Consider the following 42,237-nt stretch of genomic DNA (forward strand, 5'->3'; position numbering starts at 1 on the left):
TTAAAATCCATTAATACTAGCTTAACAGTTTAAAAATATAATTGGGTTGTCATTGAGATTCATCTATATTTAGGAGGTTATCCAGTTGAAAAAATTCCCGAAGAAATTACTGCCTATCGCGGTTTTAACATCAATTGCGTTCAGCAGCTTAGCCAGCGGCAGTGTGCCTGAAGCCAGCGCCCAGGAAAAGAAAAAGGGGAACCACGACGAAATTAAAAATGTTATTGTTCTGATTGGTGATGGTATGGGTGTGTCTTATACGTCTGCTTATCGATACTTAAAGGATAATAAAAAGACAAAAGTTGTGGAGCCTACGGCTTTTGATCAGTACCTTGTCGGCCAGCAAACAACTTACCCCGATGATCCTGAACAAAATGTAACAGATTCTGCAGCGGCGGCAACGGCTATGTCTGCGGGAATTAAAACATACAATAATGCCATAGCCGTTGATAACGACGGGTCAGAAGCCAAAACGGTGCTTGAAGCTGCGAAAGAAAAAGGAAAAGCAACAGGACTTGTGGCCACTTCAGAAATTACACACGCCACTCCGGCCTCTTTTGGTTCACACGACCACAGCCGAAAAAATATGAACTCAATTGCGGATGATTATTTTGATGAGATGGTCAACGGCAAGCACAAAATTGATGTCCTTCTAGGCGGAGGAAAGAGCAATTTTGACCGTAAGGACCGTAATTTGATTAAGGAATTCAAAAAGGCGGGGTACAGCTACGTGGATGATCGCAAGGACATGCTGAAAAACAAAGACAGCCAAGTTCTCGGCCTATTCGCTGACGGCGGCCTGCCTAAAAAGATTGACCGTACGAAGGATATTCCATCACTTAAAGATATGACAAACACAGCCATTAAAAAATTAAACAAGGATAAAGACGGATTCTTCCTCATGGTGGAAGGCAGCCAGATTGACTGGGCGGGCCATGACAATGATATCGTTGGCGCCATGAGCGAGATGGAAGACTTCGAACAAGCTTATAAGGCGGCTATTGATTTCGCTAAAAAAGACAAGCACACATTGGTTGTCGCAACGGCTGACCACTCAACCGGCGGATATTCCATCGGTGCGGACGGCATCTACAACTGGTTCAGTGAACCCATTAAAGCCGCAAAGCGCACACCAGACTTTATGGCAGAAAAGATCGCTGACGGCGCGGATGTTGAAAAAACGTTGAAAACATATATCGATCAAAAGAAATTGGCTTTAACAAAAGCCGAAATTCAATCTGTTGAAGAAGCGGCAAAATCGAAGGAAGTACTGGATATCGATAACGCAATCGAGAACATCTTTAATAAACGCTCTCACACTGGATGGACAACAGGCGGACATACCGGTGAAGATGTTCCCGTCTATGCATACGGTCCGTCTAGTGAGACATTTGCCGGCCAAATCGACAATACAGAAATCGCCAAAAATGTTTTCAAGGCTTTACAATACAACATTAAGATTAACGATAAGTAAAAGAATACAAGGTGTCCCGTTGCTTGTATGAAGTAACGGGATCTCTTTTTAATGGAGGAATCATCATGAGAAGAATTCTTTCAATTTTCGTTTTTGCTATCATGCTTGCGGGCTGCTCATCAAACGCCAGTACTGAAAAACAGCATGCAGGCGGGGAGAAAACAGTAAAAGCTGAGCCGCAAAGCACTTCATCCCAGAAGGACAGCACAGATAATTATCAACCTAATTCCCAGGTAACTGATGACCGGTCATTGCTTAAGGTCGGCCAAACGTTTTCAGATGATAAAGGAAAAGCTGTCTTAAAAGATATCAAACAAGTGAACAAAACCTATAAGATTGGCGACGTGGAGTTAACAGTAAAAGAAATGAAGCTGATCCACTTGCGCCCGGACTACAGCATGATTGATTACTTTCATGAGTTAACACACGATGAAGAGTTTGATTTCGTTAAGGTTTTCGTTGATATCAAGAACACCTCTTCAAAAAAAGTAAATGTTGCGCCGATTGCATTGATGAAAACAAATACGGGCGAAACCTTTGAATGGAACAAAGATATTTATCTTGAAGAGTTAAACGGCGAATTGGAAGGCGGCGCCGAAAAGTCCGGAAATCTCGGCTTTATTGTGAACGCATCAAGCCGCCATGCTCATGATAAGGCCGCGGATGCTGAGAAGAAAACAAAAGAGATCAAGTGGATCGAAATCACGACAAGTGACGTCTTTGACCATAACCATAAGAAAATCAGTGATGCTCAAAAAATCAAAATCAAGTTTTAAATCAAGAACTCCCGTACAAGGTACGGGAGTTCTTTTTCTTATTTGTTTTTTTGGCGAATCAACTCATCAATCCGCTCCATCACTTCTTCCATGTCCATACATTCTTTGAAGCTTTGATTGATTTTTTTTATGCCTGCCGTATACTGATCGTTGCGCAAAACCTCATCTACGGCCTGTTTTAATATATGGGCATTGACTTCATCTTTAGAGATGACATAGCCTGCATGGAGTTCAGAGAGACGCTGCGCCACCATCGGCTGATCCTTGTCATGAGGCATGACAACCAGTGGCACGCTGAAATGAATGCCTTCGTTTACGCTGTTCATTCCGCCGTGTGTAATGAAAACATCCGATTGCTCCAGCACTTCCAGCTGAGGGACATACGGAGCAATGATAAAGTTTTCCGGCGCCTGCTTTAATTTGGTCAGGTCCGCTTTTTCTCCGGCAGCGATGACGACTTTTCCATTAAAGCCTGAAAATGCATCAATACAAAGGTTGAAGAAATCCTCTGTATGATCCAGTACAGTCCCCATTGAAATATAAATGACCTTCTCATCTTTTAGCTGTTCAATCGGGAAATCTGTTTTTTCCGCTCTCTTTGGAAAGCTCGGCCCGATAAATAGACATTCATCCCCGAAACGATCACTTTCTGGCTGAAAATAACGGCTTGTATACACTACGTTCAATTCCCCTTTATTGTTCATGAATTGAACCAGGTTTTTCGGGGCAACACCGTACGTTTCTTTCATTTTTGCCAAAAGGTCTTCGCACTCTTGATCCAATTCAAGCGGCGCTCCAGACTCCGGATGCAGCGGCAGGATTTTCAGGTGCTCCTCGCCAAACAAGAAAGACGCCGATGAAGAGACTCCTGGAATATCTAAGTAATCCCTTACCAATTCCCCCGCGCCGAATTTATCATAATAAACAAAATCAAATTGAATGCTCTTAGATAAGTCTTTGACAATCTGTAAAATGTCCAATGACGTTTTGATATGGATTTTCACGAAATCAAGAATGCCATTGGGCGAACCGACATGAATAGGTGTCGTTCGCAGCAGATCCCGGTGAAGATGGACCGTTGCTCCGGCTGCTTCTAATCGTTTTTTATATTTTTCAGTGGATATATAATGGACATCATATCCCTTATCGGAAAACGCTTTTGTAATGCCTAAGGTAGGATTCACATGGCCTTCCGCAGGAAAATTCAAAATCAATACTGTCTTCATGTAGACAACTCCCTCTCAAATCGTATTCTGACTCTTTGTTTGATCAGACTACTACTAATCGTAAAATGGGAACACAACCCATGCAAGGTACAAATGAATGAACTATTCTGCTGCTCTGGACTTAATCAAAAAAAAGACACCCAAGCTCTGGTGTCTTTTTTTACACTTTTCTGATCGTAAAAAATTTCCGCAGAAGCCATGGGCCCGGTGTAAAGCCCAGCGTTAACTGCCAAGCGCCAATAGCCTGCAATCTGTATTCGCGGACGATCTGCATCTTCCGGCTCATGCTTCTGACATCCTCAAACCATACCTCATGCGTCCGCCCCTGCTGATCACTGTACCGGAAAAACGGTGATTGATATTCGGCTGAATATTGTATCGGGGATTGGTACCTCATCGCTCTTTCGATTGCGTTTTGATTTGAAATCGCTGAAGCAACTGTGCCCGGCTGGTACGGGATGATCCAGTCGTACCCGTAGAGCGGGACTCCGATAATGATTTTTCTGCTCGGCACCTGCGCAATCGTAAACTCAATGGTTCTCCTTATTTCAGTAATCGGCGCTACAGGACCCGGCTCACTTCCGGCATGATGCCAATCATAAGCCATGATAAACATATAATTGACAACCGCTCCTATCCCCCCGTAATCGTAGCCCCTCAGCCATGGAATATTATCACTTGTTTTTGCAGGAACAGCTATCGTCAGCACATACCCTCCCGCCTGAAGTCGATCTCTCAGCTGGCGTAAAAAACCAGTAAAAAGATCGCGATCCGCGGCGCTCACCTGCTCAAAATCGATTGTGACACCGCCATATCCCCTTGTGGAAACTAAGTCATAAATGTTGTTGACCAGATTGGTTCTCGCTGTCGGATTGTTTAGCACTTGGTGAACAATCTCCGTACTGAAGCCTCCTGATGTAAGGTTCGTTATTGTTGCCAGCGGCGTCACCCGTCTTTGCCATGTTGTCTCAATAGCGGCCGCATCATTCAATTGGTTTGCAATGTCGCCGTTCGGTGCAATATGGTATTCGAAAATCGAAATCGAAGACGAGTATGGCGCATAATCATTGATTAATTCCCGATCGAGGTCAGGATTTCGGAGCACGTAAAAACTCAATGTCCCCGCAATGTAATTTGAGATCGAAGGAATCGTTATTTTTGCTCCCGCTTGTAAAGCACTTGGGCTGATGCCCGGGTTTGCGGCTCGCAGTCGCTCTAATGGCACAAACGCTTTAGCTGCAATGGCGGTAAGCGTATCTCCCGGCTGGACTGTATATACATAAAGAGGGATAAGCAGAGCCTGCCCCGGCACGATATTCGTTTCATCTAAACCATTCACACCCCGTATTTGATCAACAGAAGCACCGTATCTTCTGCCTATCGAAAACAAAGAATCACCAGGCCCGACGATATGGATAAACATGTTTAACCCCCATTATTCGTTAGTCAAACCATCATAAAATCTTATTAACGGGGCCTCTTAGATATGTGGTGAATACATAAAAAAATACCAAGGGTTCTGCTCTCCCTTGGTACCGGATCATAGAAATCAATTCTCTTTTCCTTCTTCAAGCACATGCTTCAAATGCTCACAGTCATGATTGAAATGAGCCAGCACATGCTGTTTGGCTGCTTCTTTGTTTTTCTTTTTCACTTCTTCAAATATCCTGCGGTGCTCACGCAGTATCGTTTCTGCACGGTGGTCGCCGGTATAATTAAGGATTCTGCAAAAATGAATCAGGTCATTTACATGCTCAAGCAAATTTTTCAAATGTCTGTTATGGCTGAAATCAACCAGCAGCTCATGAAATTTTTGGTTTAAACGAATGATTTCCGTATCTTCCGTGCCGTTGTGAATGGCTTTCTCTGTTTCTTCAAGCTGTTTTTCGAGTATGGTCAGCTCTTCTTCGTCCGCTTCGTCTATGACTAATTCGACTGCCAGCTGCTCCAGCGGAATTCTGATTTTATAAATCTCATCTACATCTTTTGCCGTTAACGACGTGATCGAAAACCCATTTCGGTCATCCGCTTTTAACAAACCATCTTTCTCAAGCAATCGCATGGCTTCCCTTATCGGAGAGCGGCTGACGCCAAAGCTTTTCGCCAGCTGTGTTTCGTTTATCCGTTCCCCAGGCTTAAAAGTCCCGTTGAAGATCATTTTTTTTAGCTGGTTATAAAATTGCAGGTAGTAGGGAGTCGGTTTATCTAATTTAAAATCGTCCATATATAATACCTCTTTTGAATATATTCAAGGGCTTTTCTTCATCAAAATCATATAACAGATGGTAATGGGAAGCAACAAACTGCCTTGTCAGATCCCAGAATTTGAGGTACGATATGTTTGCTGAACGACGGTCGACGGACTACTGGCAACCGAAAAACGGCGTGTTTTTCTTCGTCAATAGGACACCATACCTCCGCCAGAATAGCATACGATTACATTTTTACATCTTTTCAATGGAGGAATAAATATGCTCATTATTCTTGTTATGTTTCTTCTAGGAATTATTTTAGGCTTTATTGGCGCCGGTGGAGCCGGCTTTGTCATTGCCCTTTTAACGCTTCTTTTCCATATCCCGATTCATACGGCTTTAGGCACTTCACTTGCCGGCATGGCTTTTACAAGCTTATCAGGGGCATACAGCCACTATCGCGAGGGCAACATTCAAATGAAAATCGGCTTAATAGTCGGAGGCTTTGCTGCGGTTGGCTCATTTTTCGGCGCCAAGCTGACATCTTTTATTCCGGCTGATTTGCTTCATTATTTGACGGCTGGAATGTTATTTTTATCAGCAATTCTCATTTTAATCAGATTATTTATTTTAAAAGAGAAGGCTCAAGTGAATCAAAGCAATCTTTCAACGTATACGAGAGCGGTCATCTTAGGAATTGCAGCCGGCGTTCTTTCCGGCACATTCGGCATCGGGTCTGCACCTTTTATTCAAATTGGTTTAATGATTATGCTGAATCTGTCCATTCGCCATTCTGTCGGAACGACGATGCTTGTGATCATCCCTCTGGCTGTAGGTGGAGGCATCGGATATATTACAGAAGGTTTTGTTGATTACGTTTTACTTGTCAAAGTTCTGGTCGGGACAATGTGCGGGGCCTATGTAGGCGCGAAATTCACCAACCTCATGCCAAAGGTGGTTTTGAAATCAGCCATCTTTTTGACTCCGGCGATTGCTGGCCTGCTGTTGTTATTCTAAATAAAACAAAAAACCTGACGTCATGTCAGGTTTTTTTATGAATTCTGCCCTACTCGTTCTTTCGTTAATCCAAAAAACGCCAGTGAGCCGATGACAGCTGTCACAAACATGATGGCTCCCATCGGAACGGCTGTTGTCTCATTAATGCCTACAAGCGGTGACACGATTGAACCGAGGAGCAGCGGAAGCATTCCAAGCAGCGCACTTGCACTTCCGGCGCGGTGCCCCTGCTTTTCCATGGCCAGGGTAAACGTGCTGGTCAGAACCATGCCGATCGTAATCATGTAAATGAAAATGGATATGACTAATGTAGCAAGAGGACCGTGAATCATGGTCATGGTTAATAGCACAGCCGTCGCAATCATAGCCGTAATGACCGCTATACGAAGCAGGCTTTTTTCATGAATGATTCCGCCAAAGCGTCCGATGATAAAGCTGCCCGATATAATCGCCAGCCCGTTAATGCCAAAAAGAATACTAAATACCTGCGGCGACACCCCGTAGATATCCTGGTATACAAAAGGCGTACCAGACACATATGCAAAGCTTCCCCCGTGAATAAATCCGACAGTTAACGCGTACCCCATAAAGGATCGATCCTTCAGCAGGCTGCCCATCGTTTTGACGGATGTTCCGATTGAGCTTGGAATCCGTTTTTCCGGCGGAAGCGTTTCTTTTAACCTCAATGCAATCAGAAGAACTAGTAAAAATCCGATGATCATGAGGACGTGAAAAATTGTATGCCACGTTGCGAACGGCAAAAGCAAAATGGCACCGCCTGTCATAGGCGCAACCATTGGCGCCACCGCGGTAATGACCATTAACAGCGAGAAAAATTTAGAAAGCTCTCTTCCGGTAAACACATCGCGGACGATTGCGCGAGACAGCACAAGCCCTGCAGAAGCAGTGAAGCCTTGTAAAAAACGCGCAGCCACTAAAGTTGTTATATTGGGCGACAGTGCACAAAACAGAGAAGATAACGCAAATAAAAAAATACAGATTAATAGCGGTTTTCGTCTTCCCTGCGCATCGCTGACCGGCCCGACAATCAGCTGGCCGATCGTAAGCCCGACCAGACAGGCTGTTAAACTTAACTGAACAAGTGAAGCACTTGCTGATAAATCTTCCGCGATTTCAGGAAAACTTGGCAAATACATATCTATATTAAGCGGGCCCAATATAGCAAGCATGCCGAGCAGAAACGCTAGTGCCAAGCGTTCTTTTCCAGTTGGATTGTGCAGCATGTTATCAAACCTTCCCTTCAATCTAGTCCCTTATATAATGGATGTCAGCTCCAACTATGGATTGAAGCTGTGAAACATTTGTATATTGTATCATAACTTTCAGCCTGTGAAAGCCGCTTGAGCACGGGCTCGGCAAAGTGATATTCCGAACACCTATAAATGGGAATGATGCAGGGAATCATCGTGACCAGCATCATCTGAAGAAGCGGCCAGCTTTTTTTGCTAAGTTCTAGCCTAGCGAATTTTATACGCTGGGAGGTTTTTCGAAAATGCAAATGGCTTGCAAGATGAAATCAATCGTTGTATATTAATTGACGTGTCAATCATTGATATATCAATTAATAGTTTTGACAGGAAAGAAGGGATGGGTTTTGGCGTCATTTTGTTCAGAGGAAGCCGAGATTTTATATCAGCTGCAAGGCGTGAACAAGGTGATTGGCGTGAAGTTCGAGGCATGCACGGGCATCAGCCAATCTCGTTTGGAATTGCTGACATTGCTTTATCATGCAGATGAGATCAGTCAAAGCGACCTTCAAAAGAAAGTAAATATCGATAGCGCAGCCGTTACCAGACACCTGAAACAGCTGGAAGCTAAAGGCATGGTATCAAGGCGGCGCAAGCCTGAGGACAACCGCATCACCCTTGTTCGGTTAACAGACCAAGGAAGAGAGCGAATTGAGTCTTCTAAGAAGGAAAAGGAGCGTTTCATGAAGGAAATGCTCGCAAATGTAAGCGCAGAAGAACGCCGCCTGCTCATTGATGTGCTGGCGCGCATGCGAAACAATATAAATAATATCGAAGCTTAAGAGGAGTGTATCAACATGATCAAAACAAACGATTTTATGGAAATTATGAAAGGCCGCCGTTCTATCCGCAACTATGATCCGGCAGTAAAAATCAGCAAAGAAGAAATGACAGAGATCTTAGAGGAAGCAACAACTGCCCCATCTTCTGTTAACGCGCAGCCATGGCGTTTTCTTGTCATTGACAGCCCGGAAGGAAAAGAAAAGCTCGCACCGCTTGCAAGCTTTAACCAAACACAGGTCACAACATCATCTGCTGTCATCGCTGTATTTGCAGACATGAACAATGCAGACTACTTAGAAGAAATCTATTCAAAAGCCGTGGAACTTGGTTACATGCCGCAGGAGGTCAAAGACAGACAAATCGCCGCGCTGACCGCACATTTTGAAAAGCTTCCGGCACAGGTCAACCGTGAAACGATCCTGATTGATGGAGGTCTTGTTTCCATGCAGCTGATGCTGACTGCACGCGCGCATGGCTACGATACAAACCCGATCGGCGGATACGATAAAGAAAACATCGCGGAAACCTTCGGATTAGATAAAGAACGTTATGTACCGGTTATGCTACTTTCTATCGGAAAAGCAGCAGACGAAGGCTATGCTTCCTACCGTCTGCCGATTGATACAATTGCAGAATGGAAATAAAACAAAGAGCCCGGGAATGTTTTCCGGGCTCTTTGTTTTTAAGTACCCAGCCGCCGTTTGATCGTCTGACCTTTTTTGGGTAACACGTCTGAAGTTAGTCGTTTAGATCATGAAAAAAGAGTGATGACCATTCATCACTCTTCTCTCGATTATTCTTTTCCTTTCTTCCTGCCGAACGGCCACCAGTTTCCTTCTCCAAAGGTTGCAATGATTGCCGGGATGAAGAGCGGAAGTATGACAAGGCCGTAAAGCAAGAGCCCGATGATGATAACACTTGCCACCTGCATCAGTGTATTGACACCTGAAGGCATCATCGCCGCGAACGTACCGGCCAATATAATGGCAGCTGTAATAATGACAGATCCCATTTTGCTCATTGACCTGACGACACCTTGCTCAATGCCAAGGTGCACCTCTTCCTTAAATCGATCCAGCAAGAAGATTGAATAATCTACCCCTAACGCGATCAAGATGACAAAGCTGAAGAATGGCACTGCCCAGCTGACACCCGCGTTTCCTAAGCCGTTTACAAAAATTAATTCTGTTATGGATATCGACGTATAGTACGTCAGCAGCAATGACGCGATCATATAAATCGGCATGATCATTGAGCGGAACAAAATGGTTAACACGATAAACAGGCCTATAATCATAATCACCATTGTTCTGGAGAAGTCCGTTGTGGACAGCTCCTTTAAGTCCGCGTTCATACTCGTGACCCCGCCGTATACGATCTGTGCATCCTCCAAAGGAGTGCCGTCAACTTCGTTTGCGACAGCTTTTTTGATTTGGTTTATTGTCGCAATAGCTTGTTCTGAGTACGGATTTGAATCCAGAACGACACTTAATTGAACACCTTTGCCGTCTGCAAAGGAATACTGGTCAATTGACTTCTTAAAGTCTTTGTCCTTCATTACTTGATCAGGAATGAATATGCCAGTATCTCTTACAGTTGGACTTTTGCTCATGTCCTCTAATATATCACTGGAAGCTGTAATACCGTCAGAGACTTTCGTCAGGCCCTCATTTGCGCTTTTCACGCCTTCGGACAGCTTTTTCAGGCTTTCTGTCAGCGTTCCGGCTTGTGCCTGCTGGCCTGAGAGCTGTTGGTTCGCTTGTTCAAGGCCGGTTTGAATCTGGCCAAGCTGTCCGCTGATTGCCGTAAGCTGCTGCACGGTCTGTGCGGTATTGCCGGTTTGGGAAATCTGTTTGCTCACAAGCTGCAGCTGCTGATTGATTTTGCCCAAGCCATCTGCCGCATCGCCCAGTGAACCGCCAGACCCTCCATTTGAGGCCGAGCCGGTTTGCCCTGCCATTTGATTCAGTCCGTTTTCTATATCCGTTAATCCGCTTTGGATATCGGCAATCCCTTTTACTGTCTTATCCAGCCCGTCTGAAACCGATCCTAGCTGGTTATCAATATATAAATCTTTGATTTTTTTACCAGTCGGCTGCGTAATGGTCATAACAGAGTCAACATGATCAACTTTCTCGATCGCTTTGCTGATATTTCCTAGATAGGGGATTGTATCAGCTGTTGTAAGATCTTTGTATCCTTTTACGACAACATTGATCGGGAACGCTTTTCCTTCCCCGAATCCATCCTTAATGGCCTCGAGAGCTTTTATAGATTTATAATCGCTGCTGATTTCCGCAGTTGAGTCGAATGAAATCTGGTCATCATAGGTCAAGATGAACGGAAGCGTGATAATGACCGTGATGACAATAAACAGAAACGGACGCGCAACGGAATGCCTGCCGAGAAACGCCCATAGTTTGTTATCACTGTGTGACAGCACTTTCTTAGAAGGCCAGAATAATTTTTCACCCAGCGTCACCATAAATAATGGCAGCAGTGTGTAGAGGATGATCATTAAAATTCCCACACCGACTGCTACCCCTACTGCGGATTGGAAAATCGCAAACTTCGCAAATCCTAAGGCGGAAAATCCGATCAATACCGCAAATCCGCTGATAAATAAGGTTTTTCCCCCTGTGCGGTAAGCGATAAGCGCCGCTTCTTTTTTATCATGCCCGTTTGCCAATTCTTCACGGAACCGTGTAAGAAGCAGTATGCAGTAATCTGTTCCAATGCCGAACAGGATCGCAACTAAGAAGGTTTGCGTAAACGTCGAGATAGGAAAATCAACATTGTATACAAGGATGCCCAGTATAGATTGACTGATCAGATAAGAAAAACCGACAACCACAATCGGGATAAAAGGCGTCACAACAGATCGGAACACGATCAACAGTAAACCGATGATCAGGCAGACTGTTATCACTTCCGTTTTCTTAAGCCCTTCCTCTGAGCTGTGAGCGAAATCCTGGTTGATAAGGGAAGCTCCCGTAATATAAGCCGTCAAATCATCAGGAACGATTTGATAAATCTCGTCCGCGATTTTTTCCGCCTTTTTATCAGAACCTGTAATCGTGACAGGCATGAGAACGGTTTTCTTGTCTTTCGACATCAACTGGTCTTTGACTTCTTTTTCCGCTGACAGAGGAGATGTTACCTCTTCTACACCGTCGATCTTTTTGATTTTATCGATCATTATCCGAAGCTGATTCTCTGTTTCTTTCTTTAGAGCATGGTCTAATGAAAAGACGACACTGATCGAATTATTGTCTTCTCCCGCTTGTTTTAAAATGGCGTTTGCCCTTTCTGAAACAGCATCAGCGGGAAGCTGGGCCTGCCCCTTTTGATTGGCCAGCTCCGTTAAGTTCGGAGAAAATAAACTCAATACGACGGTAAGCGCTAATATAATGGCTGCAATTGCCCACTTGAATTTGATGATGGCTCTCATTCGGCAGAATCTCCTCCTTTAAATTTGCTTTTTAAAATGGTGAATATCTCTATGATGGAATTTACGTGTTCCTCATCTATATCATCGATCAGCTCTTTGAGCGCGTTAAAGATGGCGGAATCTAATTCTTCGAGAATTTTTTCACCGCTGGTTGTGATGTTAATAAGCTTAGAGCGCTTATCACTTTTTGCCGGACAGTCATCCCATTCAACCCATCCTTTATCGAGCAGCTTTTTCAGTCGGTTAGAAATCGCGCTCTTATGTACATTTTGGTACATGGCCAGGCTGCCGGGAGAGGTTGGGCCCTTGACTTTTAAAATCTTCAGCAGGTCTGCCTGTTCCCTTGAGATATGCTTGAAGACATCCTGATTGATTTCACGATGCACAAACTCTGTCCCTTCAAGCAGGACTTCCACAAACAGGTTTATCGCCTGACATAGCTTTTGTTCATTCAACATCTTCCCCTCCTCATTATAGTTTACCCCGCTAAACTTTATGATCAATGTTAATTAGTTTATTCCTCTAAACTATGTCTGTCAACATATTTTATTTATGATCACACCAAGAACACTCGTTCGTGTATAATAGGAGTTATAACCGCGAAAGGGGAAAATTGACATGTCAGATTTTGCACTGAAATTGTATCAATATAACATCTGGGCCAATCAGCAAATCTTCAACCGATTAAAAGAGCTTCCAAAAGAGGTATACCATCAAGACATTCAAAGTGTGTTTCCGTCGATATCCCATGTATTGTCTCATGTTTACCTTTCTGATCTCGGCTGGATTGAAGTGTTTTCCGGCAAAACGATGAGCGATGCTTTGGCGTTAGCTGAACAGCTAAAAGAACAGACAGAGGCAAAAGAAATGGAGGAAATGGAAGACCTGTTTCTGAAGTTATCCGAGCGCTACACACTATTTTTACAGCAAAGAGAACAGCTCAATCAGCCCCTCCAGATTCAAAATCCCTCAGGCGGAATCATGAAAACAACTGTTTCCGAACTGATTCCCCACGTTGTCAATCACGGAACATACCACCGCGGCAATATCACGGCAATGCTGCGGCAGGCAGGATACGCATCCGCACCGACAGATTATGGGCTTTACCTGTACATGCAAAAAACTGAACAGGCATAGGAAAGCGGCTCCTACATGGAGCTGCTTTCTTTTGCTGAATAGTCCAAATCACATTAAAATTTCCTTTCATATACCCTTTATAGTAAAAAAGATAGAAATTTTAGTGTTATAATAATCATTAAAAATAGATTGCTGACTCAATAATCAATTTTTAATGGAGGAACACATAAAGTGACAGACGACATGACGAAAGACAATATAAATCAGCAAACATTGCAGAGAGGCTTGAAAAACAGGCATATCCAGCTTATCGCCATCGGCGGGGCTATTGGGACAGGCTTATTTCTCGGCTCAGGCAAATCGATTCATTTTGCCGGACCGTCGATTTTATTTGCTTATATGATCACAGGAATCATTTGCTTTTTAATTATGAGATCGCTGGGTGAACTGCTGTTATCAAATTTGAACTACCACTCTTTTGTGGATTTTGTACAAGACTACCTAGGCGATATGGCAGCCTTTATTACCGGCTGGACATATTGGTTCTGCTGGATTTCCATTGCGATGGCTGATCTGACAGCCGTCGGGCTCTACACTCAATATTGGCTCCCTGGTGTGCCCCAATGGGTGCCCGGCTTAATCGCTCTTATTATTTTACTGATTATGAACCTGGCGACAGTCAAGCTTTTTGGAGAATTAGAATTTTGGTTTGCTTTGATTAAAGTCATTGCCATTTTGGCGTTAATCGTCATTGGCCTTGTGATGATTTTCAAAGGCTTTTCCACAAGCTCAGGAGTGTCCAGCTTCACAAATCTTTGGAGCCATGGAGGCCTGTTCCCGAATGGCATGCACGGGTTTATCCTCTCGTTCCAGATGGTTGTGTTTGCCTTTGTCGGCATTGAGCTTGTCGGGCTTACGGCCGGTGAAACAGAAAACCCTGAAAAAGTAATCCCTAAGGCGATTAACAATATCCCTGTCCGTGTGCTGCTTTTTTATATTGGTGCTCTTCTCGTGATTATGAGCATCTATCCTTGGGATGTCATCAACCCTAGCGAAAGCCCATTCGTACAAGTATTTGTTGCGGTTGGCATCGTCGGGGCTGCAAGTATTATCAACTTTGTTGTGTTGACATCCGCTGCTTCAGCATGCAACAGCGCTGTATTCAGTACAAGCCGTATGGTCTATTCCCTGGCGAAAGATCACAATGCGCCTGAGTCAATGGCGAAACTGACTCAGCGTAAAGTGCCTAGAAATGCTTTATTCTTTTCAGCTATCGTGATTTTAATCGGTGTTACGTTAAACTACATCATGCCAGAAGGCGTATTCACCCTGATCACAAGTATTTCAACCGTATGCTTTATCTACATTTGGGGGATTACGGTCATCTGCCATATGAAATACCGCAAAACAAGACCTGAATTAGCGAAAACAAACAAGTTTAAGCTTCCGCTTTATCCGTTTACAAATTACCTGATTCTTGCGTTCCTGGCGTTTGTTCTGGTTGTGCTGGCACTGGCACAGGATACTCGTGTTTCCTTATTTGTCACACCGGTTTGGTTTATTTTGCTGATTGTGATTTATAAAGTGAGAAAAGCGAAGCATCAATAACACTCGAAACTCCTGCCTCAAAAATGAGAGCAGGAGTTTTTTTGATGAAAATGACCTTTGCTTTTGAATTTAAAGGTATGCTATAGTGTTTGTAATCAAAACAAGAAGGGATGATGGGTGGACAATGATTAACTAATCTTATTTTTACCGTTTGAAATCAATATTTCAAATCAAAAAATAGGATTAGTATGCCCATTTTCTATATAAACGACACTGCTATTTATAAAAAATAGCTTATTTGATCATGCACAGGCACGGCTAATCCTTCCAACACATTTGGGAGGATTTTTTTATGCTCCCTTTAAAGCGAGGGATATGGATGAAAGAGATCGTAACATTAACAAACGTTAGCTATGAAGTGAAGGATCTGACTGTTTTTAAAAATATAAATGCTAGTGTTCAGCAAGGAGATATCATTGGGATTATCGGCAAAAACGGCGCTGGGAAATCTACGCTGCTGCACCTCATTCACAATGACTTAGCCCCTTCCCAGGGTCAAATCCTTCGAAAGGATATAAAACTGGCTTTGGTTGAACAGGAAACAGCGGCATATTCCTTTGCGGATCAGACACCTGCCGAAAAGAAGTTACTGGAGAAATGGCATGTGCCTCTTCGTGATTTTCATCAGTTAAGCGGCGGTGAAAAACTGAAAGCGCGGCTGGCGAAAGGACTATCAGAGGATGCAGATCTGCTGCTGTTAGATGAACCGACAAACCACCTTGATGAAAAAAGCTTGCAATTTCTCATCCAACAGCTGAAACATTATAACGGCACTGTGATTCTCGTTTCTCACGATCGATATTTTTTAGACGAAGCCGCAACAAAAATATGGTCGCTTGAGGATCAGACGCTGATTGAATTCAAAGGGAATTACTCCGGGTATATGAAGTTCTGGGAGAAGAAAAGACTCACCCAGCAGCGTGAATATGAAAAGCAGCAAAAAATGGTTGAACGGATTGAAGCACAAATGAATGAGCTCGCTTCTTGGTCGGAAAAAGCCCATGCTCAATCGACGAAAAAGGAGGGGTTTAAAGAATATCACCGGGTAAAAGCGAAGCGTACGGATGCCCAGATAAAATCCAAGCAGAAGCGGCTTGAAAAAGAGCTTGAAAAAGCAAAGGCGGAACCCGTTACCCCAGAATATACAGTCCGCTTTTCAATCGATACAACCCACAAAACAGGAAAACGTTTTTTAGAAGTTCAGAATGTAACAAAAGCGTTTGGAGAAAGGACTCTCTTTAAAAACGCAAACTTTACAATTCAGCACGGCGAAAAGGTTGCGATCATAGGCCCCAATGGCAGCGGAAAAACGACATTACTGAACATCATTCTTGGACAGGAAACAGCAGAAGGAAGCGTATGGGTGTCGCCGTCCGCAAACATCGGCTATTTAACGCAGGAGGTGTTTGATTTGCCTTTAGAACAAACACCGGAAGAGTTATTTAAGAATGAAACATTCAAAGCAAGGGGGCACGTTCAAAATCTGATGAGGCACTTAGGTTTTACAGCCGCCCAATGGACTGAACCGATCAAGCATATGAGTATGGGTGAGCGTGTAAAGATCAAGCTGATGGCCTATATTCTGGAGGAAAAAGACGTGCTGATTTTAGATGAGCCGACAAACCATCTCGACCTGCCGTCACGCGAACAGCTGGAAGAAACACTATCACAATACAGCGGCACATTGCTGGCGGTTTCACATGACCGATACTTTCTCGAAAAAACAACAAACAGTAAACTCGTCATCTCAAACAACGGCATCGAAAAGCAGTTAAACGACGCTCCTTCAGAAAGAAATGAGCGGGAGGAGCTTCGGTTAAAGCTTGAGACAGAAAGACAAGAAGTGCTGGGAAAGCTCAGTTTTATGATGCCAAATGATAAAGGGTATAAAGAGCTTGATCAAGCTTTCAATGAGCTTACGAAACGAATAAAAGAGCTGGATCATCAAGACAAAAAAGACTGAGGGAGAAAGTTCAAGCGGCATTGAAAAGGACAACAGCTGTTGTCCTTTTTTCTTTATATGTTCAAGCCTTCCCATGACCTTAATGTTTCTAATGATGACTTATAGTACCCTGCCACTGCTTCCAGATAGGCATCTTGTGTTTGGGTAACGTAAGCGACTTTTCAGCATAGCTGTTTCCGCATACGTATATTGGTCATGGCATAGCCCATCTTCTGATAAAGATAGACGGCTGTCTCGTTGTGTGCAAATACATGTAGAGCCAGCCTTTCCGCACCAAGCTCTCTTGCTCTTTCATCAAGCGTTTGAAGCGCCAATTGAGCAAGTCCTTTTCCGCGAAAGGCTTCATACAACCCAAAGGAATAGATAAACGCTTCCTTTTGCGGATGAAACGGATCAGCATACAGCCAGAGCCAGCCCATTCTTTCCCCTTGGTCATTTGTGATGTTCCAAAAATAATGATTGCTGCTGTCTCGCCCATTCGGAATCATGTTCTCATATGCCTGCTCCGATTTCTCAAATACCTCTTTTTCCGTCCAAGTTCCTGACGTTATGTTTTGTTTCGCATAATTTTGCACGGACATCACTCGAAAGGCTTCGAACTCTTCCTCAGTCATGTCTTCCAAAGTTAATGCCATCCTGTATTCCTCCTTTATAAAAAAAGCCCAGCTGATGCCGGACGAATAACGCAGAAATGGATCTCTATTTTACTGCTTCAGTTAATTCCTGGACTTTCTATTATTCGATAAGAACAGGAGATTTCCTGCAAATGGGCTTGTTCTTAAACATTAGTGAAAAGCTTACGTGTAACTCCCCATGATGATCATGATAGAAACAATCAAACAAATCATCGCTGGTATCGCCATGATGGCCGATTGTCTTGCTCGAAACATATGCGCATGAATGGCTCCCGCCATGAGAACGACAAACAGAACACCTGCTCCAATTGCTGCATACCGATTCCAAATTCCCGCTGTCATAGCAAGTGCCCCGGCTATTTCAAGAATGCCAGTAACAGTCAGAAACCATAATGGATATTGATAATGCCGCCAATGCTCAACTTGAAAGGGAACGCGGCTTACCTTTATGATGCCTCCCGCAAGCATAAAAACTGCCAAACTGACTTTCGTAATAATAGATATCATCTTACGTCATTCCCTTTCGGAAGCATCCCGTATATTAAAAGATTCACAACCTCTGCTGCGAGGCTTGCCGGATCTTTGATTCCGGTTAACAAAAATGAATCGGTTAAATGTTCAATCATGCCGACCAAACACTCAGCGACAGTTTCCATATCCAGTTCAGAGTGAAAATAGCCAAGCCGCTGTTCTGCTTCTAAGTTCTCTTTCAAAACCATCGCCAAGTCTTTTTTCATTTGTTTTGCTTCCGGGTTGAGAAAAAAGCCGATCTTGGTTAAATCCTTGTCCTCAGCCAGACATTGAAAAACAGATTCCACAGCAGACAGCACCCGTTTTGTCACATCCTCCGTGTTTAATCCGTTTTCCAGAAGAAGTGACTCTGTCAGCTTTCTTACTCGGAAGTGAAAATCGGTGATTAACTCCTCAAAGATGGCTTCTTTGCTTTGAAAGTACAGGTAAAATGAAGGCTGTGTGAACCCAGCTTTTTTTACAATCTCACTTATCTTCGTGTCATGGAATCCCCGAATCGAAAATTCATTAGCGGCAGCTTTAAGTAATCGTTTTCGGCTTTCTACTCCTTTACGTCCTTTACTTTTCAACTAGGACCACCCCAAAAATAATACTCACGAGTAATGTTACTTATGAGTATTATTTCATGGCATTAGCTTCATTGTCAATGATTTCAAACTCATCCTGTTGCCAGCTTCCTTTATTAAAGGGTCTTATGCATTTCGAATAACTGAATCAATTTATTATATCAATGGCTTTTCATTCACTGATAAGTATTTTCTGAATAGATTGACATTCAGGCTGTGACAAACTTTATTCTTTTTTTCTAACGAGCATCACTCCAGGGCCAGATAGAGTTTTGCCCGTAAATGCAAGGAACAATTGGGTGCAGCGACGCATAATGTACTGTACAGAAAGATGGAAGGGTGTGATGGGATGCCGTCTACAGTAATCAACCTATATTATTTGAAGATCAACAGTATTTCGGGCAATGGTTCAATTACAATAGGCGAAGCTGCTTATAACAGCCCTACCAACAATCAAAAATCTCAAGGGACCAACTCTTCTTTCGGTGATACATCACCTACAGAATCCGTAATGGAAAACTTCCTAAACGATCCTGATGTAAATGACCAGACATCTATCGGCAACTCTGATACATCCAACGTTAATGCTCCTCCGATTGCACCACCGCCAATTTTAGATTAAAGGGGTTTCGTCTATGCCATATCAAATTAATATCGCAAATATTAAGATCAACGGCGTCACGCAAAACGGAAATATAGATGTCGGTCCGACTGTGCACAACAGCCATACTGCGAACAGCAAATATTTTGGAGCAAACTTTTCCTTAGGGGATCTTTCGCCTACGTCTTCACTTTTGAACACTGGAAATATTGATTCAGACGTTAGTGACCAAGACCAAATCGGAAACCCTTCTGCGCCGATTTCAAATCAAATTTAAGGAGAATCTCATATGGATTTCGAAAAAATTCGAAAGTGGCTTGAGATTACGAATGAATATAAACAAAGTGACTTTTGGACAAATGTGCTCAAATATAAAGCCCCGGAACATTTTTTTGATTCCGAAGCTTCTACGTTTGTTTACGACTTTTATCAAGATGAGGAATATAATTTTATCATTGTGGAAATGCCCGGTGTGTATGAGGAAGAATTAACGATCCGTTTACTGTCTAAAACCCAGCTGCTGATCAAAGGAACGATCACGCCTGTTTTTCCAGCCGAAATGGAAGTGCTGCGTGAACGGTATTACGGAGAAATTGAGCGAATCATTCAGCTTCCCGAAGCCGCTGAAACTCATTTGTTACAGATTCAGCTGTTAAACGGGCTTCTGCATATTTCGTACCCAAGACAAGTTGAAACCATTGCGTTCAATAAGGGGCTTTAAGATTGATTGTTCCTTCATTCCTTATCCATAGGGACTGATATATGGTCTTTATATTGATCCACATAAATATCCCCATTACCCAGCAGCACTGCGTACACGGTCTCTTTCACCTTTATGTCTCTTTTTCGCAATTCTTCCAAAAGCCAGGATTCCGTCAAACGATTCTGCTTTAAATTATTCTCAATGATTTCTCCGTCCATAATAAGTTCTATCGGAAGCCTTTGTTCTTGGTTTACCGCAATCATTAAATCCTGTTTGGTCACATGCCGGAATTGCGGTTTTCTTAACACAGTCAGCTGACCATTCGTTTCAAGAATGGCAAAAAGAACTTCTTCGATATTAAATATTTCTTTTTCCCGTAATTGCTGATTTAAATAATCAAGTGTGTAACGCATTTTCCTCATATTTGATTCAAGTATCTTCCCGTTTTGAATCAGCACTGTTGGATCTCCGGCAAAAAATTTCCTCAGCTTCCTGCTCTTTATCGACAGAAACGAAATTAGAAAAATGGTTAGCACAAAAATACTAAACGAAATGGCCATATTGTGCGGTTTTATTGAAGTATTGTAAGCTAATCCACCAGCAATCGCCCCTAGTGTGATCGCCGCAATAAAATCAAAAATCGTCATTTGAGAGATTGTCTGTTTGCCTAAAATTCGTTCTGCGATTAACAGCAAGCCAAAGCTGGCAACCGTTCTAATGACAACTTCAAGTTCAATCATGTTATGGCGCTCCCCGCTTCCCAGATTGTTTCGGCCAAAAAACTCCTGTTGCTATCATTGTTTGGCTTAATATATCCATCTATACCAAAAATATTGTTCGGTTCAGGACAGAATGAACCGACTGCCTTTCGGATATATTAAATTGCGATTGGCCGGAAGAAAAGCCAATCCCATGACAAATCTAATTCATCATTGGTCAGGTGGTAGCATGAATTTCACTTGGGAATCTCTTGTTCTCATTGTAGCCGGGGTCATTTTGCTGAGAATTTCAGGAAGGAAATCAATCGCACAAATGACGTCAACTCAAACGGTTGTCATGATTTCGATCGGAACTATTATCGTTCAGCCAATCATCGAGTACAGCCTCTTCAAAACATTAATTGCAGCGGCAATTTTCACAAGCACACTCATCGTTATGGAATGGATCCAAATGAAATCGAACACCATTGAAAAGATGTTAACCGGAAAAGCAAAAATCGTCATTGAAAACGGACAGCTTCATATCGAAAACTTAAAGAAGATGAGACTTACAGCTGACCAGCTTGAAATGCAGCTAAGGCTTCACGGCGTTACGGCTATACAAGATGTCAAAATTGCGACATTAGAGGCCAACGGACAATTAGGAATTGAATTGACTGATGACGCCAAGCCTTTAACAGTCAGGGATCTGAAAAAACTCATTCACCCCGATTTCATAAATAAGGACGGACAAGCCCAGTCTGGCAATCAGAATATTTTTGATGAAGTTGGCAAAAAAAATAAAAAAAACGTCCCTAAAAAGCTGCATTAACAAAAGGCGCTTGTGGCATTTTGCAGGTTTTTGTCTCTTACTGAAAGTTTTTGCCGTTTTGTTTAAGCAACTGCTGCTCACACACCATATTGTATAAACAGTCATAACAGAGAGGAGAGATGAATGATGAAATTCCCAGTTTATATTCATTCGATATCCGGGAACAGCGTTTTTAATAACGGATTTGCAGTTTCCATCAGCCCGTTCTCTGTGTCTAAAACAACAGAGGGTTCCGGTGGGAGTAATACAGGTTTGGTTTTTGAATCCAATACTTTAAGCCAAACAAGCTCCGCCAATCAATCCCAAAATGTAACATATGCGATCCAAGAGCTGCTTTCCAAGCTTTTAGCGTAAAAATTAAGAAATAAACACTTCATGAGGTGCCGTATGGCTTTTCCAATTATTCACACGAACTTTTGGGATGCTGTGATAGCTGTTCCAATCATCATATTGATAACCCAAATCCTCAAAATATTATTGAAAATCCCCAAAACTTTTGTACCGTCAGTTGCCTTAATAACAGGCCTTGTCATTTCTGTTTTCATAAGCCATCGACACAGCCTCTTTTCTGGCGTATTTATGGGCTGGTTTTATGGCTACGCTGCTATAGGCTCCTACTCATCATTAAAAACGACCATCTTATCCTTCAGGCAAACGAAAAACGATACATCAAATTCATAGATGACATATAACGATCTGCCGCCTCTTTATCAGGCGGCTTTATTTCTGCTGATAGGTTGATCATCTTCAAAAGAGATGCTCATTCACTCGCTATTATTTTTACCATTATGTTGATGCAATGATATAAAAACGCAATATCATAGAAGTAAATAGACTGTCAGCGTCCTCTATGACGGCTACTTCTGAGTGAAAGGAGTTTTTGAAGCATGCGATCTCAAATCAACATCTCAAATCTCACGATAAATGGAATGACACAAAACGCCAATACAGATATCGGACAAAACTTGCAAAACAGCCATACTGCGAACAGCAAAAATTACGGAGTGAATTTCACATTAGGAGATTACTCTCCTTCTCATTCAATTATTATTTCAGCAAGTTGTGATAATGATACAAGTGATCAAGGGCAGGTTGATAACCCTTCTTCGCCTAGTGAAGAATAAAAAAAGAACTCATTTGAGTTCTTTTTTTGCCTTATTCCTTTATTCGCCTTCATATAATCGATAAACCCTTTTCAGCTTTTGTTCAAGCTGTTCAAAATGAACAAAACGGGCTTCTCTTAGAAACTCAGTCCCATCAATGAACAAAAGAAGCACAGGAACGGTGAAAACTGAAAATCTGCCGGCGACCTCTGCTACATCGTCAGCATTGATATGCCCCAATTTGATGTTTGGAAACTGATCCAATACTATTCTGATCTGGGGCAGAACTGCGTGACATACTGAACAGCCAGGCCTTGATATATAAATAAAACTGAATTTGTGCTGTTTGATAAAGTTTTCTATAGAAACTAATGAATGTAATTCTGTCATCTTTTTCATCCATTTACTCCTTCAAATAGGTCTGTTTTTCATGACCAAGCTCATCAATACGTATCATTCACTATACAGATTTATATTTATGATATCCGCTTTTTTGCTTTGCAGAGTACCTGCAAGCTTGCCGAAAATGTCAAAATAAAAGAACAGTTACCGACAAGCAGCAACTGTTCTTACATACTTTCGTATTAAAAATGCAAAGCGTAAGCTCCTGAACCGATGAGTGCAACCCCTATGGAAACTGCAATGAGCACCAGGTTATATTCAAAACCTCCGGCGCCATTCGCAAAACCTTTCGCTCCATGGACTTTTACGATAGCACCTAACATGATGATCGTTATGATAGCAGCTCCAAGCGGGAGGAATACGCCTAAAATAAATAGAATTCCGCTTACTAACTCCCCAAGACCTGATAGAGCGGCCGCAACGTTTCCTGGTTTCACCCCAATTGATTCGAACCATTGTCCGGTTCCTTTAATCCCGTATCCGCCAAACCAGCCGAATAATTTTTGTGTGCCATAAAACAAAAACACCACACCAATCATTATACGAATAAGCAACAGTCCTGCATCTTCCATTTGTATCTCTCCTCATCTTTGATTTTATCTGATTCTTTGCTGACGGTATCCAGCAATCATCAATTGAATATATGTTTCTTTATTTTTTATGTGTCAAATCAATCTAACTCTCTTACTTCAAACGGCAGCAGCTCTTGTTCAATTTGTGTGCGATGCGGTTCATATTGCACAGGCAGCATCAGTTTTTCGCCCATTGTTTCCTGTGTTTCATCATGTGCAAAGCCTGGGGGATCAGTTGCGATTTCAAACAGGATTTCCCCGTGTTCCCTGAAGTAAATGGCATTAAAGTAGTTTCTATCCCGAACAGGAGTTACACCATATCCGTGCGAAGCAATATATCTTTGCCAATCTAACTGATCTTCATCATCGTTAGCCCGCCAAGCGATGTGATGCACCGTTCCGGCCCCCATTTGCCCGCGGCCAATAGGCGTTAACTTAAGGTCAATCACATTTCCGATATCACCGGCGGAACGATAACGAACGAAGTCTCCTTCTTTGCCGACTCGCTCCAGCCCCATGATGTTTTCTAAAAGGTCAGCGGTTTTGTCAGGCTGCGCTGATAATAGGGTTGCACCCCCAAAACCTTTAATGGCAACATCGGGCGTTACATCTCCGAAAGTCCACGTATTAGCCTCTCCTTCTTCTCTTTCCACGATTTCTAAGTGCAGTCCATGAGGATCATCAAATTCTACATATTGTTCCCCAAAGCGCTCGATTTTGGTGTAGGGAACGTTGAACTTTTCTAGTCTCTTTTCCCAAAATGCCATAGCCCCTTTCGGCACGACATACGAAGTCACGCCAACTTGACCGTCTCCAATGACGCCTTGGCGGGCTCCGGCCCACGGAAAGAAGGTAATGATTGTTCCCGGCTTCCCGCCTTCATTCCCAAAATAAAGATGATACGTACCTGGGTCATCAAAATTGACAGTTTGCTTGACCAAACGAAGCCCAAGCACTCCTGCGTAGAAATCTGTGTTCTCTTGAGGGTGACCGACAATCGCTGTAATATGATGAATTCCCATCGTTTTTTTCGCCATTTTTATCCGCTCCTTTTACATATACTCAACAAACTCATTCACAGGCTTCCGGTAGCCGCGCGGTCTTCTGCTCTCTGTTTTTTCTTTTCCAATCGTAATCATCATGACAACCTCAAATTGGTCGTCTATGTTCAAAATCCGTTTTACGGCTTCCGCATCAAAGCCGATCATCGGGCAGGTATCCCAGCCTTTTTCCTTAGCACTCAGCATAAACATCATCGCAGAAAGTGAAGCATTCCTTATCGCCTCATCTCTCTTAAATTGTTCTCCCCTGTTTTCATAAAACGAAACGGTGTCTTGCACCATGTGGTCATACTCTTGCTTATTTAATATCCCCAATACCTTTAAACCTTCATAGATATCGGCCGCTTGTTGATATGCCTGCTTATCCCCTAATACCAAGAGAACCGCAGAAGAGCTAACCACTTTATATTGTCCGTTTGCGGCCTGCTTCAGCTTTTCCTTTACGTCCTGGTCAAGAACCGTCACATATTTTGTATGCTGCAAATTAAAAGCCGATGGCGCCAATGCAACCAATTCAAACATCTCATTGAGATCTTCTTTTGTGATTGGATGACCTGAAAGAAAATTGCTTGCAGATCGTCTTTCATTGACTAACTGTGTAAATTCAGCCATTACGATACACTCCCTTTTATCTCGAATTCGAGATATTGTATTATAAAAAATCCATATTGAATATTGTGTAAAAGAAATGACAACGAGTGAACACTTACAGTTACGCTTGATCACTGATCTTTTCAATCTATTATCTCGAATTAAGATATCTTGAATATGAGATAATAATAAAATACAGATCTTCTCATGTCAATAGGTTTTTGAAAATCAGGTGGAAATTTTTCACTGACGGCAGCATTTTAATAGCGAATCATCACTGTTGTTACATAAGAACTCATTTGTTTGCTTTATGACCTTTTAGCACAGCTCCAACTTTTTTTCTGTCACCTTATTTATTAGTAAACAGGAAACAACGTTGCTATAGACCCACTCGAAATTGAATTGGTATGATAAGCAAAGTGATTACACAGGAAAGGATACGGAGAGCGTATATAGAGCACTCCTATTTTTTTGTGCAGTTTTATAGGAGGAAAAAATGGCAAGTGAAAGAGAACAAATAAGCAGAAAAGTTGCTTTGATTGCATTGATCGCCAATCTGATCTTAATGGCAGGAAAGGTCTTTTTTGGGCTGGCAGGCGATAGTGAAGCCGTGTTTGCAGACGGAATACATTCCGCGGCAGATGTCGTTGCTTCGATTGCAGTCTTGGCAGTGATCGGCATTTCCAATAAACCGCCCGATCAAGACCATCCTTTTGGTCACGGAAAAGCTGAAGTCATTAGTGAGGCGATTGTAGGAATTATCTTAGTGATCGTATCCGTTTATATCCTCATAGAAGCGATTCTGTCCTTTGTTAAAGGGCCAAGCGTTCCCCAATACAGCGCATTGTTTGCGGCTCTGATTTCATACGTGGCTAAGGAAATCTTATATCGTTATTCTATAAAGCAAGGGGAAAAATGGAACAGCAAAGCGATTATAGCGATTGCGTACGATCATAAAGGCGATATCGTTGCCTCTCTTGCCGCTTTTATCGGCGTCCTGTTGGCTATCATCGGAAACACCCGCGGCTGGCCCTATCTGTTGTACGCAGATGCCATTGCCAGTGCAATCGTTGCTTACCTCATTTTTAAGATTTCAATGGAATTAATCAGGCCGTCTGTTGATGTGCTCATGGAAAAGAGTGTTGATCCCGAGCTGATAGAGGAATATAAAGCTGTTATTTTTCAATGTGATCAAGTAAAACGAATTGATAGAATCCGCGCGCGAGAACATGGCCACTATAAATTGCTTGATGTCCGTTTATCTTTGGATCATGATTTGACAATTAAGCAGGGACACGACATTGCCCGCGAAATTCGGAATGAAATCAAAAGACAGTTTTCAGATGTAGAAGAAGTGCTCATCCATGTAAATCCTTATTTCGAAGAATGAAAAGCTCCTTTTTAGAAGGAGTTTTTTCTTTTTGCTGCAAACTTTACCTTTAGAACTCGCCCGTACTATATAATGTGGATGTATATAATCATAGGGACAGAAAGGTTGTTAGAATGAAGGAATTTTTTTCGATTGGAGAAGTGTCAAGGTTATTCAATGTGAAAATCTCTGCTCTTCGGTATTATGATGAAATCGGCCTTTTGAAACCGGAATATAAAGATGGGCAAACGAACTATAGATATTATTCTACCCAACAGTTTGAGCGGCTGGATACCATCAAGTATTTGAGGGCCCTAGGCCTGCCAATCAATAAGCTTCTTGATTTTTACAACTCTCAAAATACAAACACTCTTCTTCATTTACTAAAAAGCCAGCAGGTTGAAATTGATCGCAAGAAGAAAGAATTGGAACGCATTGAACGAAAGATCTCCCGACGCATCACACATATAGAAGATGCCGTTAACATGCCGTTACATCAAATTTCAAAAATCAAACTTCCCGCAATGCGTGTGGCTTACTTGCAGCATGAATATGTTCTCGGCCATGATATCGAACATTCGTTAGCTGAATTGAGAACCCACCTGAATGTAAACGAAGATATATTCATAGGCAAGATTGGTTTATCCATTTCTGCAGCAAATGTGAAAGCAAAACAGTTTGACAAATATTCCAGTATATTTATGATTCTTGAAGATGAAAATGAAAAAACTTCTTCAGAAATCATCTTTCCTTCAAGAGAATATCTGCAAATTAGGTTTAAAGGGTCACATCCAGAAGCCGAACCATACTACAAAAAATTACTGGCATATATGAAAGAACATCATTATGAGGTAGCAGGGGACTCAATTGAAATCACACTCATTGATTATGGCATTACGAATAACCTAGATAATTACGTGACTGAAATCCTGCTGCCCATCAAATAATCTCATGAATATGTTTTTATCTCCCTTGACTCTCTACTAACTAGAGGGTTTATTTTTTATGCAGAAATGATTTTTGGAGGAGAAAGCTTATGTTTGGAACGATTTTTAACACAGTGATGATCATTGCAGGAAGCATAATCGGGGGGATATTCAAAAAAGGCATTAAAGATGAATACCAGGATATTTTGATGCAGGCAATGGGATTCGCTGCGGTCGCATTGGGGATCAACGCCATTACACAGCATTTGCCTGATAGTAAATACCCCATTCTATTCATCGTGAGTTTAGCCATTGGAGGTTTGCTAGGCCAGATCATCAATTTAGAATTACGATTCAACAAGCTGGTGAACAAATTTTCTAAAAGCAATTTAGCAGAGGGCTTATCAACTGCGGTCTTATTATTTTGTATAGGTTCGCTGTCAATATTGGGCCCTGTTGAAGCCGCTTTGCATGGAGATTATACATACCTCCTGACAAACGGGATGTTAGATGGGATCACCTCCATTGTGCTCGCTTCAACTTTTGGTTTTGGAATAGCGGCTGCTGCCATTGTATTATTTGCCTGGCAAGGCTCCATTTATTTATTTGCTAAAGTAATGGAGAGCGCAATCAATACAGACCTTATTAATGAAATCACAATTGTGGGAGGCATACTCATCCTCAGTTCAGGTCTAAGCATTCTTGGAATCAAGAAGTTCAAAACACTGAATCTGCTGCCTTCCCTCCTGATCCCTCCTGTTGTGATTTTTATGATTCATGCATTTGGATTGCGGTTTTAATGAAGCGGCTCCCACAAAGGAGGTTAATATTCTGTTATATTGATTTTCAATAATCTGTTCCAATCGTTTTATTTCCTTTTCATCTTGGATTTGACGTCTAACAACAACTGTATTATATTGTAAATAAAGTCTGTTATATCAAAATCAGATTCCCCATCACGAAACGGCACATTCATTTAAACAATGTTGGGAGGGGCATTTGTATGTCAAACCATTCATCTAGTATTCCCGAATTAAGTGACAACGGTATCCGCTATTATCAAACTTATAATGAAAGCCTTAGTCTTTGGCCGGTCCGTTGGGAATCATTCTATATATCTACTCGTTTTGGTCAAACACATGTGATTGCAAGCGGCCCAGAGGATGCCCCGCCGCTTATATTACTCCACGGAGCATTATTCAGCTCGACGATGTGGTATCCCAACATCGCCGATTGGAGCAGCAAATACAGAACTTATGCAGTTGATATCATAGGTGATAAAAACAAGAGTATTCCTGAGAATGTAAGCGGTACAAGAACGGATTACGCCAATTGGCTTCTTGATGTGTTTGACAATCTGGGGATCGAAAAGTCCCACATGATCGGACTTTCGCTTGGCGGTCTCCATACGATGAATTTCCTTTTACGTATGCCTGAGAGAGTAAAAAGCGCAGCTATACTGAGTCCGGCAGAAACGTTTTTGCCATTTCATCACGATTTCTACAAATACGCTCTTGGCCTTACAGCGTCAAATGGAGTTGAAACATTCTTAAATTGGATGATGAATGATCAGAATGTGCTGCACCCGATTTTTGTGAAGCAGTTTCAAGCAGGGGTAATATGGCAGGATGGAGCAAGAAATCCAAATCCTAAAGCCGACGGATTTCCGTATGTTTTTACCGATGAGGAATTACGTTCAGCAAGAGTTCCTATCCTATTATTACTTGGTGAACATGAAGTCATCTATGATCCCCACTCAGCCCTGCACCGAGCCTCTTCATTCGTTCCAGATATTGAGGCGGAAGTCATTAAAAATGCCGGACATGTTTTATCGATGGAACAACCCGCTTACGTAAATGAACGTGTAATGCGTTTTTTCAATGCAGAAACAGGCATTTCACGGTAAGGGCTTATAAGATAGTGATTTGCATTCATAAAGTCCTGCAATATGCTTCTAGCCGGGCATTTCAAAAAATAGAGTCCCTCTTATGGACTCTATTTTTCTTGGACAAAACCCGCAGCTGGTTTTGTGTGCTTGTTTCTTTAGGTTTCTTATATGATCAGTTGTAAAATCCTTTATTTTCAAGAAGGATTCTCAAGATCCTTGGCATCAAGTAGTGAATGCAAAGTCAAAAAATCATGTCACTTCTCCTGGGATGCCTGCTAGTATGATGCAGCTTCTGCCAATATGAAACAAAGTTCCATCCATATCGAAAATGAGTGATTGCGCCATAAGCGTCTCCTTTTAACTGCCGACTTCATCTTCTAAATACTACCATAAGCAAAAAAGCAGATCATAAAAGATCTGCTTTTTCTATTACACACTGATTTGTTTCTTTTGTTCATGATCTATTTCCGGCTGTATTTCCGTTGTCAGTTGATGCCCTTCTATATCCACGTTCAGAATAATCTTGTCTAACCATTTCGGCAAATACCAAGCTGCATTCCCCATCAGCTTCATGACACTTGGAATCAGTGTCATTCTTACAATAAAGGCATCAAAGAGCACACCAAAGGAAAGTGCTAATCCGTTGGCTTTAATAGAAGCTTCACCTGCAAAGATAAATCCTGCAAAAACGAAGATCATGATCAAGCCGGCTGCTGTAACAACAGGACCACTGTGTTTTAATCCAGCCTGAATGGCTTGTACTGGATTGTTTGTTTTTACATATTCTTCACGCATTCTGCTGACAAGGAATACTTGATAATCCATGGCTAACCCGAACAGAATCCCAATAGATAAAATCGGCAGGAACGCGAGTATCGGCCCTCTTTCAGGTATTTTGAAAAAGTCGATGAGATTCCCGTCTTGCAAGACAAATACACAGATTCCAAGAGTGGCTGTCATCGTCAACATGAAACCTGCAACAGCAACAAGCGGCACAAGCAGCGAACGGAAAACGATGGTCAGCAATACAAACGCAAAGCCAACAATAAGTACAGCAAACACCGGTATCGCATCATTCAGGCGATCTGAAATGTCAATATTCACTGCAGTTGATCCAGTAACAAGCAAATCTACTCCGTTTTTATCTGATAAACTGCGTACATCGTGTACCAAATCTTTCGTTGTGACATCATTTGGACCTGTTTCCGGAACGACCGTAATGATGGCAAAGTTCCCTTCTTTATTAGGCATTGCAGGAGTGACACTTGCTACATGGTCTAAGCCCTTTATTTCTTTCACTGCATCTGCGAAAGCCTCCGCCTTATTTTCTGTAGCATTTGTGGCATCCGCTACGATTGTTAATTGGCCATTAAATCCTTCTCCAAAGCCTTCGGCAAGCAAGTCATATGCCCGGCGATCCGGATTATCCTTAGCTTTCATCCCAGCATCAGGCAAGCCCAGTTCCAAATGCATAGATGGGATACTAATGACGATCAAAATCAGAATGCTGCATACACTTAGCATGATAGGATTTTTGGTGACAAAGCGTCCCCAGACATTTGTTTCAGTGCTTTGTTTTTCTATTTTCTTGTTTGATTTCGGAATCATCCGCTTCCCTGCAATCGATAAGACCGCAGGCACAAGTGTGATGGAAGCCAAAACAGCCATCAGTACACTAAGCCCTGCTGTCAGCCCCATCGCAGACATAAAAGGAATGTTAACGACAGTTAATCCGCAAAGTGCAACGATAACAGTAAGTCCGGCAAAAACGACTGCGCTTCCCGCTGTTCCCACGGCTCTCGCAATTGATTCATTCTTTTGTATGCCTTCGCCTAAAAACTGGCGGTGTTTCGTAAAAATAAATAAAGCATAATCAATACCAACAGCAAGGCCAATCATTCCGGCTAATGAGAGACTGACGGAAGCAATATCAAATACTTGTGTCCCAATCAAAACCAGTCCAATACTTACACCTAAACCAATCAGTGCAGTTAAAATCGGCAAACCTGCTATTAATAAAGAACCGAATGTAATGGCTAAAACGACAAAAGCCAAGATAATGCCGACAATTTCAGAGACACCGCCTATCTCCATCTCGGCTCCCGGTACATCTCCGCTTAGCTCAGTTTGCAATCCTTCATCATCAGCCATTTTCAAACTGTCTTTTAAGTGTTTGATAGAGTAATCCTTTATATCATCTGCTGATGATTTATACTTGATATCAGCATAGGCAACTGTGCCATCTTTCGCGATTGTCCCTGTCACAAAAGGACTTGCAATCGAGTCAACAGAATCATCTTTACTGATTTCTTTGAACGTATCTTCTATTGCTTTTTTTGCTGGCTTCCCAGTAAGTTTCTCCCCATCACCAGCACCGAAAATAACCCGTATGCTCCCTTTATCAGGACCATGAGGAAATTCTTTTTGAATCACATCCATCGCTTTTTCCGAAGGTGTGTCAGGTATGGACATATCCTCAGAAAAACTTGGTTTCAAGGTCACTGCAAGGCCTATCGCAGCAACTAACACAACGATCCACGCACATATTGCTTTTATGCGATTGCGAGCAACCCATCCTCCTAATGTATATAACATTTTTGACATGATAATCTCCTTTCAACACATTGCTTGATCACATTCTTTCTCATTGTAGTTGACAATGAAATGAAAAAAACGTACATTCGGGCATGTACGTTTGGGCAATTTTCAAATATGCAGTTTAGTTGTCTATTGTCAGAATACCTTTTTGCATGGCAATCGTTACTGCCTCAGTTCTTGAATTCGCGCCTAATTTATTGTAAATGGACGTTAATCTGGACTTTACTGTTCGCTCAGAGACGCCCAAATCAAAGGCAATCGCTTTGCTTTTAAGACCTTTAGCAATTGCTTTTAGAACAATGACTTCCTTTTCTGTCAGCTGCGTCTCATTGCGCTGCTTTTTCATCCGCTCAAATTGGATTTCTTGCAGACGTTTAAGGATATCAGGCTGCAATAGCACATTTCCTCTGATGGCTGCATCCATTGTGTGAAAAAGGGTTTCTGAACTCGTATCTTTTAACAGATATCCTTTCGCTCCTAATTCAATCCCTTCGATCATTAAGTGATCTTCATTATATGTAGTCAAAATAATGATGGGGGTATCGTGTTTTTCTTTTATTTGTTTAATGGCCTCTAACCCGCTCATCTCCGGCATATACAAATCCATCAGAATGATATCCGGTTCTAATTCATCTGCAAGACGGACTGCGACTTTTCCATTTTCCGCCTCACCTATAATGGTGTATTGATCATTCGTTTCAATTAAAAGCTTCAGACCTTCCCTCACGACAAGATGGTCATCAACGATTAAAACCTTATTCATCTTGCATCTCTCCCTGAATTGGTACAGTGATCTCAATTTGTGTTCCTTTCAATTTTGTACTCTTGATATTGAATTGGCCATTTATTGCCCTGACGCGTTCTTGTATGCCAAGAAGCCCATAATGTCCTCTCTTTTTCTTTCCTTTTTCAACATCAAATCCCTTGCCGTTATCCTTAACTGTTAAATGGAGCCTTCCCTTTTCATCATCCCAAATGGATATCCAGATTGTTTTCGCCTCAGCATGCTTTGCCGCATTCGTCATGCATTCTCCAATGATGTAATAACAGTTTTCAGCTGTACGCACATCCAGCACCTGATGCAATCTGTAATCTAATAAACAAGCCATGCCTGTCGACTCTATAAAATGATCCATTAGCGAGGTAATTCTTTCTTTTAAAACACCGATTTCTTCTGATTTGCTGCGGAGATCGTCAATAGCTGAACGTGCATCAGCTATTGTGCTTTTCACTCTTTTCATCGATTGTTGTATGATTTCCTTCGCTCTCTCTGTGTTGCCTTTGGCGAGATGAACATGAATCGCATCCAGCTGCATATTTAAACTGACAAGACCTTGAGCAAGCGTATCGTGTAAGTCTCGGGCCATCCGCTGTCTTTCGTTCTGCAGCGTCAGCTGTTCTACCTGCTGATGAGCCAGCTCCAGCCTCTCAAGAGTCAATTGAGCTTTTATTTTTTCATCGACTTGGGCAAAAAATGTTGCGGCATAAGTGATGATGACAATCATGATTGGACCAGCAATAACAATAAAATGCAAAACTTCACCTTTATGAAGGTGATACGCCGAATTTATGACCAGCAGCAGCAATAGATAAAGAATGAGAAAAGTCCTTCTTCTGTCTGCCATTCCTATAATTTGTCCAATTAAAAATGCATAAAGGCCGATAATCACAAGTATAAAGAAGCCAGTCATGAGATTAGCAAGTGCAAAGGTGATCAAACCTTGTACCGCGAAATACAGAATCACTCTTTTCTTAACCCAGCGATATGAGTGCCAATGAAGCAAAGCAAAAATGGCGATTAATATGGTAAACGCATAAAGCAATAAAATGGACCAGCCCCCAGAAACAAATTGCAGCACGATAGAGGCTATATAGATCATGAGAATAAAAGCCAGGCCCGGCACTCTGAGTGCAAGCATGTTTAATGCCCGCCTATCATCTGAGTAATATTTATCTTTAAAAGGATTCCTTATAAGCAAACCTTATCCACTTCCTTTACCTGTTTCACCGAATAGAGATTCATGAAAATCGAACTCATATTTCAACGTGCAAACATACATGTATCCAATCATTTTATAGGAAGAGAAGGAACACAACAATATCAGGTGCAGGGAAACATTAGAGTTTCCAACAAGTGATCATTGCCCAAACGTACATGAACGTTCTGCCTCTATGTACGTTTTATCTTTTCAAATTTACCTTTAAAATCATAAGGAACTTACTATTCATTGAAGGAATGATCATCATTGAAATCGATTGATCTCACAATTTTATCATTAAAGAGAAAAGGAATCCGGACCGAAAAGGTATTAAAAAATCAGAACCCTGATCGATTAAGCCATATGACAGACAAAAATGCGCAACCAAAAAGCAAGGAAAAAGAGGATTGAACATGTATTGGTTTCTAGGTGCTTTATTATATTTTCTGATCGGTACTTATATATTCATTAGAATCACTAGAGACAGCCAATCAGGCTCATGGATACTGCTTGCATTAGCAGCTCCACTCATCATTGCTGGCTACCCTTATTTTTATTCAAAGAAGCTTCTTTCCAAAAGACGCTGAAACAGCTGTCATTCAAACCGCACATTGGTAAAATGATCAATACCGGGATACAATCTAGGTATTCTATGGAAAGGAGTCTTGCTTTATGAGTCAAAGAGTGTCCTACTATGAGATTGCACCTGAAGGTATGAAAATCATGATGGATATGGAGAAATACACGAAACAATCCTCAATTAACCGAACGACGAGAGAACTAATCAAAATCAGAGTCTCTCAAATGAACGGCTGTGCCTACTGCATAGATATGCATACGTCCGATGCCCGCAAAATGGGAGAAACTGAACAGCGAATTTACTGTTTACATGCTTGGAATGAATGTGATTTTTACTCACCTGAAGAGAAAGCGGCTCTCGAACTATCTGAACACATCACGCTCATTCCATCTAAAAGGGTTCCTGATGAGCTATATCATCGGGTGCGGGAACATTATGATGAAAAACAATATGTTGACCTTGTTCTCATCACTAATCAAATAAACAGTTGGAACCGCATCTCTATTGCAATGGGGAATCGAGCTGCTTCAAAATAAGAAGAAGGAGTAAGATTAGAACAAATCTTACTCCTCCTAGATATCGTGCCTCATCATCTGATGTTTCCGCTTCAAAATCCTAAATCTTCACGTTTAGGTGCTTTTCAAACGCGATTTTCCCGCTTTGTGTAATCCTAATCGCTCTCGTTTTAGGCATACGAACGATCCATTCTTCTTCTAACATGCGCACCAATAGGGCGTTTCCTAATGCTCCTGCAATATGATGCTGCCGTTCACTCCAATCCAAACAGCAGCGGGCAAAAGCTCTCCTCTTATTCCGTTGTTGCTCTTCATTGATGCCTAACTTTGAAAAGAATAAAGCACCCTCTGAAGTCACCTCAAAGTTTAAATCAACTTTTTTTAACATCCCCTGCTCAACTAATGAATGTGCCATTTGCACGCCCACATAACCTGCCAAATGATCATAACAGGTACGGGCGAAATGCAAGTCCTTTTTCTCTTTTGACTCTTTTAAAGATTTGACTTTTGCTTTTGGCGCAATATGAAGCAATTGTTCGATCACATTTGCAGCATCTGAGTCAGCCAATCTGTAATACCGATGTCTCCCATGCTTCTCTACGCTAATCAGCTTTGCTTCAAGCAATTTATTCAGGTGAAAACTGGCGGTTTGAGGTTTAATGTTAGCGAGATATGCAAGCTCTCCCGCAGGGTGTATCCTTCCATCCATCAGACTGAGAAGAATGGAAGAACGCGAGGGATCTGATAGCAGCGAAGAGATTTTTGCAATATTAGGATTCATGATTTTCCTCCTTACATTCATATTTCGATGATAGTTGAAATGTTAATCCTTTACAATATAAATGTAAGCGTGACAAGGAGGAAAAAACATTGGACATCAAAAAACGAGACACTCGTCGATTTAAAGAAATCAAACCCAAGATCATGTATTATGGTACCTCGACATTTCTTCTAACCACATTGAATGAGGATGGAACCACTAATATTAGTCCTATGTCTTCTTCTTGGGCTCTTGGACATTATATACTCCTTGGAGTAGGACTGGGAGGAAAAGCCATCGACAATTTGGAAAGACACAAAGAATGTGTCATAAACTTGCCTGGCCCGGAATTATGGGAAAACATTGAAAGAATTTCATCTTATAGCGGAAAAAAGAGTATACCGCCTTTGAAGAAACAGCTCGGATTTACATATAAAAAAGAAAAATACGAGGCAGCAGGGTTAACGCCTTTACAATCAAAAACAGTATCACCAACACGAATCAAAGAATGCCCTATCCAAATAGAAGCCGAAGTGAAACACATTCGGCTTCCAGAATATGAATCGTCATTCGCAATTGTAGAGACGCAGGCACTACATTTTCATGCCGAGGAAAGTATTATACTAGACGAAAACCATATCAACCCTTCCAAATGGAGCCCGCTTATCTATAATTTCAGACATTACTTTGGTTTAGGAAGAGAAGTCGGAAAGACTTTTCGCTCAGAGACATGATCATTTTAAGACCGAACCATGATTTGATCTATTCTAGTAACCCTTGTTATTATCAGATCAAGCGATCATTAGGCTTGATCTCTTTTTTAGTGAAACATCCATTTAAGGATATAAAAGTTACCTGCTTGCCAATTCTTTTATCATTAAACCCAACTCATAAATCCCCTTTTGAAGGTCTTCAAGAGATGCATAAGCATATGATAAGCGAATATAATTCCCTTTTTCCTGAGCATAGATACTGCCGAGATTGAGCAGAATCCCTTTTGATAAGGCTTTAGTATAAAGTAATTTCATTGATATGGAAGGCAATATTTTTATCCAGACAAAAAATCCTCCTTTTGGGATATTCCATGTCGCCACATCTTTCAAATGAGTTTCTAAAGCACTCAAGGCCAATTCTCTTCTCACCTTTAATTGCTGCCTAACCTTTTCTACATGCTGCTGGTATTGGCCGGAAGTAAACCACTCTGCCGCTACTCTCTGGGATAGCGAACTGGATCCATAATCTGTTTGCATTTTAATGTCAGATAAACGTTCAATCACCGGTTCCGGTCCGACGATCCATCCAATCCTCAAACCTGGGCTTAATGTTTTCGATAAACTTCCTATGTACAGTACGTGTCCATTTTTATCAATTGTTTTAATAGGATATGGCGGAATTTCATCGATCCATAACTCACGATAAATGTCATCTTCAATAATAGGAAGCTGTGTATTCTCACTTACTGCTAGGACTTCTTCCCGTCGCTTTTTAGACATAAGAATACCAGTCGGATTGTGAAAACATGGATTTGTATATAAGATAGCCCTTCCCCGCTCTCCTCTTGTTAAATGAACATTTTCAGGCAAAAGTCCTTCATTATCCATAGGAAGTCCAGTCAGCTTCATACCAGCTGATTGAAATACGTGTAATGAATAAAGGTAGGAGGGCTGATCAAGATAAACGGTTGATCCCCTTTGTAACAGCCCCATTGATATCAGCTGCAAGGCTTGCAACGCTCCTGAGACAATCAGAATGGAAGAAGATGAGACGTTGATTCCAATGGTTTTTAAATAGTTGCTTAATGCCTCCCTCAAAGGTAAGTAACCTTTTGGTTCTTCATATCCGAATGCCTCCATGTGTTGAGATACCTTCCCCATCATTTCTTTCATAACAGCCAAAGGAAAAATCTCAGCTGAAAGTTCACCTTTACTGAGCTGTATAAGGTCTGTATTTGATTCTGATTGATTTATCTCTTGAACGATTTTTCGGCTTGGCATCTGAATGCCAGAGGTGACATATTGATCCCAATCGGGAGCAGAATTCTTAGCCATCAGTGTCCATGTGTTGTTGATAACAACTGTGCCTTTCCCCATTGTGCCTTCTATTAGCCCATCGGCCATCAATTCCTCTAACGCTGTAATCACTGTGCTCCGATTTACCTGAAAATCTTTTGCAAGCGTGCGCTGGCTTGGAATCTTGCTTCCAATCGGCCACTCTCCATTTCCTATTTTCTCTTTAATAAAATGAACGATTTGTCTGTACTTAGGGAGCTTTTTCATCTTTTTTTCTTCTGGAAAGCTCATAGAATCGGTCTCCTTAAAATAAATTGGTTGGGTCAAAATCTATTGAACTGGTTGAAGCCATATCATCAAATCTTTATTAGTATAGAAACACATTAAATAACTGGTTGGTTTTTGTAAAGAGGAGTGAGAGGAATGCGAAAGAAAACAGTTCAAATAATTATATCTCATAGTCTCATGATTGGTTTATGGGCATCTGCTTTTCCGGGAATTCGCGCAGGACTTGAAGGGTACACGCCAGAACACCTTGCTTTATTTCGTTTGTTAATCGGCTCTATGGCATTATTGCTTTTTGCTGTTTTGACTCAGATGCGCCTACCCGACTTGAAAGACATTCCTGCCATTTTTCTTTTAGGGTTTTTAGGATTTGCATTCTATCACATTTTGCTGAACATCGGTGAAAAAACAGTTAGTGCCGGAGTTGCAAGCTTACTCGTTACTACGGCACCGATCTTCTCAGCCATGCTATCCCGCCTGTTTTATAAAGAGCATTTTGGATTTACGAAATGGCTTGGCTCTATGATCAGTTTATTGGGTGTATTATTGATTGCATTTGGGGCGGGAGACTTTACATATTCAATGAGCGGTATCTTGGTCATCCTGCTGGCAGCATTTTCGGAGAGTATTTATTTCGTTTTTCAAGCCCGCTATATAAAAAAATATGGTTTTATTCCATTCGTTACATTCACCATTTGGGGCGGAACAATACCTATGCTTGTGTTTCTGCCAGGCTTAGGCGAAGAGATGATGAACGCTTCAATAAGCGCAACTTTGTCTATCGTTTACTTAGGATTATTGCCGACGGTTATTCCTTACTTCGCACTAGCATATGTCACTTCACTCGTCGGTGCTTCAGAAGCAACCCTTTCACTTTATGTTACACCGGCTTTAGCCTTGATCATATCTTGGCTCTGGATCGGCGAGATACCCACACTGCTCTCTCTGCTAGGCGGAGTGGTTACAGTTGGCGGGGTATGTTTTACCTACCTAAAAGTAAATAAAATGAATAAGATTTTCATCATCCATTTTTCTGCTAAAAGGGTAAAAAAACTCTAAAACAAAAAAGATACCAACATCGGTTGGTATCTCCTTTTAAGGTTCTTTCATTAAGGTTAGCCAGAGTAGTAAATAGTGTATTCCGTTACCGTCTTAAACCCTAGTTTAGCTGCTAATGCAATGGACGAATTGTTGCAAATATCACAATCCCAGCTAGGAACAATCCCATTTTCCATACAAAACGCTATAAACCTATTTGCTACGCAATAAGCTAACCCCAGTCCTCTATATTCTTCAAGTGTATAGATATCCATTTCCGCTCGATTATGCCCTAAAAATATAGAGGTACACTCACTTACTACGTGATTGCCATGTAATACGGCAAATCCAAAACCTTTTGAAGCAAACTGTGAGACAGAATTCCAATACTCCTCATAATACGCGCTGTTAAACGCTGTGCTATGTGAAATGATGTCTTCGTCAATTCTTTTCAATACAAGCCCCTTTGGCAGTTGCAAAGTCTTTTTGAAAGATTTTGGTTGATAAGAAAATGCAGCTCTTCTCATTTGGTTTAAGTCATCTTTCAGTATGGGTTTCAGTACGCTATCCCATGTATCACTGGAAGAAAACAAGGTAAATCGTTTTGATGATTTCACTTGTTCTTCATAATATCCTGCAATGAAATCATGAAAATCCCGATTCCCTTGGTCTCCCGCAATAAAATAAATGCCTGATTCAGTTCCTATAAAAAACGATTTAGGAAAGGTTTGATCATCTGCATAAACAGCTCCCGGAATGGTTTGGTCTAATATTGAATAGACAAATGTGGGACAATATTTGTCATCAAACATTGTTTTTAAGCTACTGTATTTTTCTTTTGTTAATTCCTGCAAAACAGACAACTCCTTTAAAACACCGTCTCCTTCATGATTCTGTTCACAAATCAATTTTCCTCTGTCACCAGCTAAATAACTTCCCTGTTACGAATCTCAGACAAATAAAAACAAAAACAGGTGTCTGCACTCAGCTCGCAGACACCTGTTGAACAACACATTGCATTATATAACCCAAGGAAACGCTGAATATATCGATTCTTTATTCCCCAGTTACAGCAAACTGTTTTAAACGGTCACCAATTTCATCACGGACCCTTTGGAAACACTTCTTCTGTTCCGTGTGCTTTTGCCGGATCATCAAATTTATCCGATGTTTGATTTGAAATATCAATCCCTGCTTCTTTCATAGCTTTGACAGCTTTCAGATGTCATCCATGACATTCGATTTCAGCGCTATACTCATTCCACTTGTCCCCAAGATATTTTCTCCCACACCCTTCAGCCATTTGGCTGCGGCAAGAGTTACCAGTGCATTGTTTTCCTTGATATAGTGACCTTGTCCTTTTAGAAACAAGAATGGATTATCAGCAGCCAAATATACAGGCCGACAAGTGTGATCAATAAAGTGGGTATCGTGAGGATAATTCCTGTTTTAAAATACGTGCCCCAGGAAATCTTCATACCTTTGTGCGAAAGAACATGAAGCCATAATAATGTCGCCAAGGAACCAATCGGTGTTATTTTAGGCCCTAAATCTGAACCGATCACATTTGCATAAATAAGCGCTTCTCTCATCATCCCATGTGTATCTGTACCGGCAATCGCCAATGCGTCAATCATAACAGTCGGCAAGTTATTCATAATGGAAGAAAGAATCGCCGCAATAAAGCCCATTCCAATTGTCCCAGCAAACAATCCTTGATCAGCTGCGGCTTGAATCACATCTGAAAGGACATCCGTTAATCCGGCATTTCGGACACCATACACAACAACGTACATGCCAATTGAAAAGAATACGATAGCCCATGGCGCCTCTTTCACCACTTTCTTTGTATGGACGGCCGGACTCTTTTGCGCAGCGATTAAGAAAATGATTGCAATGCTGCCCGCTACCACTGATACAGGGATAGAAAAAAATTCACTTGCAAAATATCCAATTAACAGCAGCCCTAAGATATACCATGACAGTCTGAACATGTTTTGATCTTTAATTGCTTCAACAGGTTTTTTAACCTCAGTCAGATCATAGCGTTTTGGTATGCTTTTTCTAAAGAAAAGGTAAAGTACAATGATGCTCGCCAGCAGCGAAAACAGGTACGGGACAACCATTCTGGATGCATAATCAATAAACGTAATATGAAAATAGTCCGCTGAAACAATGTTGACCAAATTGCTCACTACTAAAGGAAGCGAAGTGGTATCCGCAATAAATCCGCTGGCAATGATAAAAGGAAAAACTAATTTTTCATTAAAATGTAATGCTCTGACCATCGCTAATACGATTGGTGTCAATATAAGAGCTGCACCGTCATTTGCAAATAACGCGGCGACAATAGCTCCTAATAGAGATACATAAACGAACATCCGCACACCGTATCCTTTTGCAGCCTTAGCCATATGAAGCGCTGCCCATTCAAAGAAACCGATATTATCAAGAATTAACGATATCAGTATGATGGCCACAAAAGCCAATGTCGCATTCCAAACAATCCCTGTCACAGTTAACACATCATGAAAATTGACAACACCTGCTATTAGAGCTAAAACTGCGCCTCCACAGGCTGACCACCCTATAGATAAATTTTTCGGCTGCCATATGACCAATACTAGAGTTAATAAAAAGATGAATACTGCCAAAATCATTGATGTCAATCTAATGCCTCCTTACTGGCAACACGCTTGAGTTTTCTTTTGTTTGATATGGTTTAACAATTCATCCTCCTGATCAATTTGATGTAAGATCAATTGCAATGTATCAAACTCAGGACAGGAACCATTTATTGAATAATAACGCCATTGGCCTCTTCTGTCCTCATTCACAAAACCTGCGTTTTTTAATTTCCGCAAATGCTGGCTTATGGCGGGCTGGCTCATTTCGAACATATCAACCAATTGACAGACACAATATTCTTTTTCAAGAAATAATCTCATCATGATAAGCCTAGTTTGATCACTAAGTGTTTTCAAACAACGACTCATCGCCGCAACATCAATCGTCATATGAGCTCCTCCTTCCCAAATCAATATATAAGCAAATCGTTATATACACGCCAAATGATTATACATTCCCCTTTACGTTTCCATATGTAGCGCTCCGTATATCTTAAGGATCAAAACTTTGAAACGAAAACCTGAGTCGCTCC

46 protein-coding genes and 1 pseudogene are annotated in these 42,237 nt (G+C 41.6%); 24 read left to right on the forward strand and 23 right to left on the reverse strand.

What is annotated here, in order from left to right; translation table 11 throughout:
* Nucleotides 1-85 precede the first annotated feature (85 nt).
* Nucleotides 86-1,474, forward strand: a complete 1,389-nt coding sequence (gene phoB, locus RAC86_RS08975) for an alkaline phosphatase family protein (protein ID WP_377885512.1) — start codon at nt 86-88, stop codon at nt 1,472-1,474.
* Nucleotides 1,475-1,539: 65 nt separating this feature from the next.
* Nucleotides 1,540-2,250, forward strand: a complete 711-nt coding sequence (locus tag RAC86_RS08980) for a membrane lipoprotein lipid attachment site-containing protein (protein WP_015252697.1) — start codon at nt 1,540-1,542, stop codon at nt 2,248-2,250.
* Between the two features lie 38 nt (nt 2,251-2,288).
* Here the strand turns inward: RAC86_RS08980 and RAC86_RS08985 are convergent, their stop codons facing one another.
* The 3 genes from RAC86_RS08985 to RAC86_RS08995 form a co-directional block, all read right to left on the reverse strand.
* Nucleotides 2,289-3,476, reverse strand: a complete 1,188-nt coding sequence (locus RAC86_RS08985; protein ID WP_088325364.1) for a macrolide family glycosyltransferase — start codon at nt 3,474-3,476, stop codon at nt 2,289-2,291.
* Nucleotides 3,477-3,636: 160 nt separating this feature from the next.
* On the reverse strand, nt 3,637-4,899 hold the full coding sequence (locus RAC86_RS08990; RefSeq protein WP_377885513.1) for a glycosyl hydrolase family 18 protein: 1,263 nt from the start codon (nt 4,897-4,899) through the stop codon (nt 3,637-3,639).
* Between the two features lie 126 nt (nt 4,900-5,025).
* Entirely contained in the window at nt 5,026-5,700 is a 675-nt protein-coding gene (locus RAC86_RS08995; protein ID WP_003234129.1) for a GntR family transcriptional regulator, read from the reverse strand.
* 247 nt (nt 5,701-5,947) lie between these two features.
* Between RAC86_RS08995 and RAC86_RS09000 the strand changes: the two genes are divergently transcribed.
* Nucleotides 5,948-6,685: a sulfite exporter TauE/SafE family protein gene (locus RAC86_RS09000; RefSeq protein WP_038427450.1), complete on the forward strand. Its 738-nt coding sequence runs from the start codon at nt 5,948-5,950 to the stop codon at nt 6,683-6,685.
* A gap of 35 nt (nt 6,686-6,720) precedes the next feature.
* Here RAC86_RS09000 and RAC86_RS09005 read toward each other — a convergent pair whose 3' ends face one another.
* Nucleotides 6,721-7,929, reverse strand: coding sequence for an MFS transporter (locus tag RAC86_RS09005; protein ID WP_014475975.1), 1,209 nt, complete (start codon nt 7,927-7,929; stop codon nt 6,721-6,723).
* A gap of 311 nt (nt 7,930-8,240) precedes the next feature.
* Between RAC86_RS09005 and RAC86_RS09010 the strand changes: the two genes are divergently transcribed.
* Complete coding sequence (locus RAC86_RS09010) at nt 8,241-8,735, forward strand: MarR family transcriptional regulator (RefSeq protein WP_015252703.1); 495 nt, start codon at nt 8,241-8,243, stop codon at nt 8,733-8,735.
* Nucleotides 8,736-8,750: 15 nt separating this feature from the next.
* Nucleotides 8,751-9,380 (forward strand): nitroreductase family protein, encoded by a 630-nt coding sequence (locus tag RAC86_RS09015; protein WP_003234135.1) that lies wholly within the window; start codon nt 8,751-8,753, stop codon nt 9,378-9,380.
* Between the two features lie 149 nt (nt 9,381-9,529).
* Here the strand turns inward: RAC86_RS09015 and RAC86_RS09020 are convergent, their stop codons facing one another.
* Both RAC86_RS09020 and RAC86_RS09025 read right to left on the reverse strand, forming a co-directional pair.
* Nucleotides 9,530-12,187 carry an MMPL family transporter gene (locus tag RAC86_RS09020; RefSeq protein WP_377885514.1) on the reverse strand — a complete coding sequence of 886 codons (2,658 nt, stop codon included), beginning with the start codon at nt 12,185-12,187 and terminating at the stop codon, nt 9,530-9,532.
* Nucleotides 12,184-12,642, reverse strand: a complete 459-nt coding sequence (locus RAC86_RS09025) for a MarR family transcriptional regulator (protein WP_040084379.1) — start codon at nt 12,640-12,642, stop codon at nt 12,184-12,186. Before RAC86_RS09025 ends, RAC86_RS09020 begins: the two co-directional genes overlap by 4 nt.
* A 163-nt stretch (nt 12,643-12,805) precedes the next feature.
* Between RAC86_RS09025 and dinB the strand changes: the two genes are divergently transcribed.
* From dinB to vmlR, 3 genes are all read left to right on the forward strand, one after another.
* Nucleotides 12,806-13,324 carry a damage-inducible protein DinB gene (gene dinB / locus RAC86_RS09030; protein WP_377885515.1) on the forward strand — a complete coding sequence of 173 codons (519 nt, stop codon included), beginning with the start codon at nt 12,806-12,808 and terminating at the stop codon, nt 13,322-13,324.
* 171 nt (nt 13,325-13,495) lie between these two features.
* A complete protein-coding gene (locus tag RAC86_RS09035; RefSeq protein WP_014475969.1) occupies nt 13,496-14,872 on the forward strand; it encodes an amino acid permease in 1,377 nt (458 codons plus the stop codon).
* 319 nt (nt 14,873-15,191) lie between these two features.
* Entirely contained in the window at nt 15,192-16,835 is a 1,644-nt protein-coding gene (gene vmlR / locus RAC86_RS09040; protein WP_377885526.1) for an ABC-F type ribosomal protection protein VmlR, read from the forward strand.
* 161 nt (nt 16,836-16,996) lie between these two features.
* Here vmlR and RAC86_RS09045 read toward each other — a convergent pair whose 3' ends face one another.
* From RAC86_RS09045 to RAC86_RS09055, 3 genes are all read right to left on the reverse strand, one after another.
* Nucleotides 16,997-17,470 carry a GNAT family N-acetyltransferase gene (locus RAC86_RS09045; RefSeq protein WP_119899067.1) on the reverse strand — a complete coding sequence of 158 codons (474 nt, stop codon included), beginning with the start codon at nt 17,468-17,470 and terminating at the stop codon, nt 16,997-16,999.
* A 162-nt stretch (nt 17,471-17,632) separates the two neighbouring features.
* Nucleotides 17,633-17,977 carry a DoxX family protein gene (locus RAC86_RS09050; protein ID WP_119899065.1) on the reverse strand — a complete coding sequence of 115 codons (345 nt, stop codon included), beginning with the start codon at nt 17,975-17,977 and terminating at the stop codon, nt 17,633-17,635.
* A complete protein-coding gene (locus tag RAC86_RS09055; RefSeq protein WP_119899063.1) occupies nt 17,974-18,570 on the reverse strand; it encodes a TetR/AcrR family transcriptional regulator in 597 nt (198 codons plus the stop codon). Before RAC86_RS09055 ends, RAC86_RS09050 begins: the two co-directional genes overlap by 4 nt.
* A gap of 346 nt (nt 18,571-18,916) precedes the next feature.
* Here RAC86_RS09055 and RAC86_RS09060 point away from each other — a divergent pair, with 346 nt between their 5' ends.
* From RAC86_RS09060 to cotP, 3 genes are read left to right on the forward strand one after another with little or no spacing between them, the layout of a single operon-like run.
* Entirely contained in the window at nt 18,917-19,189 is a 273-nt protein-coding gene (locus RAC86_RS09060) for a spore germination protein (protein WP_003243854.1), read from the forward strand.
* Between the two features lie 13 nt (nt 19,190-19,202).
* Nucleotides 19,203-19,445, forward strand: coding sequence for a spore germination protein (locus RAC86_RS09065; RefSeq protein ID WP_003234151.1), 243 nt, complete (start codon nt 19,203-19,205; stop codon nt 19,443-19,445).
* A gap of 12 nt (nt 19,446-19,457) precedes the next feature.
* The gene (cotP, locus tag RAC86_RS09070; RefSeq protein WP_015715315.1) at nt 19,458-19,889 is read left to right on the forward strand and encodes a spore coat protein CotP; all 432 of its coding nucleotides are present in this window, start codon (nt 19,458-19,460) and stop codon (nt 19,887-19,889) included.
* 14 nt (nt 19,890-19,903) lie between these two features.
* Here the strand turns inward: cotP and RAC86_RS09075 are convergent, their stop codons facing one another.
* Complete coding sequence (locus RAC86_RS09075; protein WP_029725832.1) at nt 19,904-20,611, reverse strand: DUF421 domain-containing protein; 708 nt, start codon at nt 20,609-20,611, stop codon at nt 19,904-19,906.
* Between the two features lie 208 nt (nt 20,612-20,819).
* Between RAC86_RS09075 and RAC86_RS09080 the strand changes: the two genes are divergently transcribed.
* From RAC86_RS09080 to RAC86_RS09095, 4 genes are all read left to right on the forward strand, one after another.
* Complete coding sequence (locus RAC86_RS09080) at nt 20,820-21,401, forward strand: DUF421 domain-containing protein (RefSeq protein ID WP_003234158.1); 582 nt, start codon at nt 20,820-20,822, stop codon at nt 21,399-21,401.
* Nucleotides 21,402-21,524: 123 nt separating this feature from the next.
* Nucleotides 21,525-21,755, forward strand: coding sequence for a spore germination protein (locus RAC86_RS09085; RefSeq protein ID WP_017695984.1), 231 nt, complete (start codon nt 21,525-21,527; stop codon nt 21,753-21,755).
* A gap of 33 nt (nt 21,756-21,788) precedes the next feature.
* Entirely contained in the window at nt 21,789-22,082 is a 294-nt protein-coding gene (locus tag RAC86_RS09090; protein ID WP_009969672.1) for a hypothetical protein, read from the forward strand.
* Nucleotides 22,083-22,288: 206 nt separating this feature from the next.
* Nucleotides 22,289-22,525 (forward strand): spore germination protein, encoded by a 237-nt coding sequence (locus RAC86_RS09095; protein WP_003244342.1) that lies wholly within the window; start codon nt 22,289-22,291, stop codon nt 22,523-22,525.
* A 39-nt stretch (nt 22,526-22,564) separates the two neighbouring features.
* Here the strand turns inward: RAC86_RS09095 and RAC86_RS09100 are convergent, their stop codons facing one another.
* The 4 genes from RAC86_RS09100 to RAC86_RS09115 all read right to left on the reverse strand — a co-directional run bounded on the left by RAC86_RS09100 (nt 22,565) and on the right by RAC86_RS09115 (nt 25,151).
* Nucleotides 22,565-22,903, reverse strand: coding sequence for a thioredoxin family protein (locus RAC86_RS09100; protein ID WP_029725831.1), 339 nt, complete (start codon nt 22,901-22,903; stop codon nt 22,565-22,567).
* A 185-nt stretch (nt 22,904-23,088) separates the two neighbouring features.
* Nucleotides 23,089-23,478, reverse strand: a complete 390-nt coding sequence (locus RAC86_RS09105) for a DoxX family protein (protein ID WP_003234169.1) — start codon at nt 23,476-23,478, stop codon at nt 23,089-23,091.
* A 98-nt stretch (nt 23,479-23,576) separates the two neighbouring features.
* On the reverse strand, nt 23,577-24,515 hold the full coding sequence (locus tag RAC86_RS09110) for a ring-cleaving dioxygenase (RefSeq protein ID WP_029725830.1): 939 nt from the start codon (nt 24,513-24,515) through the stop codon (nt 23,577-23,579).
* 15 nt (nt 24,516-24,530) lie between these two features.
* Nucleotides 24,531-25,151 carry a nitroreductase family protein gene (locus RAC86_RS09115; protein WP_088325357.1) on the reverse strand — a complete coding sequence of 207 codons (621 nt, stop codon included), beginning with the start codon at nt 25,149-25,151 and terminating at the stop codon, nt 24,531-24,533.
* Between the two features lie 475 nt (nt 25,152-25,626).
* Between RAC86_RS09115 and mneP the strand changes: the two genes are divergently transcribed.
* From mneP to RAC86_RS09135, 4 genes are all read left to right on the forward strand, one after another.
* Complete coding sequence (gene mneP / locus RAC86_RS09120) at nt 25,627-26,520, forward strand: manganese transporter MneP (protein ID WP_038428417.1); 894 nt, start codon at nt 25,627-25,629, stop codon at nt 26,518-26,520.
* A 113-nt stretch (nt 26,521-26,633) separates the two neighbouring features.
* Nucleotides 26,634-27,446: a MerR family transcriptional regulator gene (locus tag RAC86_RS09125; RefSeq protein ID WP_377885518.1), complete on the forward strand. Its 813-nt coding sequence runs from the start codon at nt 26,634-26,636 to the stop codon at nt 27,444-27,446.
* A gap of 89 nt (nt 27,447-27,535) precedes the next feature.
* Nucleotides 27,536-28,225, forward strand: coding sequence for a DUF554 domain-containing protein (locus RAC86_RS09130; RefSeq protein ID WP_123374406.1), 690 nt, complete (start codon nt 27,536-27,538; stop codon nt 28,223-28,225).
* 203 nt (nt 28,226-28,428) lie between these two features.
* On the forward strand, nt 28,429-29,331 hold the full coding sequence (locus tag RAC86_RS09135) for a carboxylesterase (protein WP_038428415.1): 903 nt from the start codon (nt 28,429-28,431) through the stop codon (nt 29,329-29,331).
* A gap of 411 nt (nt 29,332-29,742) precedes the next feature.
* Here the strand turns inward: RAC86_RS09135 and RAC86_RS09140 are convergent, their stop codons facing one another.
* The 3 genes from RAC86_RS09140 to ydfH all read right to left on the reverse strand — a co-directional run bounded on the left by RAC86_RS09140 (nt 29,743) and on the right by ydfH (nt 33,890).
* Nucleotides 29,743-31,917 carry an MMPL family transporter gene (locus tag RAC86_RS09140; RefSeq protein WP_377885520.1) on the reverse strand — a complete coding sequence of 725 codons (2,175 nt, stop codon included), beginning with the start codon at nt 31,915-31,917 and terminating at the stop codon, nt 29,743-29,745.
* A 115-nt stretch (nt 31,918-32,032) separates the two neighbouring features.
* Entirely contained in the window at nt 32,033-32,674 is a 642-nt protein-coding gene (gene ydfI, locus RAC86_RS09145; RefSeq protein WP_003244318.1) for a two-component system response regulator YdfI, read from the reverse strand.
* Nucleotides 32,667-33,890 (reverse strand): two-component system sensor histidine kinase YdfH, encoded by a 1,224-nt coding sequence (gene ydfH, locus RAC86_RS09150; RefSeq protein ID WP_377885521.1) that lies wholly within the window; start codon nt 33,888-33,890, stop codon nt 32,667-32,669. The genes ydfI and ydfH overlap by 8 nt, the downstream gene beginning before the upstream one ends.
* Nucleotides 33,891-34,157: 267 nt before the next feature.
* Between ydfH and RAC86_RS09155 the strand changes: the two genes are divergently transcribed.
* The 3 genes from RAC86_RS09155 (at nt 34,158) to RAC86_RS09165 (ending at nt 35,006) form a co-directional block, all read left to right on the forward strand.
* The gene (locus RAC86_RS09155) at nt 34,158-34,301 is read left to right on the forward strand and encodes a hypothetical protein (RefSeq protein ID WP_014478971.1); all 144 of its coding nucleotides are present in this window, start codon (nt 34,158-34,160) and stop codon (nt 34,299-34,301) included.
* Nucleotides 34,298-34,477 (forward strand): hypothetical protein, encoded by a 180-nt coding sequence (locus tag RAC86_RS09160; RefSeq protein WP_080019537.1) that lies wholly within the window; start codon nt 34,298-34,300, stop codon nt 34,475-34,477. Before RAC86_RS09155 ends, RAC86_RS09160 begins: the two co-directional genes overlap by 4 nt.
* A gap of 85 nt (nt 34,478-34,562) precedes the next feature.
* Nucleotides 34,563-35,006: a carboxymuconolactone decarboxylase family protein gene (locus RAC86_RS09165; protein ID WP_377885522.1), complete on the forward strand. Its 444-nt coding sequence runs from the start codon at nt 34,563-34,565 to the stop codon at nt 35,004-35,006.
* A gap of 79 nt (nt 35,007-35,085) precedes the next feature.
* Here RAC86_RS09165 and RAC86_RS09170 read toward each other — a convergent pair whose 3' ends face one another.
* Nucleotides 35,086-35,766 (reverse strand): ArsR/SmtB family transcription factor, encoded by a 681-nt coding sequence (locus tag RAC86_RS09170; RefSeq protein WP_003244115.1) that lies wholly within the window; start codon nt 35,764-35,766, stop codon nt 35,086-35,088.
* Nucleotides 35,767-35,855: 89 nt separating this feature from the next.
* On the opposite strand from RAC86_RS09170, the gene RAC86_RS09175 reads away from it, so the two are divergent.
* On the forward strand, nt 35,856-36,479 hold the full coding sequence (locus RAC86_RS09175; protein WP_377885524.1) for a flavin reductase family protein: 624 nt from the start codon (nt 35,856-35,858) through the stop codon (nt 36,477-36,479).
* 117 nt (nt 36,480-36,596) lie between these two features.
* Here RAC86_RS09175 and RAC86_RS09180 read toward each other — a convergent pair whose 3' ends face one another.
* A complete protein-coding gene (locus RAC86_RS09180) occupies nt 36,597-38,045 on the reverse strand; it encodes an aminotransferase-like domain-containing protein (RefSeq protein WP_122895061.1) in 1,449 nt (482 codons plus the stop codon).
* 132 nt (nt 38,046-38,177) lie between these two features.
* On the opposite strand from RAC86_RS09180, the gene RAC86_RS09185 reads away from it, so the two are divergent.
* A complete protein-coding gene (locus RAC86_RS09185) occupies nt 38,178-39,098 on the forward strand; it encodes a DMT family transporter (RefSeq protein ID WP_377885525.1) in 921 nt (306 codons plus the stop codon).
* A gap of 56 nt (nt 39,099-39,154) precedes the next feature.
* On the opposite strand, the gene RAC86_RS09190 is transcribed toward RAC86_RS09185, so the two are convergent.
* From RAC86_RS09190 to aseR, 4 genes and pseudogenes are all read right to left on the reverse strand, one after another.
* Nucleotides 39,155-39,940: a GNAT family N-acetyltransferase gene (locus RAC86_RS09190; RefSeq protein WP_076458474.1), complete on the reverse strand. Its 786-nt coding sequence runs from the start codon at nt 39,938-39,940 to the stop codon at nt 39,155-39,157.
* A gap of 193 nt (nt 39,941-40,133) precedes the next feature.
* A pseudogene (locus RAC86_RS09195) lies at nt 40,134-40,380 on the reverse strand (low molecular weight phosphatase family protein).
* A gap of 58 nt (nt 40,381-40,438) precedes the next feature.
* Nucleotides 40,439-41,746, reverse strand: coding sequence for an arsenical efflux pump membrane protein ArsB (locus RAC86_RS09200; protein ID WP_015252728.1), 1,308 nt, complete (start codon nt 41,744-41,746; stop codon nt 40,439-40,441).
* Nucleotides 41,747-41,758: 12 nt separating this feature from the next.
* The gene (gene aseR, locus RAC86_RS09205) at nt 41,759-42,094 is read right to left on the reverse strand and encodes a metal-responsive transcriptional regulator AseR (protein ID WP_015252729.1); all 336 of its coding nucleotides are present in this window, start codon (nt 42,092-42,094) and stop codon (nt 41,759-41,761) included.
* Between the last annotated feature and the right edge of the window lie 143 nt (nt 42,095-42,237).

Source organism: Bacillus sp. LR_5 (assembly GCF_042709275.1).

Coding starts and splice junctions, on each gene's coding strand:
- RAC86_RS09005 (WP_014475975.1), bottom strand. CDS start 7,929: ATGCTGCACAATCCAACTGGAAAAGAACGCTTGGCACTAGCGTTTCTG.
- RAC86_RS09140 (WP_377885520.1), bottom strand. CDS start 31,917: ATGTCAAAAATGTTATATACATTAGGAGGATGGGTTGCTCGCAATCGC.
- RAC86_RS09045 (WP_119899067.1), bottom strand. CDS start 17,470: ATGGCATTAACTTTGGAAGACATGACTGAGGAAGAGTTCGAAGCCTTT.
- vmlR (WP_377885526.1), top strand. CDS start 15,192: ATGAAAGAGATCGTAACATTAACAAACGTTAGCTATGAAGTGAAGGAT.
- RAC86_RS08980 (WP_015252697.1), top strand. CDS start 1,540: ATGAGAAGAATTCTTTCAATTTTCGTTTTTGCTATCATGCTTGCGGGC.
- RAC86_RS09080 (WP_003234158.1), top strand. CDS start 20,820: ATGAATTTCACTTGGGAATCTCTTGTTCTCATTGTAGCCGGGGTCATT.
- RAC86_RS09165 (WP_377885522.1), top strand. CDS start 34,563: ATGAGTCAAAGAGTGTCCTACTATGAGATTGCACCTGAAGGTATGAAA.
- RAC86_RS09060 (WP_003243854.1), top strand. CDS start 18,917: ATGCCGTCTACAGTAATCAACCTATATTATTTGAAGATCAACAGTATT.
- RAC86_RS09020 (WP_377885514.1), bottom strand. CDS start 12,187: ATGAGAGCCATCATCAAATTCAAGTGGGCAATTGCAGCCATTATATTA.
- aseR (WP_015252729.1), bottom strand. CDS start 42,094: ATGACGATTGATGTTGCGGCGATGAGTCGTTGTTTGAAAACACTTAGT.
- RAC86_RS09125 (WP_377885518.1), top strand. CDS start 26,634: ATGAAGGAATTTTTTTCGATTGGAGAAGTGTCAAGGTTATTCAATGTG.
- RAC86_RS09135 (WP_038428415.1), top strand. CDS start 28,429: ATGTCAAACCATTCATCTAGTATTCCCGAATTAAGTGACAACGGTATC.
- RAC86_RS09065 (WP_003234151.1), top strand. CDS start 19,203: ATGCCATATCAAATTAATATCGCAAATATTAAGATCAACGGCGTCACG.
- mneP (WP_038428417.1), top strand. CDS start 25,627: ATGGCAAGTGAAAGAGAACAAATAAGCAGAAAAGTTGCTTTGATTGCA.
- ydfI (WP_003244318.1), bottom strand. CDS start 32,674: ATGAATAAGGTTTTAATCGTTGATGACCATCTTGTCGTGAGGGAAGGT.
- RAC86_RS09170 (WP_003244115.1), bottom strand. CDS start 35,766: ATGAATCCTAATATTGCAAAAATCTCTTCGCTGCTATCAGATCCCTCG.
- RAC86_RS09185 (WP_377885525.1), top strand. CDS start 38,178: ATGCGAAAGAAAACAGTTCAAATAATTATATCTCATAGTCTCATGATT.
- RAC86_RS09085 (WP_017695984.1), top strand. CDS start 21,525: ATGATGAAATTCCCAGTTTATATTCATTCGATATCCGGGAACAGCGTT.
- RAC86_RS09050 (WP_119899065.1), bottom strand. CDS start 17,977: ATGATATCTATTATTACGAAAGTCAGTTTGGCAGTTTTTATGCTTGCG.
- RAC86_RS09075 (WP_029725832.1), bottom strand. CDS start 20,611: ATGATTGAACTTGAAGTTGTCATTAGAACGGTTGCCAGCTTTGGCTTG.
- cotP (WP_015715315.1), top strand. CDS start 19,458: ATGGATTTCGAAAAAATTCGAAAGTGGCTTGAGATTACGAATGAATAT.
- RAC86_RS09110 (WP_029725830.1), bottom strand. CDS start 24,515: ATGGCGAAAAAAACGATGGGAATTCATCATATTACAGCGATTGTCGGT.
- RAC86_RS09015 (WP_003234135.1), top strand. CDS start 8,751: ATGATCAAAACAAACGATTTTATGGAAATTATGAAAGGCCGCCGTTCT.
- RAC86_RS09100 (WP_029725831.1), bottom strand. CDS start 22,903: ATGAAAAAGATGACAGAATTACATTCATTAGTTTCTATAGAAAACTTT.
- RAC86_RS09000 (WP_038427450.1), top strand. CDS start 5,948: ATGCTCATTATTCTTGTTATGTTTCTTCTAGGAATTATTTTAGGCTTT.
- RAC86_RS08985 (WP_088325364.1), bottom strand. CDS start 3,476: ATGAAGACAGTATTGATTTTGAATTTTCCTGCGGAAGGCCATGTGAAT.
- RAC86_RS09090 (WP_009969672.1), top strand. CDS start 21,789: ATGGCTTTTCCAATTATTCACACGAACTTTTGGGATGCTGTGATAGCT.
- RAC86_RS09180 (WP_122895061.1), bottom strand. CDS start 38,045: ATGAGCTTTCCAGAAGAAAAAAAGATGAAAAAGCTCCCTAAGTACAGA.
- RAC86_RS09115 (WP_088325357.1), bottom strand. CDS start 25,151: ATGGCTGAATTTACACAGTTAGTCAATGAAAGACGATCTGCAAGCAAT.
- RAC86_RS08995 (WP_003234129.1), bottom strand. CDS start 5,700: ATGGACGATTTTAAATTAGATAAACCGACTCCCTACTACCTGCAATTT.
- RAC86_RS09095 (WP_003244342.1), top strand. CDS start 22,289: ATGCGATCTCAAATCAACATCTCAAATCTCACGATAAATGGAATGACA.
- RAC86_RS09105 (WP_003234169.1), bottom strand. CDS start 23,478: ATGGAAGATGCAGGACTGTTGCTTATTCGTATAATGATTGGTGTGGTG.
- RAC86_RS09130 (WP_123374406.1), top strand. CDS start 27,536: ATGTTTGGAACGATTTTTAACACAGTGATGATCATTGCAGGAAGCATA.
- RAC86_RS08990 (WP_377885513.1), bottom strand. CDS start 4,899: ATGTTTATCCATATCGTCGGGCCTGGTGATTCTTTGTTTTCGATAGGC.
- dinB (WP_377885515.1), top strand. CDS start 12,806: ATGTCAGATTTTGCACTGAAATTGTATCAATATAACATCTGGGCCAAT.